The following is a 42,858-nucleotide window of genomic DNA, read 5'->3' as shown; positions in this document are numbered from 1 at the left end:
ATTTTATACACTATTTTGTAAAGAGAAATACAAAAAAATCCAGTATTTATGCGGGTTTTAGAACACATTCGATATGACATGTGTATAATTTTTTCGGGAGATTAGGATATAAGAATTCGTTCACTTTTGCCATAAGCCGAAGCTCATAGCCCTTGCCCTTTTTCCGGTATATATGCGCTATCGACTTAAGAAGAGACTTCATCTGCTCATATTTTCTGCTGCCATGCTCGGTCTCATAGCACTCCCGGAACCTTATATGTCCGTAATCGTATATGTAGCTGTCCAGATATACATACGGTATCTGCACCAGAAGCACCTTGACTCTTTCATAGCTTTGCGTGCCATGTATCTTATTTGAGTTTATGACAAAAAATTCATTTTCTTGCAATGTATATTCATTTTCACCGCAGTCAACCTGCAGTGAGCCGGAAACTACATAGATTATCTCTATATGGTCATGCCAGTGCCTCGGTGAAAACTGCCTGTAGTCCTCGTATCTGTCGCAGTAGATTGGAAGATGTGGTATTGATCTGACGTTTTCGTGTGTGTATTGCTGCATAATTTTCTCCCTGACTTACTAAATCAAACTTCATATTTAATGCTATATTAGCCTGAGCATATCCAATTGTTCCGAAAAAACAATATTCATAGTTTGAAATTCTACCTTCAAAATATACTCCTCTCACGCAAAAAGTCAATATCGACCTAAAATAATGTCAGTATCACAATTGTATATATCGCTTTTATAATTTACAATCATCTTATACGAAAAGAACAAGCTCCCGACATATTAATGTATGGGAAGCTCTTTAAATAATAAAAATATAAGAAAGGTAATCTGCTATGAACAAATGGTCACGATTCAAATTCACTCCTAATCTTCCACTTGGGGCAAATGGTGAAAGAGTTACAGGAAGCAAGGCTCACATAGAGCTTTCAAAGGAAGCTGCCAAGGAAGGCATGGTACTTCTCAAAAACGAAAACAACGTACTCCCTCTTGCAGCGGGTTCTAAGGTAGCCCTGTTTGGAAAGGGTACTTTCGACTATGTAAAGGGCGGTGGCGGAAGCGGTGATGTAACCGTTGCATATATCCGCAATCTCTACGAAGGACTTAAGCTTCAAAAAGAGAAAATAAGCATATTTGAGGAGCTGTGCGATTACTACCGCAACGACATTAAAAAGCAGTATGCAGCCGGTGCTGTACCCGGCATGACTATAGAGCCGGATGTACCGGCTGAGCTTTTAAGCAAGGCACAGGCATATACCGACACTGCTATCATCTCAATCTGCCGCTACTCCGGAGAAGGCTGGGACAGAAAGAGTGTTATTGACCCAAACAACAAGGCTCTCTGGGACTACGAACGCGAGATGACCGAGAAGTCGGCAGAGCTTTTTAAGGATGGTGATTTCTGTCTCTCCGTAAAAGAAAAGGAGATGATTGACACTGTAAAAGCCAGTTTCAAAAATGTAATCGTGATTTTAAATGTCGGTGGAATGGTTGATACATCTTGGTTTGCTTATGATAATCAGATTCAATCAGCACTGCTTGCCTTACAGGGTGGCATGGAAGGCGGTCTCGCTGCCGCTGAGCTTCTCGTAGGAGATGGCAATCCTTCCGGAAAAACTGTCGATACATTTGCCAAATCACTCGACGACTATCCGTCTACTTACAATTTCCACGAGTCAAGAGACTATGTGGACTATACCGATGATATATATGTCGGATACCGCTATTTCGAGACAATTCCGGGAGCTGCCGAGAAGGTTGTATACCCATTTGGCTATGGACTCTCATACACCACATTTGATGTGGAGACCGTTTCTGCCGGCATTGTGAATTCCAACTGTACGTCTGAGGCCAATAAGCTTTATGCAAAAGTCCGTGTGACAAATACAGGTAAATTCTCCGGAAAAGAGGTTGTTCAGGTATACATCGCTAAACCACAAGGAAAGCTTGGCAAGCCTGCAAAGGAGCTCGTAGCCTTTGAAAAGACAAGAGAACTGCAGCCGGGTGAATCACAGCTTATGATCCTCACATGGGAAATAAACGATATGGCATCATATGATGACCTTGGAAAGGTCAAAAAATCTGCATATGTACTTGAAGCCGGTTCATATGATATATACGTTGGAACGAGCGTCCGTGACGTGACAAAAGCTGATTACTCATATATATTAAATCGTGATGTAATTACTGAGCAGCTTTCAGCAAAGCTGGTTCCTACAAGTCTGCCAAAGAGAATGCTCGCTGACGGAAGCTATGAAGCTCTGCCTCAAAGTGAGCCTGTGGACACCGACTACTCAGCTATTGGCAACATTGACCCTTCCCTGACAGAGGCTGTTGCTCCCTGTCAGAGAGCCATCCCATACTTCCGCTTTGCCGATGGCATGGCAAGAAACGGCAGTCACGACATCATGGATGTTGTGGAAGGACGTATCACGCTTGATGAATTTGTATCAGAGCTTTCCATCGATGAACTCATTCATCTGCTCGGCGGACAGCCAAATACAGGTGTTGCAAATACCTTCGGTATCGGAAATATGCCTGAATACGGTATTCCTTCTGTCATGACAGCAGATGGTCCTGCAGGAGTGCGCATAGCACCTGAGGTCGGTATATGCACCACTGCGTTTCCATGCTCCACACTGCTTGCATGCACATGGAACCCGGATGTTTTAGAGGCTGTAGGACGCGCCGGCGGTGAAGAATTAAAGGAAAACAACCTTGCACTGTGGCTCACCCCTGCCATCTGTATTCACAGAAGTCCTCTCTGCGGACGTAACTTCGAGTACTACTCAGAGGATCCATTCGTAACAGGAAAGCTCGCAGGTGCCATGGTACGCGGAATCCAGTCAAACAATGTCGGTGCCACACTCAAGCACTTTGCCTTGAACAACAAGGAAACCAACCGCAAAAACAGCGATTCACGCGTTTCAGAAAGAGCTGCCAGAGAAATCTATCTGAAGGCATTTGAGATGATTGTAAAGAATGATAATCCATGGGCTATTATGTCCTCTTACAATATGATAAACGGCTACAGAGCCTCTGAAAGCGAGGACCTTTTGACAGGAATACTGCGTGATGAGTGGGGCTATGAAGGAATGGTCACAACCGACTGGTGGACCTGTGGCGAGCATTACAAGGAGACAAAAGCCGGAAATGATCTTAAGATGGGAAATGGATATCCTGATCGTGTAAAGAAGGCTTATGATAAGGGTGCCATCTCTCGTAGTGAGATGGAGACCTCTGTAAAGCGTATATTAGGATTCATATTAAAGCTTGATTAAATTTTACTCTGCTTTTTGTAAACCTCCCCGGTTCATAATACCAGATACTTATTATACAAAAAACGGACATGCAAAACTGCAATGTCCGTTTTTGTATTATATACAATTTAAACTATTACTTTCCATAAATATTGTACTCAGGCACATCCACGCCATCTGTTCCGGCATAGTATGACATCTCCACCTCGTTGAGTCCTTTTTTCTTGTCAAGAATCACATTGTACTGGGATGAATATATAACATCTCCATTTTTATTAAATCTGTATTCAATATTCACTCCCTCTTTGCCTTTTAATGCCTTTCTTGGAATCTTTGCAAGGAAGATACGCTCACTGTCGGAAATCTTCTTCACCTCGACTGCATCCACCCATTTGAAAAATACTGGTGCCGCCACTCTTGTATCATCCATGCTATAACTGTCGTAATCATAGTTGGCTGTGTCATCATCTTCTGTATCCTTTAACACACGATAGCCCATCTGTATGCTGTCCACGCCATCAAGACCGGTATCATTGTTGTTATAGCTGCCCGAATCGTAAGGCGAATATACATATAAAAGGATAAGCTGTGAGCTCTTTACCTCATCTATGCTATCTCTGAATAAATGTGCAGCCTTTATATGAGACACATTGAGCTGTCTTAAGCTGTCATTTGTCTCACCTGCCAGCTGTCTTGCATACATGGTGACCATACCCTTATTTTCCATAAAGTCTGCATCTGCTGCCAGCGCCGGGGATGCATCCGTGGAAAGTGACATCAGATATTTGTAGTCTGTATCCTCCATACATACTGTATTGTACCTTGCAACCAGATAATCAGGCCTTGCAAATGCAAGCACAAGATAACATACCCCGATTACTATTATTCCGTACCGAAATAGCGAAAAAGCAGGCTTACATATAGATAAAATCACTCCCAGCATAAACAGTGCTATCACTCCAAGTGCCCAGAACACACAAAGCCTGGTGGCTGTCAACCCGTACTCTGACACATATAGTCCCATACGATATGCGCTTGATGCAATCATGATATATGTGCATAAAGTTATTAAAATTAAAAATGCATTTAATATTTTATTTTTCCTGAACAATCCACTTCCGAGCAATACGATAACCACATTCAGTATACACACGAAAAGCAGCTGGAAAAAGCCTTCTCTCGCGTACCTGGCGTAGGTATAGCCACTTGGAAGCTGCATAAGTCCTCCGAACAGATACACAATCTGTATAAAACAGAAAAATACATATACCACTGATATAGTTGCAGCTACAGTGATACCGATTGCAGCCGGAAATGCCGGAGTCTCAACCGGTGCATCCGATATACGCTTCTTGCTCAGATACTTTATACCACAGTACGATGAGAAAAGCGCAAATACAAAAAGAAATACAACCTTGCTCACTGTAAAGAAATTGATATCAGCAAATATTTTCTTTATTACTGAGGCAAAAACCGCATCCGCAGAGCACAGCAGCACCACTATCAGCACAACCAGAGGAAATGCAATTGCTATTCCGATAAACACATAAAGCATTCTGTGTTTTTTCACATGTACCTCTCCGGCAGTTGCATTTGCACTGTCACCGACCACACTTTCACTGCCCATATTGTCACTATCCATGCGCTCATTTCTCATATAGTCGGCAATATCCATAAACGGCTCAGCTATACACCCAATCGCTCCAAACACTGCCTGAAATGCCGCAGCGATATACTTTATGAGCCCCCACTGTCTGTCATTGCAGAAATTGTGAAGCAGCATAAAAACAAGAAACACAAGTATCCAGCAAAAATTAAATCCTTGTATAATTTTATTACTGGTCAAGCCTGATGATAGGCCTGTGAGTATCATCATCACACTGTACCATACAGTGAGCGGCTTTGCCTCTATATAAAGTATCTTCATACAATACAGGCTGTATACTCCTGTGACGATTGCAAACAACGTAACAAGTATTCCACCTGTATTCTCGTACAGGAAAATGGTGTACAGCAGCGCATATATTATCGTAGGTATACATAGCCTGCCAAAAAAATCCGCGTTTTTCCTGCTTTGCTCACGCCGTCTTTGCTCCGCTTCCTGCTGCATCTTCTGCAGTTCAATACCTGACATTCCCATATTTGGCTGTGAAGTCTGTGGCGTGTTCTGTGAAAACTGTTGGGGATTTATGCCCCCGATATTATTATTGTCCATAGCTTCCTCCTTACTCTCGGTAATACATCGAATTGCATGCATGTATCGATGATACCTTTTGACCCTTTAATCATGTATTTATTTTCTCATATTTTTTACTTACCGGCAAGCTAATTGTACTACACCGTTTTTAGTTTTGCAATAACTTTTTATCGTATCTCGATAAATTAGTTGTAATCGTTATAAATGTAAGCTACAATTAAGGGCTACAATTAAGGACTACAATTGATGTGCTAAAATGAGATGTTTCGACGATATTTAAAAACTGATAAAAAACAAAAAATCGCAGATACCATATTATGATATCTGCGACTATACTTATCTTATTTTCTCCTAAAGACACTCTAATGGATATTGACTTAATGCAGTCATAGAGTTTTATTTTAAACTACTGCTGCACATTAAACGCTTTAATTCCCGGATAAACTGCGCTCTTTCCCAGTTCCTCTTCAATTCTTAAAAGCTGGTTATACTTTGCAACACGCTCTGAGCGCGAAGGTGCACCTGTCTTTATCTGGCATGTGTTGAGTGCCACCGCAAGGTCTGCAATTGTTGTGTCGGCAGTCTCACCTGAGCGGTGTGAGCTGATTGCTGTATAGCCTGCCTTGTGTGCCATCTTGATAGCCTCAAGAGTCTCTGATACTGAACCGATCTGGTTTAATTTAATCAGGATTGCATTTCCTGCTCCAAGGCTTATTCCCTTTGCAAGTCTCTCAGTGTTTGTTACGAACAGGTCATCTCCCACAAGCTGTACCCTATCGCCCAGACGCGCAGTAAGCTTCTGCCAGCCTTCCCAGTCCTCCTCATCAAGACCATCCTCGATTGATATAATAGGATATTTGTCACAAAGCTTTGCCCAATGCTCTATAAGCTCCTCTGAGGTGTACTCTGTGCCGGCCTTTGGCAGCTTGTAAAAGCCCTTGCCCTTTTCACTCTTCCACTCTGATGATGCGGCATCCATGGCAATCTTGAAATCTTTGCCCGACTCATAGCCTGCCTTCTTTACAGCTTCAAGAATTGTCTCGATAGCCTCCTCGTCAGATTTGAGTGCCGGTGCAAATCCACCCTCGTCACCGACTGACGTGGCAAGACCGCGCTCCTTTAATATGGCTGCAAGTGCATGAAATACCTCCGCACACCATCTGAGACACTCCTTGAAGGAAGGCGCACCTACCGGCATAATCATAAACTCCTGCACATCAAGTCCTGATGAGAGTGCATGACATCCACCGTTTACAATGTTCATCATAGGTACAGGAAGTCTGTTTCCCGAGATACCACCTAAAAATCTATAGAGAGGAATATCAAGTGATACGGCTGCCGCCCTCGCACACGCAATTGATACAGCAAGAATGGCATTAGCTCCAAGCTTAGACTTGTCCTTTGTGCCATCTGCCTCTATCATAGCCGCATCTATTGCATAGATATCACTTGCGTCCATACCTGTCAATGTGTCGTTGATTACAGTATTTATATTTTCTACTGCCCCGGTAACACCCTTGCCCAGATATCTGCTCTTGTCTCCGTCACGAAGCTCAAGTGCCTCGAACTCTCCTGTTGAAGCTCCTGATGGTGCTGTGCCTCTTGCAACAGTTCCGTCAACCAGATAAACCTCTGCCTCAACTGTAGGATTTCCTCTGGAATCAAGTATTTCTCTGCCCACTACCTTTTCGATTTCTAAATAATTCATTATGAACCTCCTTATGTTTTTTCTGATTCAATTTTATCCTACAATACAGTTTCTCTATGTCATGATTGTAGGATTGCATGCAAGTATGCATCGATGATACCTTTTGACCCTTTAATCATAAAAATACATATGTGAAAGCCTGCCGCATATGCATATATTTATAAATAAAGAAAAATGCTACACAGTTAGTTTAATCTAACTAATGTAGCATTTCAATAGTTCATAATGATAATATTTCCCAATTATAGAAATATTATGTTCTTACATATCATTTTAAATCTATACATCCTCAAGCATTGCTTATATATAGCACATCTTTAGTTACTGTTCACACTGTTAGGTGTGAACAGTAACCATCTTTAACAGCAACTATCTCTCTGCCTCAATCTCACGCGCAACATACACGCCGCTTGCCGACGCATGTGAAAGTGAATGTGTCACACCGCTTCCGTCTCCGATGATGTAAAGCCCCTTATATTTGCTCTCAAGCTTATCGTTAAGCTCTACCTCCATGTTGTAGAACTTGACCTCTACACCGTAAAGCAAGGTATCGTCATTTGCAGTTCCCGGTGCTATCTTGTCGAGCGCATAAATCATCTCAATGATTCCGTCCAGGATTCTCTTTGGAAGCACCAGGCTTAAGTCTCCCGGTGTAGCTGAAAGTGTAGGAGTAACGAGTCCTTCCTCAATACGCTTCTCATTGCTTCGACGCCCTCTCACAAGATCACCAAAGCGCTGTACAATTACACCTCCACCAAGCATATTTGAAAGGCGCGCGATGCTCTCACCATATCCGTTGCTATCCTTGAATGGCTCTGAAAAATGCTTCGCAACAAGAAGAGCAAAGTTCGTGTTTTCAGTCTGCTTGTCGGCTCCCTCGTAGCTGTGTCCGTTTACTGTTACGATGCCGTTTGTATTTTCATTTACCACGATGCCATGCGGATTCATGCAGAAGGTACGCACATTATCCTCAAAAAGCTGTGTTCTGTATACAATCTTGCTCTCATACAGCTCATCTGTCAGATGTGAAAAAATCAGGGCCGGAAGCTCAACACGCACACCGATATCCACACGGTTTGACTTGGTTGGGATATCAAGGTCATTGCAGACCTTCTCCATCCACTTGCTTCCGCTTCTTCCAACTGAGATGATACAGTATCTGCTCTCATATGTGCTATCCGCTGTTTTTACTGCATATCCGGATACATGGTCTGTGTGAGCCTCTTGTGAACTGCAAGCATCGGCACCTGCCGTATTCTCATCATACAGCACCTCTACCGACTCAACAGGTGTATCGAAATAAAAATCCACCTTATCCTTCAGATGTGCATACATACTTTCCAGAACAACATAGTTTATGTCAGTTCCGAGATGTCTGACCGATGCATCCAAAAGCTTGAGCTTGTTCTGCATGCAGACCTTTTTGAGCTTTGTGCCGGCTGTAGAATAAAGTTTTGTGCCCTCACCGCCGTACTTCATATTAATCTCGTCAACATATTCCATCAGATCAATGGCCGGCTGCTTGCCGATATGCTCGTACAAGGTACCGCCAAAATCATTTGTAATATTATATTTTCCGTCTGAAAAAGCACCTGCTCCGCCAAAACCGCTCATAATAGAACAGCTCTTGCAGGAAATACAGCTCTTTATTTTCTTTCCGTCGATAGGACATTTTCTCTTAGCAAGCTCATGTCCTGCCTCAAAAACCGCTATTTTGCAGTCAGGATTCTTCTCGATAAGCTCATATGCTCCGAAGATGCCTCCCGGTCCTGCTCCAATGATTATCACATCATAATTATTCATCTGTCAATTGCCTCCCATAATACGTTGCTGTTTGTACGCCCAATGTGGCGCACGCCAATCACTTATGATACTATATTTTCTCCATTATCGCAAGAGCAATCTCTATATTCAAGCAAATCTCCCGGCTGACAGTCAAGTGCTTCACATAGCTTTGCAAGCGTGGATACCTTGATTGCCTTTGCCTTGCCGTTTTTTAAAATTGATATATTTGCAATGGTGATTCCCACACGCTGCGACAGCTCCGTGACGCTCATCTTTCTCTTTGCAAGCATTACGTCTATGTTAAAAATAATCTCGCCTTCCATGTATCTCTCCCGCTCAAATAAAACTGTAGCGCACACGCTATATTGTCAAATCACTCTGCTCCTGCAGATCTGCGGCCTTTACCACAAGATGTGACAAAACCGCCGCCACGACCGATGCCACAACACAGGCAAACACTATGAACACAAGAGCCAGTATCACCCCCGGATGATTCACATATATCCTCCACATGCAGACATTCACAACAAAAAAATACAATGCATCAAACAGAATTATTTTCGATGCCAGCTTTATATGTCTTGCATTCTCTAAGGAAAACGACCTGTCTTTTCCGATATTTACAGCTACTCTCCAGCCCAGATACAATATAACATAGCACGGAATTGCACTGATGATAAACAGTACCAGCCATGGTATATACATATCAGAAATCTGCGGATTATGCGCAATAAGCACATGCCCTATCCATGGTATGGCAACCGCACAGACCACTAATCCGCAAAGTGCTACCGCTATTATTACTATCTTTAACCATTTTTCAAGTTCTTTTTGTCTCATTTATTCACCTTGCTTCTCATTGAGAAGTCCATACTCTGCAAGAAGCCTTTTTTGATACTCCTTATCCTTTGAAGCTTTCTGCAATTCATCATATTTGCCTTCGGACAATAAAATCTGATTTAGCTGGTTAATCAATTCTATTCCTTGTTCTAATCCTTGTTCTAATCCTTGTTCTAATCCTTGTTCTAAGCCCTGTTCTAAGCCTTGCTTTATTCCTTGTTCTAAGCCTTCCTCGATAGCATCAGCTCTTTCAAGCTCAAGCTGCCTGTCAAATTCGTAATTTAACTGCATACTCTTCGTCACCTCACTTCTGTAAGTCTTTAGAAACTCCTTCAGAATATCATTGTCAATACAATAGTCTATAGCCTTCTCAATATCTATAGCAAGATCATCAAATGCCCCGTCTGCATGATACTCTCTGACCTTATTTACAAATGTCATATAATCATTCAGCCAGCCACATGACTCCATAATAGCCTTGTTCTTTCCGTCGTTTATATTGTACACCTTACATTTAAGCTCAAGATTCGGCTCATCGGTCGGCTTCTCAAACGCATCGGACAGCTTAAGCTCCTGAACCTCCGGCTGTTCCTCCTCACCATTGTAAAATACCACAAAATGTGGTGTCGGTATCTTTACCAGTCTTCTGCCATAGATGTTCTTGCCACTTTTTGTTCCTTTTTTCTTGTCGCTGAGCATATCTGACAATATCACACTGAAATAAATAAGACTTCTCACCGGCATATTAGGACAAACTGTGGACTGATGCTCATATATGCTCAATCTCGCATCCACGATAAACGATGCATCATTTCTGACCGAAAGTGAAATGCCGCCATCGTGAATCACCATCTCAACATCCTCCGGATTGTCATAGCTAGACCCATTCATTGCGTTATACAGCTGTAAGGCTCTTTCCTTATCCTGCATCAGCATACTGAAAACATCACTTTTGTACTCTCTGTTACCACTCATATAAAATCCTCCTTCATTTGAAAACACAAAAGCAGGAAATATCTGTGTGGTAAAAGCCCTCTTATCCTGCTTTAAATAAAATAATGAAACATTTAAAAGCAAGAATTTCAGGGAATATGAAAAATAATTAAGGTATTGAAGACCCTGCACGCCCTTATCGCCGGACGACATCTTATTATGCCTCACATATTTACAGAGCATATAGTCATATCTGTAATAAATGTGCCAACGACCGCACAGGTTGCTATAGAAAAACTGCTTTGATTATATTCTAACATATGTGGATAAAAAAACAACAAAAAAATACGCAACAGAAAAGTCTGTTACGTATATGCTTACAAAAACCAGGAAATTTTTCAATTTCCTACTCCGTCACCACTGCAATAAAATAATCCTCAAGCTCCCGAAATACTACCCTTTTTTCATAAGCCTCCATAGTCTCATCATCCAGCTCCCCCGAAAAGCCTGTACCGACAAGCTTCATTATCGCCTCATACTGCGTCCAGTATTTTGTAAGCTCAATCTGAAATGCCTCAGATTCATTCTCAAAGCCATCGAGTCTGTCAAGCTGCTCCTTTCGCATTATACGCTTTGCCACTTTGTAGCTCAAGCGCTTTGTATGCTCTATGTCCACGCCAACAGGTCTGTCTGATATTGCAAGCACCACATATGGGCCGCTGTGTGCCAGATTAAAAAAAGCTGCGCTCTCATTCTTATATCCAGCTGCTATTTCCGGCTTACCATGCTCATTTCTGACAAGCTGTTCATCCGATGATATTCCCAGATATTTGTAGAGCATGTATCCCGCCAAAAGCTCCTGATTTGCTGTGCCACACAGCCTGTTGCTGCCTGTTTTTACACCTTTTTCTGAAATAGTTGTGTATTTATCCACATAATAGGCAGACACATGTGGAATTATCTCCTTCTGCCGGCCTGCGATGGAATCCGTTTTTTCTATAAAAATCTGACAGTTATTGTTTATTTTCCATACCATCCCAAGTCACCTTTCTATAACTCCAACCTTCCCCTGCCTTCATCAAAATACAACTAGTTTTATAAATTACCCATATGATATCTGCAGCTTATACTAATTATCCCTACGATATCTGCAGCTCATACAGCTTCCTGTATATGCCATCCTGTTCCAGAAGCTCCCTGTGCGTACCGCGCTCACATATACGACCCTTGTGCATGACCATGATGCAGTCAGCATGCTGGATAGTGGACAGACGGTGCGCAACCATGATTGTTGTCCTGCCGTCCATGAGCTTTTCAAGCGCCTCCTGTATGAGAATTTCTGTCTCTGTATCTATGTTGGCGGTTGCCTCGTCCATGACCAGTATGCTCGGATTGTGGGCAAGTGTCCTTGCGAAGGACAATAGCTGACGCTCTCCTGCCGAGAAGGTCGCACCACGCTCCGTGACCGACTCGTGATAGCCCTGTGGAAGCTTTTCGATAAAGTGTGAGGCGTTTACATATTCTGCTGCTTCTTTGACCTGCTCATCCGTAATGTCATTGTCATTTAATCGAATATTGTACGCCACATCCCCCTCGAATATAAACACATCCTGCTGCATCTGACCGATTGCACTGCGAAGCTGCTTTTTGCTAAGCTGTCTGATATCGATGCCATCAATGTAGATATGTCCCTTTTGTATATCATAATACCTGCCTATAAGATTTAAAATGGATGATTTTCCTGCTCCGGTTGCGCCGACAAAGGCCACCTTCTCGCCTGGATTAATGACAAATGAGACATCCTTAAGCACATAGTTTTCACCGTCATAGGCAAACCAGACATGGTCAAATTCAATTTTTCCGGTGATTTTATCCGGCTGCTTTGGATTTTCGACCTCAGGAATAAATTCATCCTCATCCATAACCGTAAATATCTTCTCTGCTGATGCAATTGATGACTGCAGTGTCGAAAACTGCTCTGCAAGTTCCTGTATCGGGTCGAAAAATGACCTGATGTAATTCGAAAAAATATACAGAGTGCCGACCGAAATAATCTCATCAAACACATTTCTGCTTCCGAACCACAGCACTATCATCAGTGACAAAATGCTCAGAATATAGATAAGCGGACGAAACACCGCATACATAAGCATTTCCCTGTAAAAAGCCTTGTAGAGCTTTGTATTTTTATCATGAAATTCCTCGAACTTGCGCTCCTGTCTGCCAAATATCTGTATAATTTTCATTCCCGAAAGATGCTCGGACAAAAATGTATTGATGTCCGTCAGGCGCGTACGGTAAAGCCTGTAAATATTTCTGGCAATTTTCTGACACAGCACCGTAAGCCCAATTACAAGCGGCATCAGCACAAATGATATCGCAGCAAGCCTAACATCAAGCACGAGCATAACGCCTGCAAGTCCCACTATTTTTACAATATTTCTGAAAAGCTGTACGAGAATGCCCGAATACATCTCATTGAGAGCCTCAACATCATTGGTCACACGGGTTACAAGCTTTCCAACCGGTGTGATATCAAAATACCTGCTGCCAAGAGACTGGATATGTCTATAGAGGTCTTTTCTCATCTGAAGAATGATATTCTGGCCTGTTTTCTGCAGTATCCAGGTCTGAGCGATGTTGAATGTAAAGCTTAAGGCAAGTACAACCGCATATTTGATAGCTGTAGCAATTATTACATCATAATCCCCATTTGCTCCAAAAGTATCAATTGCATCTCCCACCAGCATCGGCCTGTAAAGGTCAAAGGCTGTCAGTCCCAGCACCAGCAGAAGAGCAAAAATCACCCAGTGGGCATACGGCTTCATGTAGGCTATGAGACGCATTGTGGAGCTTTTTTTATTCATTTCTTTTTTACTTATATTTTCACTCGAATTCATACTATAATCTTCTCTGTTATTTCGTAACTATTCATCGTCAAATCTGCATAGCAACGCTTTTCAAGCACTTTAACTGCCAAGCTCACTCTCAAGTTGCTGCTTATGGCTGATATCAGCGTAAAAACCGCCAAGCTCAAGCAGCTCTTCAGGAGTGCCATACTCTGTCAGTTTTCCGTCAGAAAGCACTGCCACATGGTCAGCCTTCTGCAGTGTGGAAATCCTGTGGGCAATCACTATGGTTGTCTTGCCCTGCCTGGTTTCCATGAGGTTTTCAAGTATCTGCTCCTCAGTATCGGTATCGACAGCAGAAAGTGAATCATCCAGTATGAGGATTGCAGAATCCTTTAAAAGTGCTCTGGCTATCGAGCTTCGCTGCTTCTGTCCTCCCGAAAGTGTCACTCCGCGCTCTCCAACCATGGTCTTGTACTCATCCGGAAAGCCCATGATATTATCGTGTATACACGCGTCCTTTGCAGCCTGTTTTACCGCATCAAGAATTGCCGGGTTGTCGGCAATCCTGTCCTCCAGACCAAATGCTATATTCTCCTCGAGTGTGTCGGAAAACAGGAAATTCTCCTGTGGCACATATGAGATATCACGGTGTAAAACCGCCAGCGGATAGTCTGTTATCGGGCGGCCATCCAAAAGTATCATGCCGTTTTCACAGTCATATACTCTAAGCAAAAGGTCGGCAAGTGATGATTTTCCGCTTCCGGTACGTCCTAAGATACCAAGCATCTCGCCCTGATTCACATGTATACTCACGTCTGAAAGCACCGGCTTGGTGCCGTCAGGGTATGTGAAGCTGAGGTGGCTAAGCTGTATATCGCCATGTATTTGTATTTTATCATAAATACCCTCAGCTAAATTATCTGTATTTCTGCCTGCCATGCCATCATTTTCTATTACATTTTCCGGTGGCACCATATCGACAATATCAGGTTTTTCCTCGAAAATAGTCCGGATTCTGCCCCATGCCGCAGCCGCCTGGGAAAATGTGTTGATGCAGTCGCCTGCCGCAATCATTGGCCAAACAAGCATATCAATGTATGAGTTGAATGCCACGAACTGTCCTATCGAAACCTGTCCGTCAAGCACCATCCTGCCACCTGCAATGAGTGTCACTATCACGCTTATTCCGATTACGGCATCCAGCGCCGGGCCAAAGACAGCGCGAAGCTTTACCACATCAAGATTTTTCTCCCTGCTGTTCTCGCAAGCCTTTTCAAACTGCTTAAAGTCCTCTTCCTCCTGCGCAAATGCCTTGACCACGCGGATACCGGCAATGCTCTCCTGCACCTTGTCAGACAGATAGGAGAAAGCATCCTGCCTTTTCACCTGACGTTTCTTTGACTCTATTCCATAAAAATAGCAGCCGATTGCAATGAAAATAAGTGGGATAAAAGCAAATAATGTCAGCTTAAAATCCACGTATACTACCATTTTGACAAGCACCATCACCGTCATGATTACCGCGTCAAACACGGTGATGACAGCCATTCCGGTTCCCATCCTGACAGCCTGTAAATCGTTAGTGAAATATGCCATAAGGTCTCCTGTCTTGTGGCTGTTGTAATAGCGCGCTGAGAGTGTCTCCATATGCGAAAACATATCATCGCGCAGTCTGTATTCTATTCCTCTTGATGCTCCTATGATGAAATATCTCCATCCAAAGCGCCCCGCCATGATTATCAGGCCTGTTATCAGTATCTTAAATATAATGCCGCCCACGCCCGCCATATCAAGCTTTCCTGCAGTGATTCCGTCGATTATCTCCCCAATAAACTGCGGAATGTACAGATTTGCAAGGTCTACTGCAAGAAGTACAAAAATGCCTATCGCATAGTGCCATTTGTATGCAAGCAGATATGGGCGCAGCGAGTATTTTTTATCGTTCATGTTATTCCTCCGTATTTTAGATGCCACTGCGTGGTGAGCGTGCGACCGCATGGTTAGCCCGGCATGCGGCCATATGCTCTCTAGGAGCTAACGCTACGCTATTAAGAGGCTGTACGAATTATGCTCATAGTTTTTCTATGCTCGACGAAACCGGCTTTTATGTGCCGTCCATGGCACATAACGCCTTGCCCCGGCGTCCATGCCGGTGCATTTCAAGTACAGCGTGCCAAAATTAACTGGTTCAATAACGCAGAATGTATTTTCATTCTGCAAAGAAGAAAAACGCAGGCGTAGCGGGCTACGTCAAGTTTTTCTGATGCCGCAGATGGAAATTCAGGCAAGTTATTGATCCAGTTATTTGCAGAACGATGTACTATGGCAACAGGGCATAATTCTACAGACTCTAAACAGCTTCGCTAGTCGCTCTACGAGAGCATATGTCCGCCTCCCGGGCTAACCACGCTACATTCCACATCTACCTCCACAAGTCTGCTACGAAATACGTGAGTGCCGCCCATGTATACACAGAATAGTATATGCCGTGCTCGTCCACTCCATCCTCAAGTATCTTCTTCGCCTGCGTCTTAGTCAGAAGGTCGAATCCGTCAAAGAGCTCGCCGCCCACTGCGCCCTCCTGCGACATTCCATTAAGGCTATCGCGGTTAAGTACAATCTTTACAAGGGCATTACTTTCATCGGTCATGCCCGGTGTACTGAAAAGACATGGATTGATTATCGAAACCTCATCTTCTTCTGTCACTTTAAGGCCGGTCTCCTCATGAAGCTCACGCATGGCGGTTTTTATAAGTGGCGCTGTATTATCATTATCCACGGTGCAATCCTCCGGGTCTATAAGTCCTGCAGGTACGCTGAGCAGGTACTGACCTGTCGGATATCGGAACTCGCGGTTCATTAACAGACATGGCTCATGACCTGATTTCTCGTCATCATCTGACGGATTCCATATCACCACGCAGCTCACCGCATCCGGAAGCATTTTCTTGAACTCTTCCGTGGATTTGGCGGCTACAAGTTCCTCTTCATCTCTCCTTGTGGCATTATAATAATGCCTGCCCTCTTGGTACTGAAGATCAAACACCTTTATAAATTTTGATTCAAATAAGCTTTTTATTTTCATAAATTTTTGTCTCTTTTCATTAAACCTTTAATGTGCTCAGATACTCCTTCTGCTGTGGCGTGATGCGATAGCTCTCACGCGCCTTTTGTATCGCCTTGTTGTGGCTCCAGCTATCCATGAGCTTTTCCTGCAGTATCGGCAGCACTGCATCATACTGCTTTGCAAGTGCCGTAGCGATATACCACGCCTTCATCATGTTTACATAATACTCCTCGGAACGGATTTTTGCCACATCTAAAGCATATTTTATATCAAAATCCTCATCGAGATATAGGCGCATCAAAGTGCCAATGCCATACCTTACAGTGTAGGGCTTATCCGAATCCAGCCACTCATATACATGCAAAAGAAGCTCATTTTTGTGCTTTTTGAACGCAGACGGCACACCACTGTCGCAGGTCGCCCAGTTGTCTATGTATGGCAGGAATGCTTCCAGATAAGCCAATGCCGTATCATAATCCTTCATCTGCATAATCAGAAACATATGCAGGTTATTTTCCTCATAGTAGTAATGTGGCAGACTGTTTAGAAACTTTTCCACATTGTCACAGTCATTTTCCTTTACTGTATTACAGCCCAATTTTTCACCTCGAACCGACAAAAAGAGCCTGCTTCCACGAGCAAGCTCCTTTGCGTACTTTCTAAGTACCGGGACTCTTATTCCTATTATGCGTTCTTTTTCAATATTGGGCATAAGCCTCGCATGAAATTCCCTGTAATTTTTATCCTGCAGCGCAAACAATTGCGTCCTTATATCCTCTATAATATCTGTTCTCATCAATTTATTCATAAAATCCTCACTCGCGTATCTTGAAGGTGCGCGGCGCAATCCTGTACGCAAGTACACATGCCACAACACAGTATACCACACTAAATGTAATCATGATACCTCCAAACTTAAGCGTGCTCATCCGAAGCTGAATCGTCATGTAGCATGCTATATATGTGAGTCCTGTTATGACCTTATACATACCACTCTTTATCTCAGTCCCTGCATTATACGGCTGAAGCAGATAATAAATGACCAGATAATGCACAGAGAAAAACACGCTTTCTGCTGGGAAAACAAGAAACAAAATCAGATAATTCAGCGGGTTTTGCGTTCCATGCGAAATAAAAAGCATGGCAGAAAGTCCTGCTCCGAGTATCAGCGCCGGTGGCAAATTAATCTTTATTATTTCGCGAAGTCTGATGGTAAAAAGCTCAAGCACTGCCTTTGGCTTTCTATAAAACGGATAACATAAAAGACTGTGGTCACAATTCATAAAAAGCGCCTGCGTATAGCCCATTCCACGGTTAATAAGATACATCCAAAATGTGGACATCCCCAGATTTTTAAGAAGCAGCTCTGCCGTATCCTTCCTAAAGCCTGGATCATCCAGATACAGCATCGCACCTATTCCTGCTGCAACAAGCAGAATACATATTGCGCAGACTCTCTTTACCGGTTTCCATAGAAGCCTTTTGTGTCTGTTTATAAAAACTGCATTAAGATATTCAAAGCCCTTCTTTTTCTCTATCCTGCTATTCTGTAAAAGGCCTTCCTTTTCTGTACTTATGAGCTTTCGGTTCTTGTCAACATCCATATTCTGGGCAGACTCTACCATGCTGTCCATATCCTTAAGTATCTGTCCGTAGACTATACGGTATTTGTCAAACGTAACAATCCTTCTGCACGAAAATACTCCAATGACAATGACAACAAGCATAAGAACAAACAGTGCAGAAACCGGCGGACAAAATCCCAGAGCCGGAAGTCCATAAGCTGCAGTCAGAAATAAAATCACAAGTATCACCTTAAAGGAGCCAAGCCTGTTTTCACTGACATTGATTTTTATTTTGCCATGATTATGATTCTCATATGACCATAAAATAAAGGCAGATACTGTGAGCTTAGCACAGACCACAAACAATGGTACTATGAGCATTACATTCACCGGAACATTGCTTAACAACCCGAATATTAAGCCAAATACTAAAAATCCAATCAGGATTTTACAAAGCTCATAAGCATAATTAACTATTGCAAACTCTCTCGCATCAATCCTCAGCAAAACAACCGCATAGTATTTATCCTTTGACGGGTCAAATATAAAGGTATTTAACAAAGCTCCTATAAACGTGAGGAAAAACAGTATATTTACAAATGCCTCCCTCTGCGGTGTCTTTGAAAAAAGTGCCGAAACCATAAATATCATAAAAAATATATATATGAATTTACCGATAAATCCTGATATAATTTCCCAGATAACTGAGAGGATACTAACAACAAGCTTAAATCCGCCTGCTGCATAAAGACTCTCCGGCAGGATTTTTTTGATAACCGGTATCTGCTTAAAACCATAATATATGCTGTTAATACGATATGTATTTTTTAATGAAAACGATATGCGAAGCGTTTTCATCATCAAATTTCCCCTTGATTTCATCACTTCCTCCTGTCAAAGGCCTCAGGTGTCACATCATACGCCTCATCCTTCAATGCCGCAATAATCTTTTCCTTAAACTGCTCCTCCCCAAGGTTCTCATTTTCCACAACCTCAAGCTCTCCGTGACTCAAAAGCACAATAACATCACACAAATCAAGTGCAAGATCCATAATATGCGTAGAAAAAATAGTAATCCTTCCGTCCTTTTTTACACGCAGAAGCTGCTTCATCTCCTCTGCCACTACCACATCAAGAGATGTAAGTGGCTCATCAAGCAGCAAAATATCCGGCTCCGCTATCATGTTTACAAGCATCTGCATCTTATTTTTCATGCCATGTGAATAATCCTTCATCAGGCGATCCCTGTCCTCAGGTTCAATCCTCATCTCATCAAAATATACATCAAGCGGTTTTATTAGTGACATTGAATCGCTATTGATATCTATAAAAAACTTAAGGAACTCCCTTGCTGTCAGGAACTCCGGCACAGTCGGCGCCGAGAGCACATATCCCACGTTCTCCGGAATCACCTGTTGCTTCTGGCCATTCTTTATCAGATAACACTCACCTGCATCCTTGGTAATATCTGAATTGATGCAATTGAACAGTGTTGTCTTTCCTGCTCCGTTTCTTCCGAGCAGTCCGTAAATCTTTCCCTCCTCAAACGTAAAATTGATGTCTCTTAGCACCTGCTTTTTCTCAAAGCTCTTTGCCAGATGATCGATTGTAAATTCCATAATACCCTCCTCATAATATTTACTATTTTCTCTATATTAATTCTGCCAACAAATCTTTCCCTCCGTAATAACAGGATATCTGATAAGCAGCTTCTCATCAAGATTCTCCCTGTTCATGTCTACCGCTGTGATCTGGCTATTGTCATATGTGGTGTAATAGTAGATTCCCTTGTCGCAGTTGCAGCATGAGGTGTAGAGCGTAATCTCATATTTGCCCTCTGTCACCTCGCACAGACCTCTCTGCTGGTCTACAGAGCCTAATATGTGGAAGAACTGGCTCACACTTGCATTCTCACTGTCATCCGATTTGGAGTTTTGCTTTGTGAATGCCACACGTACAAAGCGTGACTGCGATGATAAATCTCCCGGCAGTCCCAGGCCTCCCATTCCGCGGCTGTATGCACTAAGCTCCACTCCCGGTGCAAATGTATTTTCAGGCTGCTTTGTGGATAAGCCTCTGTAATTATTGAGTGCTGCCATCTGATATGGGAATGGCGGATTGTTTGTGAGCACACCTACCGGATTGTCGTAAACATGCATACCGTCTGCCATCGACTCCACCACAATGCACTCATTTTTGTCGGCTATAATCCAGTGAAGCTGTGCAACCGGAAGCTGACTGCTAAATGGTGTATCTACCAGTAAAATACGATTTAATTTTTCCTTTGCATCCGCTACCGTAGCGCATAGTGACAGTATCCACGGTATAAACTCAAACTGTGCCACCTTTGTCTTTGCAATGCTGCATGTGCCATTCTCGCATGAGCTGTTTTCGTCTGCTGCCGCATACGCTGCATTTCCCACGAAATTCAGTCCTGCCATACCGAGTCCCTTTTCATTTACAGCATCATAGTAAAGAGGATAGTCACCTGCCACATGTGCCATTCCAATGATTGCATAATGGTTTTCAAGCTTTCCCGAATGCCTGAAATTAAACACATAGTTTCGCGGTGTTACCGTAATCTCATCTCCATATGAAAATTCGTAGTCGAGTGTTCTTCCAAAATAGAAATCCTTTGTTTTATAAGCTGCTGCTGTACACATAATTATTACCTCCTTGTTATGCTGCCATACTTAATCAGTATCTCTTAGATTGTACAGTACTATACATCATATTTGCAATTATTTCAAGCCACACACACCTTCCTGGGCTACTTCATAGTCAACTTCAATATCACTTCAAACAAATTTGATTTTTATTGAAGTATTTGAACAAAAGGCAGCAACCGGTCTGATATCCGGCTGCTGCCTTAATATGTGCTGTGCTATTCCTGTATTATGCCTGTTTATTGTCCTGCTTATTATCAAGTGCGATAAGCTTTGCAATGATTTCCTCGCATATCTGTGTAACATTCTTGCCATCTGTAGCAACTGTTACATCTGCCACTGCCTCATAGCGCTCCTTTCGCTTTTCCATGAGGCCGCTGATATACTCAACATTCATGTTGCCGTTTAGTATCGGGCGCTCGTCACTATCCTTTACTCGCTCGTAGATAGTCTCAGGCTTTGCTGTAAGAAGAACTACACGGCCGTTTTTCTTCATATGATCTGCGTTTTCCTCTCTCATGACAACACCACCACCGCAGGAAACGATAGTCTGCTTTCTCTTCTGAAGCTCTATAAGTGTGTTGCTCTCTAAGTTTCTGAAATATGCCTCACCGAACTCATCAAATATTTCTGAGATTGACATGCCACGATTCTCAACAATCATCTGATCCATCTCGACACGGTCCATCTCGAGCTTATCCTTTAATTCTCCTGCTACAGTGCTCTTTCCTGCACCCATGAAACCGATTAGGAAGATATTGTAATCGAAAAGGCTCTTTGCCTGGATACGACGGCTGTTCTTCATGATATACTTAAAAATATCAAGTATCTCTTCCTCAAATTCATTGTCGAAAAGCTTTGCCGCAAGTGCATCTGTCTGCTTTTTCTCCTGCTCCGGCTGTAAGATTGGGATTCCTGTTGCCTTCTTGTATGATATAATCTCCTGAATGTGTGACATTCTGACCGCAAGCTGCTTAATTATTATATCGTCACATTCTCCAATCTTTGCGCGGATTTCCTCGATTTTGTCCATGGTGTGTCTCCTTACTTATGTGTGGTTTTCATATTGGATTTTGATATTTAGCGAAATATCGTCAAATTATAATTACTATAATTTCACGTTATAGTAATTTGCATTTTTGATAACCACAAATTTCTTAGTCATAGTATAACAAGACTTTACCAATTTATCAAGCAAAATATTTTAATGCTTTAAAGTGTTATTGTGTCAGATATGCATCCACAATATCAGACGACACATTTTTCTCAATCGATTCATATATCGGCTGACACTCCTTGCGAATCCGCTCATGCACTTCATCGCTTAAAGTAATGGGCGCCATTTTATTTTATTGCATGGTTTTATACAAGCTTTTCTTACATGCTCTTATGAAGTAATCCAAGTACCATAGACAAATCCTCTACTCCCATCTGTCCGGGTGCAGATGCTTTCTTTGCGGCACCGAATGTCATTGAAGATCCGAATACCTCACCGCAGAGACGGCTTATAACACCTGTGCCTGCCATTGACATTGTGATGATTGGTCTGTCAGCGTAATCTGTAACCATTTCCTCTGTAGCTGAAAGAAGTGTGAGTACGTCTCGCTTATTCTGTGGCATAACTGCAATCTTAGGGATATCAGCTCCCATATCCTGCATCTTGCGAAGTCTGTAAACAATATCAGACTGTGCAGGAGTCTTGAAGAAGTCATGGTTTGAAGCGATAACTCTTGCACCTGCAGCATGTACACCGTCAATGATTTTCTTTACAATCTCATCACCTGTAAAAATCTCTACATCTACAAAATCAACGTATCCTGTCTGTGCAGCCTTGATATTAAGCCTGGCATAAGCCTCAGGCTCGATTGCTTTCTCTCCGCCCTCTTTTGAAGTACGGAATGTCATAAGGATTGGAATATTTCCGAGAGCATCACGAAGCTCCTTTAATACTTCCTCAACCTTGTCAAACTCGAATACATTCTCGAACCAGTCAACACGCCACTCAACCATATCAACAGGGATAGAGTCAAATGTCTTTACCTCTGCGATGATGTCGTCTTTTGTAACGCCTACGATAGGAACGATGATTTTAGGTGCGCCCGCACCGATTTCAATATCTCTAACCTTAATGGTGTTCATGATTTTTTCCTTTCTTACCTTGTATTAGACTGTATGATAATTATACTCCCCAGTATAATGTAACGTATTAATCCTCTTTAGACAGCTCTACCATCTTAGTATAGCGCAGGTTTACGAATAATCCAAGTACCACGCCGATTGCTGTGAGCACGATGTTCATTACCATAACCTGTGATGGCCGCATCTTTGATGCTGCTGTAAGGATTGTGTAGTTGCAAAGTGATGAAGCGACCATTACAAGCGCTGTTACTGTTCCCTTGATCTTAGGGAAGAGCAGCCTTGCAGTCTGTCTTCTCGTTGATCTTTCTGACTGTCTCCTCAGCGTTTGCCCAGAACTTGTCATGGATATTGATTATTCGTATTTTACTTAGCTATGTTTTCAACGATGCCCACTTCGTTAAAAACTTAACAACCTTTGATAATGATATTATAACGCATTATTTTCGGTACTTCCAATGCTTATTTTGTTATTTTTTAATAGCATTACTGTACTAATCATGTTATAAGATGCACAAATTTAGGCTATAACATTTGTAATTCATAGACTATATCTATTATTTTATGGAGATTTATGCATGACACTCAATCAATTAAGTTATTTTTAATATGAAGGGACAGAAAATCGCCATCATCGACGGTGGTGCCGTAGGCCTTGACGTGATGGAATTATTCACAGAAAGAGGCGCAGAGGTAACAATGGTTGAGATGCTTCCAATGATTGGAAACGGACTTGACCCTGTCACAAAGTGTGACACAAACGTGCCTGCCCGTCACGATTATTTATAAATTCTCCTTTAAAATAATAAGCCTATAAAAACTCCTAAAAAACAACAGCTCGCGGGAAACCGCGAGCTGTTGTTTTATCATATTCCTGTATAACAGGAAGCTATCTAATGATATTGTAATAAGAACTTAAATCTAGCTGAAGAACAGTTTCTTCACATCATCAACCGGCATATCCTGTCCTGTGTAAAGCTTGAATGCGGCAACACCCTGCCATAAGAGCATTCCCTTTCCGCCTACGCATGTGCAGCCTGCCTCTTTTGCTTCGCGAAGAAGCTTTGTCTCCTCCGGATTGTAAACTGCATCTGCAACTACAAGCCCCGGTCTGAAAGCTGAAAGATCTTTTACCACGCTCTGATCATCGAGAGGCTTCATGCCAACGATTGTTGCATTTGCAAAGATATCGCTTGACTGGATTTCCTCTGTCATCTTGGCTGTATCATCAATATCGTATACATTTACAACACATTCAGGAACTGCTTTTTTGATCTTCTCTGCAGTCTGTAGTGTACGCTCGAAGAAAGCATCATTTTTGTTGAAAATAGTAATCTCACGAGCTCCGTCCAATGCGCACTGCACCTGGATAGCTGTAGCAGCTCCGCCGCCTCCGGCAACTGTGATTTTCTTTCCTTTGATGTCAATTCCGTGATCCTTTAAGTTGTGTACGAATCCCTCACCATCTGTGATGTGTCCTGTAAGCTTGCCGTTGTCATTTACTATAGTGTTTATGGCTCCGATAATCTGGGCTGCCGGTGAAAGCTCGTCCATGTACTTTGCAGCCTCTACCTTATCAGGCATGGTCACATTACATCCACGCATGTTGAAGGTCTTCATTGCTGCAATAGCATCCTTAACCTTGTCTTCTTTTATATCAAATGCAACGTATGCATAGTCCAGACCGAGTTTTTCAAAACTGTAATTGTACATAGCCGGTGAACCCGAATGACCGACCGGTGATCCTATGAGTGCTAATAAGCCTGTATGACCTGAAATACGCTTTTCCATTGTAAATCCTCCTAAGTGTTTCGTTTTGTATTATGATAACTCTTTTATAAGACATGCGCAAGCACTTTTTCCATTTAAAGTGTTAAAGTTTATTTTATTCTTTTCCTCATCTTTATATATTCACGAAATACAGGTCTGATTGGCTCAGAAATATCCTCCGGAATATCATCCACATCAAAAAATTTAAGCTCCTCGACTTCCTCCTCCTGGCACTTTATGGTGCCATGATATTTGCGGCATATGTATATGATTTCCACATTATAGACTTCATCGCCGTTCGGATAGATGTAGTGTGTTTCCTCGCCTGAATTGATATAAAACAGCTCCATCTCGTCTGCAACAAGCCCCATCTCCTCAAAAAGTTCTCTTTTTGCAGCCTCCTCGACAGTCTCTCCAAGCTCTATAGAACCGCCTGCGTAGCCCCACTGGTGATTGTCTGTGCGCCTTCCGAGAAGCACCTGTCCGTTTTCATTTTCAATGATGATGCTCGCTGCCGCCTGCAGTAAAGGGGCATGTCCGACCACCTTTCTAAGATCCATTATATAATTGCTCATTTTGTGTCCTTTCTTATTTTACCAGTTCTTCTATTATACACTCATGCACTTTAGTCTTTTTATCATAATTAATACCGACAAGTAAAATATTTCCGGTATACTGTAAAACAGACTGCGGATACTGTCTGTCTTTTATTTGGTTTATAGCAGTTTTTACGTCTTTATTCCATTTAAGTTCAACAACCAAAGCCGGATAATCCATGACATATTCCTGTTTAGGAATGAATACAAAATCAGCAAAGCCTCTGCCTGTTGGCATTTCACGTACAGGCTTAAAATAATATTTCATGGCCGAAATATATCCTATGGCAAGCACACTACTCAATGAATTTTCATTATGGTACTGTATAGTGGAAGCATACTCGTTGTGAATTTTATCAATATATTCCGCAACCACTTTTTCTTCCATATCAAGCGTTGCCTCAAGAAGCCGTTCTGACGGGGTTTCAAACTCTATCAGCTCGTTCCACTTATCATCCTCAACCGCATTCATAAACTCCATACGAATTTCCTCATTCGGAATATATGCCATCTGCCGTTTCTGATCATATGCTAGATATCCAAGGTGTATAAGCAGCGTCATAACATCATTTTTATTTCTGAATGTAACCATGTCGTTCTGAAATGTAGTAGTTTTAACCTCTGTTTCTGCACCTGAAATCATTTCAACTATAGCACTCTTAAGACCATCAAAATCCTTATTTATGAGTGGCTGGATAGAGTCATATGTGCCGGTCTGGCTCCAATAGCTTTGAAAATTCCCCCATTTAATTACATTACTCACAGCTTTTGGATTATATATATGATATTCACCCAGCAGGTAACCATCATACCATTTCTTCACAAGTTCAAAATCACGTCCGGACTTTTCGCATAATTTCTTCACTTCATCCTCTGTAAAACCAATATAATACGCAAATCCCCCAGGAGATATCATAGTGAATTCTTCAAAATTATTAAGTGCCGACTGTGTCTTAAGCTTCTTAATCGGCAAGATTCCGGTCAGATATGCAAGCGCAATATATCTTGTAGCCGATGAACCTTTAAAAAGTCCTCTGAGAAAATTAATATACTCCTCCTGTACTGACTGATTATTTGCCTCATCGCGAACCAGAACATCCCACTCATCTATTATCACTATGAATCTTTTTCCTGTCTGTGCATTTATTTGTGAAAGCATATCTGAAAGCGTAACTCTCCCTTCAACCTTCACATCCGGAAATGCAAGTTTAAGCTCAGCGACTGTATTCTCTATAATATATGATACAACATTTTCCGGGCCTTTTGCCGGTTCTATACACCACTGTATATCCAGATGCAGCACATCATATTTATTAAGATATTTCTCAAAGCTACCCTTCTTACTTATATCATATCCCATAAACAGTTCTCTCGAATCACAGCCCATGCTATAATATGCAGCCATCATATCTGCTGTAATAGATTTACCGAATCTGCGCGGTCTGCTGTTACATATAAATTTTGATGTGGTATTTATCACACTGTTTGTGTAATCCAGCAAACCTGTTTTATCAACATATATCTCAGAGTTAATGACATCCTGGAATGAACTGTTATCCGGATTTAAAAATCTTCCCATAGTCTCTCCTTTTAAAATCTCATCAAGCAAAAATCCGCTGTACTATAATACCTATAGTATAGCGGATTTCAAATTTGTTTTCCATATATAAAGCACATAAAATTTATCAGCTCACAGACCTGTATTCCTCAAGCGCTTCCTTTGCCCTTGGCGTAAGCCTGCGTGGAACCGAAATCTCTACAGTCACATACTGGTCTCCCTTTACTGAAGGATTCTTCATGCTCGAAATACCCTTGCCCTTGAGACGTATCTTGCTGCCGCCCTGTGTACCTGCCTTGATGCTGCACTCCACATCTCCATAAAGAGTATGCACCCTCACCTTACCACCGAGAGCCGCTGTCGTAAACGGAACACGGATTGTACTGTATACATTCTGACCCTTACGCTCAAACTCCCGGCTCGGTGTCACATTTACCTTGAGAAGCACATCTCCGGCTGCACCACCATTTCTGCCCGGATTGCCCTGTCCTTTAAGTCTGACTGTCTTGCCAGACTCGATTCCTGCTGGAATATGGATGGACAGATTGGAAACCTTGCCTGTGGTCGGATCCTGTAATGAAATAGATTTCTCGCATCCAAAAACAGCCTCGTCAAATGAAATCGTAAGGTCAGCCATAACATCAGAACCCTTGCGACCGGCTGAACTTCTGCCACCTGAGAAATTACTCCAGCTACCGCTATTTCCGGTAAATCCACTGTTACCACTTGTACTCCAGCCACTGTGATTACCGCCACCATGTGAAAACATATCTCCGAACATTGAGAAAATATCATCCATATCCCCGGAACCGTTCTCAAAATGAAATTCCTGATGTGTAAATGGTCCGCCATTTGAGCTGTATGAGCCACTGAAAGAGCCATTGCCGCCGAAGCCGCCAAAGCCACCGAAGCCGCCCTGTGCAGCCTGTCTTGCAGCCTCCTCGGAAAAGCCCTCCTGCAGTCCTGCAAAACCAAACTCATCATAGAGCTTACGTTTTTTCTCATCACTGAGGACATTGTATGCCTCCGTGACATCCTTGAACATCTCCTCAGCGTGCGGATTGCCTGCATTTGTATCAGGATGATACTTCTTTGCCAGCTTACGATAAGCCCTCTTTATTGCCTCTTTATCCGCACTCTTGTTCACTCCGAGAGTCTCATAATAATCTCTCTTTGCTGCCATTATACTCACCTGCCTTTCTATTTACCTGTAACAATTTATCATCATAATTAAACAATATAGTATAAGCGGACTGCACAGGCAGCCCGCTTATCATTTGCAATATCTGATTATCCCTCGATGGAGATACATTTCTTTTCCTCAACCTGTGGTTTAGGCTGCTTCTTTGGAATATCCAGGCGAAGGATTCCATGCTTGAAGGATGCCTTTATGTCATCCTGCTCAATCTCGTCACCCACATAGAAGGTTCTCTGACAGCTTCCTGAGTAGCGCTCTCTGCAGATATATTTCTTGCCCTCTTCCTCTTTCTCTAAGCCTTTCTCTGCTGTAATGGTCAGATAACCATTCTCTAAAGAAGCCTTAATCTCATCCTTTTTGAATCCCGGAAGATCCATCTCAAGCTCATAGCCTTTATCGCTTTCCTTGATATCGGTGAGCATCATTCTCTTTCCGTTGTGTCCGTATAATTTCTTCTGTGCCTTCTGTACGTCCCTGTCATCAAACCAAGGATCATTGAACCATGGATCACTGAAAAATGTATCAAATAAGTTGTTGTTTGTAGTTGTTAATAACATAGGTCATACCTCCTTATATACCTGTAACTTTCCTTTTGGAAATCTGCTTTCTTTTGTTTACAAGTATGTTATAGCACCATTATTAGCACTCGTCAATAGTGAGTGCTAATAAAAATTATAAACTTTTTATTAACCAGTACAACACAACCTTATCTTCTGCGGATAATACTGCAGCACCATATACAGCTTCATCTTATCTACCCTGCTCCCATCCGGTCTGCTTTATCTCATAATTTCCAAGCTTAATAGTGTCATTTTCTGTATATGTGATGACCTTTGGGGATGGATAGCAATGATTCAGATAAACAATCCTTGCCAAAACAGCAATCATCACAATTCCTATGAGCATTCCCGATAAAAGTCTTACTTGTTTTGATTTCCTTTGCTTCATAATAAATTCTCCTCGTTACTTCAATTTAAACCTTCCGCTGTCCACCAGATAGATTACATCGGATAGATTTTCAAGCTCATCCTTATCGTGAGAGCTAAGCAGTATAAGACTTCCTTTATCACGCTCATTGATTCCTGCCGCGTAAATCCTATTGATAAAAATGGCAATCTTTTACCAACAAAAAAACCGAATCCACACTCCCACGGATTCGGCTTTTGTATATACACTTCTATTTTGTATTTTGTATGAAGCTGTCAATCATCGCAATCACACCATCTACACCGAGCTTTGCCACATTCAGGCACAGGTCATAGTTTTCTGCCTGCCCCCACTCCTGTCCGGTATAGTATTTGTGATAGGTCTTTCTGTTGTCATTTGTCTCACGCACAACAGTCTTTGCCTTTCTCACTGAAATTCCATGTGTATCAGCCACAGTATCAACGCAGAAGGCATCATTCGCTGTCAGGAAAACTGAGACAACATCATCTCTTCCCTGAAAGGCAAAGTTTGCACACCGTCCCTGAATCACATATCCCTCACAGCCGTCCTCAAGCGGCAGCCTGTCTATAAATGTAAGAGCCCTCGCCGGAGTATCATGCAGCACATTATCCTCCTCCGTCTCCATCACAATAGAGTAAAGCAGGGAATTAACCGGTCTCTCACTGTAAAACTCCTCATACTCATCGTAGCAGCCTGCCTCTTTGGCACCAGCCGCAATAGCCTCTCTGTCCATGAAATGTAAATGATATTTCTCAGCGACTGCTCTACCGATAGTATCTGCATCGCAACCGCACTTTCTAGCAATTGTAATTATCATAATATTCCTTTCCAACGATTGTAGAATACTAATATGACTTGAATCATACATATACTCTTACCAATTGTCTACATCTATAACTATTTAATAAACTTATCTTATGGTGGGGAAAGCCAACGCGCAGGAAGCGCGAGGCTGTGCATATCTGCCTGAGCTTGTACGAAGCGGCCTAGGGATTGTTGGAATTGTGTTTGCAATCCAGCAACGCCCGTGCACGGAAGCACGGGAGAGACGTTACCGCGCCATGGACGGCGCGTAAAAGTCGGTTGCGTCCTACCTGTCACAACCTGTATCACAATTCCTACAAGCCCTTAGCCGCGTAGTAGGAAGCGAAGGCAGATATGCACAGCCTCGCGCTTCCGTCCTTAGCACACACTCAGACAAATCAATAAAAGTTTGCAAACACCGATGCAAACACCACCGTAAGTATTCCTGCCACCGCGATAGCAAGAGAGCTCATGGCGCCCTCTATCTCGCCCATCTCGATAGCCTTCGCTGTTCCGATGGCATGTGATGAAGCACCAAGCGCCAGTCCCTTCGATATAGGCTCAGTGATTCTGAATATTTTGCAAACAAACTCTCCGAGTATATTTCCAAGCACACCTGTCACGACGATAACTGCGACAGTGATGGTCACATATCCGCCGAGCTCCTCTGATACACCCATACCGATAGCTGTCGTGATGGACTTTGGCAGCAATGTGACATAATCCTCGTGTGAAAGCCCCATAAGCACTGACAACACAAGCACTGTCACAAGGCTTGTTATGACTCCTGCCGTGAGTCCGAGCGCGACGGCTGCTATATTTTTCTTGAGCAGGGTCCACTGCTCATAGAGCGGTATCGCAAGGCATACCGTGGCCGGTGTCAGAAACCAGCTAAGGTACGATGCCCCCTTATTGTATGTGTCATAATCCACATCTGCCACAACAAGCACTATTATGGTCAGTACTATTGAAATGAGAAGCGGATTGAGTATTGCAAGCTTAAACTTTTTCTTTAAAAGCATACCTATCAGATATGCAACCAGACTTACTGTGACACCGGCAAAAAGCGATGTCTGAAACAAATTATCCATTATGATTATCCTCTATCTTATTTATTTTCTCCAGCATCAGCCCTCTTGCGCTTCTGCATACGGATTACGAGCTGTGAAACATGTCCTGTAGCAATCATTACAGTAAGAAGTGCCACAACCGTGATTACAAGCACAGGTACAAGCACCGGCTCAAGATTGCCCCAGGATGACATGAGCCCCACTCCTGCAGGGATAAACATGACAGGCATTATCTCTATCATGAATTTGCCTGCACTTCTTACAGTGTCAAGCGGTATCAGGCCTGACAGCAGACCTATGAAAAGTATAACCATGCCATATATGCTCGCCGGAACAGGCAATGGCAGTAAATATTTGAGTATCTCACCTACAAACGAAATCGCAAGTATGATGAGAAATTGCTTTAATAATTTCATTTTATATTGTATCTCCGTTATATTATTTTCTTGACTATTTGTGTCTGTTTATCTGTGTTCCCTGACCATCATTGCACATACAATGGCAAGCAGCACGCTTGAACCCCATATCGCACGGATTCCTATGTGCAGTGAGCACACTCCGCCTATACCTGCTCCTATTGCAAATATCAGAATGATTCCATAGTAGTGCGCGGTCTTTTTCAGTGCCCCGATATTTCTGTCACGCAGATATATTGACAGGCTCTCTGTGCCGCTTCTTAGGTTGCCGATGCACATGGTGCTGGCATAGCCGTAGCCGTTTACCTTTCTGAATGACTGCACCTGCATAGAACAGCTGAATGATACAAGCATGGTCGCTATCATATCGTACCTGTGTGGTATGAAGCCCACCACAAACAGTATGATTATCTCTATTGCCACCACTATCTGACGCCAGTGGATGCGCTTTGCCTTCTTATATCTATGCCCGATTCTCTCTGCCACAAGCACACCGAATGCAAATGAGAGGATTGGGAAAAGATACGATAGTCCCTTCATCCATTCACCCATCATCAGATGCTGGCTCATCAGCACTACGTTTCCTGTCTGCGCATTCGAGAACACCTCGTTTCTCACGTTGTAGGTGTAGGCATCCTGAAAGCCTCCGGAAAGTGCCAGAATCGCACTCAGTAAAAAGGTCTCTGATGTCTGAATCCTTATTTTTTCTTTTTCAGTCATTTTTTCGCCTCTTTTTCTCTTATTTGCTATTCCCCGCTACACCTTCGTGTGTCCCACAGCAATTACATATTTACAGCAATCCACACGGTTTATTATTATAGAAAAAAAGGGCGGATATTTCAATACCCGCCCCAAATATACAGTGTATTAAATTTTGCACAATACCTAAAATATATATTGGATATACATAATAGATATACATGATAGCTATACCAGATACTTTTCTTCAAACTCAGATACCGGTACCGGTTTTGAGAAATAATATCCCTGGAACTCATGACATCCCATCATTGTGAGCATATCAAGCTGCTTTTTCGTCTCCACACCCTCTGTGATGACGTCCATGCCTATCTTGCCTGCAAGCGTGATGATACTCTCTAATATATCCTGTCCCTTGACCTCGTTCTCAGATTTGCGAAGGAAGCCCATATCGATTTTCAGTACATCAGCACTGATGTCCTTTAGCATGTTGAGTGATGAGTAACCGCTTCCGAAATCATCAATCTCCACCCTGAAGCCTGCGTCCTGAAGCTTGTGGATAATATTCATATTCTTCTCAAAATCGGTCATCAGCGTTTTCTCTGTAATCTCCAGATGCAGATTGGACGCTGCTATGCCATATTTATTAATCAGCCCTGTAAAGGTCTCATATATATCTATAATGTAAAAGTCCTTTGTAGATATATTTACAGATATATGATAGCTTCCATAGCCTTTTTCCTTCCACTCTGCAAGCTTTTGTGCTGCCTTCTCCCATATATAGAGGTCTAGCTTGTAAATGAGACCTGCGTTCTCTAAAATATCAATAAAAGCATACGGTGTCATGATGCCTCTTGACGGATGAGCCCAGCGTACCAGCGCTTCTGCGCCCCTCGCAACACCATTACGGTTCACCTGTGGCTGTAAGTACATGACAAACTCATCCTTTTGCAGTGCCGGCTCAAATTCACCGAGCAGGCGTCTCTGCTCTATTGATATCTCAAGCAGATGCTCATCATAGTATGCCACAAAACAGTCGTAATTATTCTTTATGGTGTCTGCCGCTATATTAGCCTTGTCTACCATAATGCTGACATCCTCATCCCTGTCTCTTATCTCATACACACCCATGTACATATGCAGGTGGAAAGAATTGCCCGTAAACTCACGCTGCAACTCTTTTATTGAATCTGCCACTCTTTGTTCATCAAACTCTTCTCTTGGCAGACACAGCGCAAAGCGGTCATTCATAAGCCTTGCACAAATGGTCCTCTCAGATGAATTCGATGCCATGAGCTTCGCCTGCTTTATGAGCACCTGATTGCCCTTCTCCATACCAAATATCTCGTTAATGAATTTAAAATCCTTGATATTGCTGCAAACCAGATAAAAGGTCGTGTCATGATGCTGGGTCACCATATCATGCACATCATCATAGAACTGGTCACGGTTCAAAAGTCCGGTCAGACTATCATGCGATGCCTTGTACTTTTCCTGCTCCCACGACTCATACATCTGTGTACGGTCATTGTATACAAAATAATCACATATAAAGCGATTGCTCTCATCATATATGCGCTTGTAGGCAATCTCAAAGTAGTGCTTTTCACCGTTGAGTTCAAAATCCGTCTGGAAGGTCATGCTGTCCCTTCTGTCGTCTCCTATCTTTTCAATCCACTGGCTATATTTCCTTTCATACTCGGACATATTGCCGCCATTCCTGTAAATAGCCTCCATCAGGTCATTGTAATATATGCACCTGCCCTTTCTGTCATAGCAGATGATACCATTGTTCATATCGCTGACCACAAGAGAGAGCATGTTTTCTATGATCTCATTCGGCACGTATCTGTATGTCAGGTCATATATAATAACAGACATGACACCATATATAATTATGGAGAGGTCATATATGGAGTCCGAGCCTATAGTAGCAATATCAAACGAAACGCCGATAATAATAACTACCGCTATAGCCACGTATGCTTTCCTGTACATGCGCGATGATCTGATAATCATACACAGATATGTAAAAACAATCAGAATCACAAATGCATAGGTAAACATAAAATGCAGCCTGTACCATAGGCTGTCATTATTGAAAGCCACCTTAATATGCTCGGCTTTTATTGATTCTATATCAAATATCTTATTCGTCCAGGTATTCTCTATAAGCATATATGTGTCCAGCACCGCAAATATCATGGAAGCAGCCTGCACTCCCTTGAAGGTCTTTACAGCACCTGTATAATACTGTGTATAAAACATAAGAGCGATGAGCATCCAGTCAAACAGAGCCAAAGTAAGCCCCTTCGCAAGTACTGTAACAGTGTGCCCCGGCACATATGTATAAATGAGAAAGACTATTGCGCAGACAAATGCCAGCGACTCATATATACACACGCTTTTACCAATCTTATCATGTTTTTTAAAGGAACCGATTGCGCAATATGCAATCAGTATTGCTTCCAGTAACACTGATAGTCCGTATATTATCCTCATATTCCCACCTGTCTTCTATGACCATATTACTAACCTATATAATGTCATTGTAACTCATTTCATGTAAAAAGTAAACAAAAAAGAGGTCGTCACGACCTCTTTTTTGTAATTTATTAACATTTATTATTTTCCTGAAGTTGCTTTCAGTCGTGTCATGGCACGAGCCAGCGAAGCTCTTGAGTGATAGTACTCCTGGATACTCTGCTTCTGTCGAAGCTGCTCCTCGGCTCTCTCCTTTGCCTCTCTTGCCCTTGCTATATCGATTTCCTCCGGACGCTCGGCTGTCTCAACAAGCAATGTCACACGGTTGTTGACTATCTCTACGAAGCCCATTCCCACTACCGCGTACTCCCAGTTGTCACTACCCTCCGGCTGAAATCTCATCTCGCCCTCATCGACGGCTATAACCATATCCTCATGGTGGGCGAGGATTTCCTTCTGGCCATCGAACTCAGGGACTATTATGGAACGACATCTTCCTGAGTAAAACACTCTGTTAGCAGCTATTACCTTTAGATAAAATGTATTTGTTGCCATACGATTTGTCCTTCCTTATGCTTTTACTGCTGCATAGTCTTTGCTTTTTCCTTGACGTCCTCGATTGTTCCGACATTGAAAAATGCGTTCTCAGGATACTCGTCCATCTCACCATCTATGATGGCCTTGAAGCCCTTGATAGTCTCCTCTACAGGCACATATACACCCTGGATACCTGTGAAGTTCTCGGCTACGTGGAATGGCTGTGAGAGGAACTTCTGGATTTTTCTTGCTCTGTATACAAGCACCTTGTCCTCATCTGCCAGCTCCTCCATACCGAGGATTGCGATGATATCCTGCAGCTCCTTGTACTTCTGGAGAATCTCCTGTACCTTTCGTGCTACCTGATAATGCTCCTCGCCTACGATATCAGGCTCGAGGATACGTGATGTAGACTCAAGTGGGTCTACTGCCGGGTAAATACCCTGTTCAACAATCTTTCTTGAAAGAACTGTTGTGGCATCCAGATGTGCGAAGGTTGTAGCCGGAGCCGGGTCTGTGAGGTCATCGGCTGGTACGTATACGGCCTGTACCGATGTTACTGAACCTTTCTTTGTAGATGCGATTCTCTCCTGCAGCTCACCCATCTCAGTAGCCAGTGTAGGCTGATAACCTACGGCTGAAGGCATACGTCCTAAAAGTGCTGAAACCTCTGAACCTGCCTGTGTGAAACGGAATATATTGTCAATGAAAAGCAGCACGTTCTGGTGCTTCTCATCCCTGAAATACTCTGCCATTGTAAGTCCTGTCTCAGCTACACGCATACGTGCTCCTGGTGGCTCGTTCATCTGTCCGAACACTAAGGCTGTTTTTTCCAGAACTCCTGATTCCTTCATTTCTGTCCAGAGATCATTTCCCTCTCTGGAACGCTCTCCGACTCCTGTAAAGATTGAGTAGCCGCCGTGCTCTGTTGCGATATTGCTGATGAGCTCCTGGATGAGGACTGTTTTTCCTACTCCGGCTCCTCCGAAGAGTCCGATTTTTCCACCCTTTGCATATGGGGCAAGGAGGTCGATGACCTTTATTCCTGTCTCGAGGATTTCCTCTGCAGGGTTCTGCTCCTCAAATGTTGGTGGCTCTCTGTGGATTTCCCACTTTTCTTTTGTATCAGGCTGTGCTCCGCCGTCGATAGCTTCACCGAGCACGTTGAACAGTCTGCCGAGAGTCTGCTCTCCGACAGGTGTCTTGATGCCGGCGCCTGTGGCTGTTACTTCCATATCTCTGTGAAGTCCCTCACTGGAAGCAAGCATGATACAGCGTACTGTATTATTTCCAATATGCTGTGCGACTTCCATCACACTTTTTTTGTCACCATTTAAAACTTCTAGTGCGTCTCTGATTGCCGGCAGGTTCTCATCCTCGAACTCTACATCGACAACAGGACCCATAACCTGGATAATTTTTCCTGTTTTCATCAAAAAGCCTACTTTCTCTTTTTCTTCTGCGATTTAGCACCGGCTATTACCTCTGTAATCTCCTGTGTAATCGCTGCCTGTCTGGCACGGTTGTAAAGAATGTCAAGCTCTGCAAGCATGTCCCTCGCACTGTTTGATGCGGACTGCATCGCCATCATTCTGGCGTTCTGCTCACATGAAAATGACTCTACAAGAGCACCGTAGACAAATCCAACAACGTAGTTTGGTACGATACGATCCATGACTGCCTCAGGCGATGGCTTGAGTGCCAGCTCCTCCCTCGGTATATCTATAGGAATCTGCACAGTGAAGTCTGCCTTTTTCAGTGGCAGAAGCTGTGACATCTGTGTTTCCTCCTGAATCGCATTTATCATGCTGGTATAGATAATATAAACTTCGTCCAGCTCGTTATGTAGATATAGCTCCAAAATTTCTTCTGCAATATTTCTGGCACGGTTGAGTGTCGGATTCTGAACTGTGTAGTGGAACTGTTTTTCAATCTCAATTCCACGCTGTTCAAAATAATGACGTCCTAGCTCTCCGAGTACGAAAAGTGAATGGTTCGGATGATCCTTTAAGTGCTCCTCAGCCATTTTCAGGATATTGTGGTTATATGAGCCCGCAAGTCCTTTATCAGCTGTGATTACGATATATCCGACCTTTCTGTCCTCAGGCAGCTTATCCTCGTTGGTCTTGAAATAGATGTCCTCCATATCAGGCAAATGCCTGAGTATTCGGCTCATCTCTGATTGCAGTGTGAAGAAATACGGCTCTGTATCTGCCAGCATCTTTTTGGACTTTTTCAGCTTCGAAGAAGAAATCATATACATGGCATTTGTGATTTTAAGCGTATCATTGATACTTTTTATTCGATCCTGTATTTCCTTCGTGTTTGCCATAATACTACCTGTTACCCTTTATACTCTTTTACTGCATCCATGATTTCATTTACGAGCTCTTCATCAATGGCTCTGTTCTCTTCGATTTTCTGTCCGATTTCCGGATAAGAAAGATCCATGTATGAGAGGATATCGCCCTGATATTTCTTGACCTCTTTTGTCTCTATTGTATCAAACACACCGTGGTTTGCCATTATAAGTGTCATTACCTGCTCATGCAGTGACAGCGGATGGCAAAGTGGCTGTTTTAACAGCTCCATAAGTGCTTTTCCATGTGCAAGCTGTGCTTTTGTGGCATCGTCAAGGTCTGATGCAAACTGTGTGAAGACCTCCATCTCCCTGTACTGTGCCAGGTCGATACGGATGCTTCCTGATGCCTTCTTCATGGCCTTTGTCTGGGCAGCTCCACCAACTCGGGATACTGAAAGACCTACGTTTACGGCCGGTCTCATACCTGCGTTGAAGAGGTTGCTCTCTAAGAATATCTGTCCGTCTGTGATAGATATTACGTTGGTAGGGATATATGCTGATACGTCTCCTGCCTGTGTCTCGATGATTGGGAGTGCTGTGATTGAGCCTCCGCCCAGCTCATCGCTCAGACGGCTTGATCTCTCGAGCAGTCTTGAGTGGAGATAGAATACGTCTCCTGGATATGCCTCACGTCCCGGTGATCTCTCGAGCAGCAGTGAAAGTGCTCTGTATGCTACCGCATGCTTTGAAAGGTCATCATATACGATAAGTACATCCTTGCCCTGATGCATGAAATGCTCTGCCATGGCTGTTCCTGCGTATGGTGCGATATACTGCAGTGATGCAGGATCGCTGGCTGTTGATGAAAGCACGATTGAGTAATCCATTGCGCCGTGTTTTGTCAGAGTTGACACAATTTTTGCTACTGTTGATGCTTTCTGACCAATTGCTACATATATACAGATAACATCCTTGCCCTTCTGGTTGATGATGGTATCTGTGGCAATTGATGTCTTTCCTGTCTGACGGTCACCGATGATAAGCTCTCGCTGTCCACGTCCGATTGGAAACATTGAATCAATTGAGAGGATTCCTGTCTCAAGTGGAGTATCTACTGACTTTCTGTCCACGATACCCGGTGCCTCATTCTCGATTGGTCTGTAATCTTCCTCTTTGATATCGCCTTTTCCATCAATAGGCTCACCTAAAGCATTGATGATTCGGCCGATATAGCCTTTGCCTACAGGGATTCCGGCTTTTTTCTTTGTTCTTACTACTTTGGTTCCTTCATGGATTCCGTGGTCTCTTCCGAAAAGAATTACTCCGATTTCATTCTGACGGATATCCTGAACCATTCCTTTTACTCCATTATCGAATACTACGATCTCACCGTACATGGCATGGTCGATGCCGTATATTGTGGCGATTCCGTCACCGACGTAGATTACCTCGCCGGTCTCACGGCTCTCGGTATCGAAGTCGAAATTCTCTATCTCGCTCTGGATAATGGAGATTATGTCTGTTGCACTGATTGCGCCCACAGGGGTCACCTCCTGGTCAATTTTCTTTCAAGCTCACGAAGCTTTCCTTCGTAGCTTCTGTCATACTCTGTATTAAGAGTCTTAATCACATATCCACCTAAAAGTGTTTCGTCCACTTTCTGTGTAAGGGATATTTCATATTCCGGATATTTGCTTTGTAGCAGCGCCTTGGCGTCATTTGCTTCCTCGTCGGTTGCGGCCTCTGCACTGATAAACTCAGCTCTTATGATATGGTTTTTCTCATCCCAGTATCTGTAATATGCCTCAAAGATTTCATTCATTTCAGCGGCATATCCAAGCTTTACCATTTCCTTTATGAAGCTTGTGATAAGCCTTGGCTCACTCTCAAATCCGTATACCTTTTCTATGATGTCATACTTTTTGGTCAGCGGTATAAGTGGATTTGCGAGCGTCTGTGCAAGCTTTTCTGTCACAAAGTATACTCTCTGTGCTTCCTCCACATCACGACGCTCTACAGCCAGCCTGTACAAAACTATTGCATTATTTACTGCTGCCTGTGTCATTAGCTTCACCTGTCTTTACAATCTTTCTCGCTGCTAATATGGCAAGTTTTGCAATTTCAGCCTCAGCGGCCTTTGTTGCCTTATCCTGCTCGCTAGCAATGTCCGCTTTTGCTTTTTCAAGCATACTGTCTGCTTCCTGTCTGGTTCTCTCAAGAGCCTTCTCCCGCTCAGCCTCGGCTCTTGCCCTGGCATCAAGTATTATCTGGTCTGCCTGAGTCTTTGCACTCTCGAGCTTCTTTTTATAGTCGCTCATTAAGCTTTCTGCATCGTCCTGACTCTTCTTTGCTTCCGAGAACTGCTTCTGAATCATTTCCTCTCTCTGATTGATCACGCCCATCACGCGGTCAAAGAGGAATTTCTTAAATATCCAGTACAGGAAAAGCAGATTGACTACTGTCCATACTATGTTCCATGGATCAATTTTTAACATTGCTCTACCTTCCTTTCTGTTTCATCTGGTTGTAACTGTCAGTTACGCTGCCTGATTATTTAAGGAAGAGGATGATAAGTAATGCGATAACGAAACCATAAATAGCTGTTGCCTCTGCAAGTGCACATCCTAAAAGAAGTGATTTAGAGATTTTGCTCTCAGCCTCCGGCTGTCTTGCGATTGCGTCTACTGCGCTGCTTGTTGCCTTACCGATTCCAAGTCCGGCTCCGATTCCTGTTAATACTGCGATTCCAGCTCCGATTGCTACTAATAATGTTGATGACATAATGTGTTCTCCTTTTCTTGCTTATATGCTTTCTTTTGGTTAGCAATTATTTTGTTTCTTTTTGTAAGCGAGGTTACATTTTCCATGCTTACGATGTGAAATTAAATGATGTGGTGTTTCATGCCTCATCAGGTCTTCTTACTCAGTTGCCTCCTTGATGAAAAGTCCTGTCAGGAATACAAATACATATGCCTGTATAAGTCCGTCAAAGATATCAAAATAACAACTGAATACTGCCGGGACAATTGCCGGGACGACCATCTTTAAAAGCTCCATGATTACAAATGAACCAAGGACGTTTCCAAATAATCGCATACACAGCGATAATGGTTTGATAAAGATTTCAAGGATATTGATAGGTAGTATTACCGGCATTGGCTCTGCAAAGCTTTTAAGCCACCTTTTGGTGCCCTTTGCCCTGATTCCTGCCACCTCGATAAGAACTATGCTCATTACAGCGAGTGCTGCGGTGACGTTCATATCCTTTGTCGGCGGTTTGAAGCCAAGTAAACCTATCAGGTTTGCTATTCCTATATAGATGATTACTGTTGCCAGATATGGTATGTAATCCTTTCCTTTTTCTCCGAGTGTCTCACTGAAGAAATCATTAAGGAATTTGACTCCTGCCTCTACGGCTACCTGTCTTCGTCCGGGATTTTCAACTGAAAGATTTCTGCCGAGAAAAAAGCACAGTAAAAATACCGCTGCCATTATTATCCATGTGACTACTACCGACTCGTATATGGGTATGCCTCCGAATATCGGTATCTTGAATACCACGTCACAATTAAGTTCCTCTAACAGTCCATCTACCAGAGCATCCATCTGCGTTACCTCCTTTCTTTTTTGCTATATGAAATTTGATACGCAAATTGTTTCTTAATAACTCAAGATGTGTTTTGTCTGACCTTTGATGTTTGTTTGGTCTTGATTTAATAAGAAGCAACTATCGTTGTACTTGATTTTAGTCACATCGTTTTATAAAGTCAACGTTTCGTTTTTATATTGTTTCGCTGGCAAAGTTTCACATTTTTTAGTTAGCTTTTTATACATTTTCAACAATTTGTGTTTTTATTTTTGTGCAGTTTTTATATTGCGTTTTGGGGAAGTTAAGATTTATTTTATTTGCGTTTTATTAAAAATTTCCAAATAATTTGGGAAGAATTTTCTTTTTTTTTCACAGTTTTTCACAATGCATTTGACTTGCTGGGTTGTGGCTATAGTACGGAACCCGGACGGCAGGCACACACAGGCTCGGGTGGGCTACGCTATTCGCCCTCCCGAGCCTGTGTGTGCCTGCCGCCCGGGTTCCTCACGCTGTGGCTCTATTTACCTTCTTGTCGCTTTGCCCACGGCTATTGCCGTGGGCTCGCTCTGGGCATGTTTGTTATTTGTGTATGCTTTGCCCGGTCTCCGCCGGGTTCGCTCTGTGCGTGTTTGTTATTCTTTTACGCTTTCCCCTCGGCTGTTGCCGTGGGCTCGCTCAGGCCTAGCCCAGCATCACATCGAGTGTCATCATGAGGCAGAAGCCCACCATAAATGCTATGGTGGCGCGGTTTGAGTGACCTCCCTCTGACATTTCCGGCACGAGTTCTTCTATGACTACATATATCATGGCTCCGGCGGCGAAGCTTAGCAGGTACGGCATTACCGGCTCTATTATTCCGATGGCAAGTATCGTAAGTATTCCCGCTATCGGCTCGACTATTCCCGACAATACTCCGTATACAAAGGCTCTAAGCTTTGAGCTTCCGGTGCTATGTAATGGCATGGATATGATTGCGCCCTCCGGGAAATTCTGTATGGCTATTCCGATTGCCAGTGAAAGAGCTGCTGCCCTCGTGATGGTGGTGGTTCCTGATATCCAGCTTGCGTAGAGCACTCCGACTGCCATGCCCTCCGGTATATTATGTAATGTAACTGCAAGCACCATCATTGTCTGTCTGCTGAAATTGCTCTTTGGACCCTCGACTGAATTATCGAGATGCATATGTGGTGTGATTTTATCCAGTATCAATAGGAAAAACATTCCGAGCATAAAGCCTGCTACTGCCGGGACGAACTGCATTTTTCCAAGGCTCTGTGACTGCTCAAGTGCCGGAATCAGAAGACTCCAGACTGATGCCGCAATCATTACGCCTGCTGCAAAGCCACTGAGCATTTTTGTGGTCTTTACGGAAAGCTCATTTTTCATAAAAAGTACACATGCCGCACCGAGCGACGTGCCTATAAATGGTATTAATAAACCTAATATGGTTGATGTAATCATGGTTGCCTCCTATTCTGCTGTTTTTATTTTATGATATGAGTGTCAAAAGGTATTTTGTATTCATAACCACTTAATGTAAAACAGCTGTATGTAATTAGTATTCTCTAACCTGATTACAGTTTAATACACCTATATAATTTCGTCAACCGGCTTCTGTGAGCCTTACTCGTTGCTGTTCACACCTAACAGTGTGACCAGCAACGAGTACAAGCTACTCCATAGCTTAAATACAATCGAGTTATACTTCTTTGCACAGCAATGCCCTGACAAAATGTCAGGGCCGGGTATCACATGCCACAGATGGCATATAAAATGGCTTCTAATACCGATTCCTGCAAAGAGGCTGTCTGCCCACACATATATTATCCTTTGTACGGTCACGAAGCTCCGGCACCGGATTTGGCGCCACC

39 protein-coding genes and 2 pseudogenes (1 of these 41 running past the window's edge) are annotated in these 42,858 nt (G+C 42.9%); 2 read left to right on the top strand and 39 right to left on the bottom strand.

Features of this window, described 5'->3' with window-relative positions:
• Positions 1-46 precede the first annotated feature (46 nt).
• Complete coding sequence (locus tag ACTQ1L_RS07100; protein ID WP_441366242.1) at positions 47-559, bottom strand: AraC family ligand binding domain-containing protein; 513 nt, start codon at positions 557-559, stop codon at positions 47-49.
• Between the two features lie 284 nt (positions 560-843).
• On the opposite strand from ACTQ1L_RS07100, the gene ACTQ1L_RS07095 reads away from it, so the two are divergent.
• Positions 844-3,288 (top strand): glycoside hydrolase family 3 C-terminal domain-containing protein, encoded by a 2,445-nt coding sequence (locus ACTQ1L_RS07095; RefSeq protein ID WP_441366241.1) that lies wholly within the window; start codon positions 844-846, stop codon positions 3,286-3,288.
• Between the two features lie 115 nt (positions 3,289-3,403).
• Here ACTQ1L_RS07095 and ACTQ1L_RS07090 read toward each other — a convergent pair whose 3' ends face one another.
• The 17 genes and pseudogenes from ACTQ1L_RS07090 to ACTQ1L_RS07010 form a co-directional block, all read right to left on the bottom strand.
• A complete protein-coding gene (locus ACTQ1L_RS07090) occupies positions 3,404-5,482 on the bottom strand; it encodes a DUF4153 domain-containing protein (RefSeq protein WP_441366239.1) in 2,079 nt (692 codons plus the stop codon).
• 388 nt (positions 5,483-5,870) lie between these two features.
• Positions 5,871-7,172: a phosphopyruvate hydratase gene (gene eno, locus ACTQ1L_RS07085; protein WP_441366237.1), complete on the bottom strand. Its 1,302-nt coding sequence runs from the start codon at positions 7,170-7,172 to the stop codon at positions 5,871-5,873.
• A 369-nt stretch (positions 7,173-7,541) separates the two neighbouring features.
• Positions 7,542-8,975 (bottom strand): NAD(P)/FAD-dependent oxidoreductase, encoded by a 1,434-nt coding sequence (locus ACTQ1L_RS07080; RefSeq protein WP_441366235.1) that lies wholly within the window; start codon positions 8,973-8,975, stop codon positions 7,542-7,544.
• Positions 8,976-9,037: 62 nt separating this feature from the next.
• Positions 9,038-9,280 carry a helix-turn-helix domain-containing protein gene (locus ACTQ1L_RS07075; protein WP_441366234.1) on the bottom strand — a complete coding sequence of 81 codons (243 nt, stop codon included), beginning with the start codon at positions 9,278-9,280 and terminating at the stop codon, positions 9,038-9,040.
• Positions 9,281-9,317: 37 nt separating this feature from the next.
• Positions 9,318-9,797, bottom strand: a complete 480-nt coding sequence (locus ACTQ1L_RS07070; protein WP_321110994.1) for a DUF2975 domain-containing protein — start codon at positions 9,795-9,797, stop codon at positions 9,318-9,320.
• Positions 9,798-10,772, bottom strand: coding sequence for a hypothetical protein (locus ACTQ1L_RS07065; protein ID WP_441366232.1), 975 nt, complete (start codon positions 10,770-10,772; stop codon positions 9,798-9,800).
• Positions 10,773-11,136: 364 nt separating this feature from the next.
• Positions 11,137-11,766, bottom strand: a complete 630-nt coding sequence (locus tag ACTQ1L_RS07060; protein ID WP_441366230.1) for a 4'-phosphopantetheinyl transferase family protein — start codon at positions 11,764-11,766, stop codon at positions 11,137-11,139.
• A gap of 103 nt (positions 11,767-11,869) precedes the next feature.
• Positions 11,870-13,630, bottom strand: coding sequence for an ABC transporter ATP-binding protein (locus tag ACTQ1L_RS07055; protein ID WP_441366227.1), 1,761 nt, complete (start codon positions 13,628-13,630; stop codon positions 11,870-11,872).
• Positions 13,631-13,699: 69 nt separating this feature from the next.
• On the bottom strand, positions 13,700-15,529 hold the full coding sequence (locus ACTQ1L_RS07050; protein ID WP_441366224.1) for an ABC transporter ATP-binding protein: 1,830 nt from the start codon (positions 15,527-15,529) through the stop codon (positions 13,700-13,702).
• 475 nt (positions 15,530-16,004) lie between these two features.
• Positions 16,005-16,667, bottom strand: coding sequence for an NUDIX hydrolase (locus ACTQ1L_RS07045; RefSeq protein ID WP_441366223.1), 663 nt, complete (start codon positions 16,665-16,667; stop codon positions 16,005-16,007).
• Between the two features lie 19 nt (positions 16,668-16,686).
• Positions 16,687-17,457: a DNA alkylation repair protein gene (locus tag ACTQ1L_RS07040; protein WP_441366221.1), complete on the bottom strand. Its 771-nt coding sequence runs from the start codon at positions 17,455-17,457 to the stop codon at positions 16,687-16,689.
• Between the two features lie 7 nt (positions 17,458-17,464).
• Positions 17,465-19,096, bottom strand: coding sequence for a hypothetical protein (locus ACTQ1L_RS07035; protein ID WP_441366220.1), 1,632 nt, complete (start codon positions 19,094-19,096; stop codon positions 17,465-17,467).
• Positions 19,096-19,833 carry an ABC transporter ATP-binding protein gene (locus tag ACTQ1L_RS07030; RefSeq protein WP_441366219.1) on the bottom strand — a complete coding sequence of 246 codons (738 nt, stop codon included), beginning with the start codon at positions 19,831-19,833 and terminating at the stop codon, positions 19,096-19,098. Before ACTQ1L_RS07030 ends, ACTQ1L_RS07035 begins: the two co-directional genes overlap by 1 nt.
• 36 nt (positions 19,834-19,869) lie before the next feature.
• On the bottom strand, positions 19,870-20,877 hold the full coding sequence (gene bsh, locus ACTQ1L_RS07025; RefSeq protein ID WP_321110542.1) for a choloylglycine hydrolase: 1,008 nt from the start codon (positions 20,875-20,877) through the stop codon (positions 19,870-19,872).
• Positions 20,878-21,109: 232 nt separating this feature from the next.
• Complete coding sequence (locus ACTQ1L_RS07020) at positions 21,110-21,913, bottom strand: shikimate kinase (RefSeq protein WP_321110543.1); 804 nt, start codon at positions 21,911-21,913, stop codon at positions 21,110-21,112.
• A 344-nt stretch (positions 21,914-22,257) separates the two neighbouring features.
• Positions 22,258-23,019 carry a type I 3-dehydroquinate dehydratase gene (gene aroD, locus ACTQ1L_RS07015; protein WP_441366217.1) on the bottom strand — a complete coding sequence of 254 codons (762 nt, stop codon included), beginning with the start codon at positions 23,017-23,019 and terminating at the stop codon, positions 22,258-22,260.
• A 67-nt stretch (positions 23,020-23,086) separates the two neighbouring features.
• A pseudogene (locus tag ACTQ1L_RS07010) lies at positions 23,087-23,296 on the bottom strand (MFS transporter); the annotation flags it as partial.
• A gap of 326 nt (positions 23,297-23,622) precedes the next feature.
• Between ACTQ1L_RS07010 and ACTQ1L_RS07005 the strand changes: the two are divergent.
• Positions 23,623-23,778: pseudogene (locus ACTQ1L_RS07005) on the top strand (NAD-binding protein); the annotation flags it as partial.
• A 159-nt stretch (positions 23,779-23,937) separates the two neighbouring features.
• Here ACTQ1L_RS07005 and aroE read toward each other — a convergent pair.
• From aroE to ACTQ1L_RS06900, 21 genes are all read right to left on the bottom strand, one after another.
• On the bottom strand, positions 23,938-24,807 hold the full coding sequence (aroE, locus tag ACTQ1L_RS07000) for a shikimate dehydrogenase (RefSeq protein ID WP_012743606.1): 870 nt from the start codon (positions 24,805-24,807) through the stop codon (positions 23,938-23,940).
• Between the two features lie 89 nt (positions 24,808-24,896).
• Complete coding sequence (locus tag ACTQ1L_RS06995) at positions 24,897-25,361, bottom strand: NUDIX hydrolase (RefSeq protein WP_321111919.1); 465 nt, start codon at positions 25,359-25,361, stop codon at positions 24,897-24,899.
• 13 nt (positions 25,362-25,374) lie between these two features.
• The gene (locus ACTQ1L_RS06990) at positions 25,375-26,961 is read right to left on the bottom strand and encodes an AAA family ATPase (RefSeq protein WP_441366214.1); all 1,587 of its coding nucleotides are present in this window, start codon (positions 26,959-26,961) and stop codon (positions 25,375-25,377) included.
• 106 nt (positions 26,962-27,067) lie between these two features.
• Complete coding sequence (locus ACTQ1L_RS06985; protein WP_441366212.1) at positions 27,068-28,123, bottom strand: DnaJ C-terminal domain-containing protein; 1,056 nt, start codon at positions 28,121-28,123, stop codon at positions 27,068-27,070.
• Positions 28,124-28,230: 107 nt separating this feature from the next.
• Complete coding sequence (locus ACTQ1L_RS06980) at positions 28,231-28,695, bottom strand: Hsp20/alpha crystallin family protein (RefSeq protein ID WP_441366211.1); 465 nt, start codon at positions 28,693-28,695, stop codon at positions 28,231-28,233.
• Between the two features lie 193 nt (positions 28,696-28,888).
• Positions 28,889-29,086: a hypothetical protein gene (locus ACTQ1L_RS06975; RefSeq protein WP_441366210.1), complete on the bottom strand. Its 198-nt coding sequence runs from the start codon at positions 29,084-29,086 to the stop codon at positions 28,889-28,891.
• A 229-nt stretch (positions 29,087-29,315) separates the two neighbouring features.
• On the bottom strand, positions 29,316-29,903 hold the full coding sequence (locus ACTQ1L_RS06970; protein ID WP_441366208.1) for a cytidylate kinase-like family protein: 588 nt from the start codon (positions 29,901-29,903) through the stop codon (positions 29,316-29,318).
• Between the two features lie 385 nt (positions 29,904-30,288).
• A complete protein-coding gene (locus tag ACTQ1L_RS06965) occupies positions 30,289-30,981 on the bottom strand; it encodes an LrgB family protein (RefSeq protein WP_055062194.1) in 693 nt (230 codons plus the stop codon).
• Between the two features lie 17 nt (positions 30,982-30,998).
• Positions 30,999-31,376 carry a CidA/LrgA family protein gene (locus ACTQ1L_RS06960; protein ID WP_441366206.1) on the bottom strand — a complete coding sequence of 126 codons (378 nt, stop codon included), beginning with the start codon at positions 31,374-31,376 and terminating at the stop codon, positions 30,999-31,001.
• A 48-nt stretch (positions 31,377-31,424) separates the two neighbouring features.
• On the bottom strand, positions 31,425-32,096 hold the full coding sequence (locus ACTQ1L_RS06955; RefSeq protein ID WP_441366205.1) for a YoaK family protein: 672 nt from the start codon (positions 32,094-32,096) through the stop codon (positions 31,425-31,427).
• 207 nt (positions 32,097-32,303) lie between these two features.
• On the bottom strand, positions 32,304-34,577 hold the full coding sequence (locus tag ACTQ1L_RS06950) for an EAL domain-containing protein (RefSeq protein WP_441366203.1): 2,274 nt from the start codon (positions 34,575-34,577) through the stop codon (positions 32,304-32,306).
• Between the two features lie 123 nt (positions 34,578-34,700).
• A complete protein-coding gene (gene atpC, locus ACTQ1L_RS06945; protein WP_308496320.1) occupies positions 34,701-35,114 on the bottom strand; it encodes an ATP synthase F1 subunit epsilon in 414 nt (137 codons plus the stop codon).
• Between the two features lie 23 nt (positions 35,115-35,137).
• Positions 35,138-36,529, bottom strand: a complete 1,392-nt coding sequence (atpD, locus tag ACTQ1L_RS06940; protein ID WP_441366201.1) for a F0F1 ATP synthase subunit beta — start codon at positions 36,527-36,529, stop codon at positions 35,138-35,140.
• Positions 36,530-36,537: 8 nt separating this feature from the next.
• Positions 36,538-37,428 (bottom strand): ATP synthase F1 subunit gamma, encoded by an 891-nt coding sequence (gene atpG, locus ACTQ1L_RS06935; protein WP_118257846.1) that lies wholly within the window; start codon positions 37,426-37,428, stop codon positions 36,538-36,540.
• A gap of 11 nt (positions 37,429-37,439) precedes the next feature.
• A complete protein-coding gene (gene atpA, locus ACTQ1L_RS06930) occupies positions 37,440-38,948 on the bottom strand; it encodes a F0F1 ATP synthase subunit alpha (RefSeq protein ID WP_441366199.1) in 1,509 nt (502 codons plus the stop codon).
• The gene (gene atpH / locus ACTQ1L_RS06925; protein ID WP_441366198.1) at positions 38,945-39,463 is read right to left on the bottom strand and encodes an ATP synthase F1 subunit delta; all 519 of its coding nucleotides are present in this window, start codon (positions 39,461-39,463) and stop codon (positions 38,945-38,947) included. The genes atpA and atpH overlap by 4 nt, the downstream gene beginning before the upstream one ends.
• On the bottom strand, positions 39,441-39,893 hold the full coding sequence (gene atpF / locus ACTQ1L_RS06920) for a F0F1 ATP synthase subunit B (protein ID WP_441366197.1): 453 nt from the start codon (positions 39,891-39,893) through the stop codon (positions 39,441-39,443). Before atpF ends, atpH begins: the two co-directional genes overlap by 23 nt.
• 55 nt (positions 39,894-39,948) lie before the next feature.
• Entirely contained in the window at positions 39,949-40,179 is a 231-nt protein-coding gene (atpE, locus tag ACTQ1L_RS06915) for an ATP synthase F0 subunit C (RefSeq protein WP_012743658.1), read from the bottom strand.
• Between the two features lie 138 nt (positions 40,180-40,317).
• Positions 40,318-41,004, bottom strand: a complete 687-nt coding sequence (locus ACTQ1L_RS06910; protein WP_012743659.1) for a F0F1 ATP synthase subunit A — start codon at positions 41,002-41,004, stop codon at positions 40,318-40,320.
• Positions 41,005-41,668: 664 nt separating this feature from the next.
• Positions 41,669-42,448, bottom strand: a complete 780-nt coding sequence (locus ACTQ1L_RS06905; RefSeq protein ID WP_321110271.1) for a ZIP family metal transporter — start codon at positions 42,446-42,448, stop codon at positions 41,669-41,671.
• Positions 42,449-42,767: 319 nt separating this feature from the next.
• A protein-coding gene (locus ACTQ1L_RS06900) for a hypothetical protein (RefSeq protein ID WP_022293276.1) crosses the window boundary here: on the bottom strand, positions 42,768-42,858 show its 3' end. 1,166 nt of this gene lie beyond the right edge of the window; 91 of the gene's 1,257 nt are visible here — the last part of the coding sequence; its start codon lies off the right edge, out of view; the stop codon is at positions 42,768-42,770.

Source organism: Agathobacter sp. LCP21S3_B2, assembly GCF_052118705.1.
Taxonomy (GTDB): Bacteria; Bacillota; Clostridia; order Lachnospirales; family Lachnospiraceae; genus Roseburia.
This window is presented reverse-complemented; position numbering and strand designations above follow the sequence as displayed.

Excerpts from the sequence above, each read along its gene's own strand:
- ACTQ1L_RS06955 (WP_441366205.1), bottom strand. The coding sequence starts at position 32,096 with ATGACTGAAAAAGAAAAAATAAGGATTCAGACATCAGAGACCTTTTTA.
- ACTQ1L_RS06965 (WP_055062194.1), bottom strand. The coding sequence starts at position 30,981 with ATGGATAATTTGTTTCAGACATCGCTTTTTGCCGGTGTCACAGTAAGT.
- ACTQ1L_RS07060 (WP_441366230.1), bottom strand. The coding sequence starts at position 11,766 with ATGGTATGGAAAATAAACAATAACTGTCAGATTTTTATAGAAAAAACG.
- ACTQ1L_RS07065 (WP_441366232.1), bottom strand. The coding sequence starts at position 10,772 with ATGAGTGGTAACAGAGAGTACAAAAGTGATGTTTTCAGTATGCTGATG.
- ACTQ1L_RS07055 (WP_441366227.1), bottom strand. The coding sequence starts at position 13,630 with ATGAATTCGAGTGAAAATATAAGTAAAAAAGAAATGAATAAAAAAAGC.
- ACTQ1L_RS06950 (WP_441366203.1), bottom strand. The coding sequence starts at position 34,577 with ATGAGGATAATATACGGACTATCAGTGTTACTGGAAGCAATACTGATT.
- atpC (WP_308496320.1), bottom strand. The coding sequence starts at position 35,114 with ATGGCAACAAATACATTTTATCTAAAGGTAATAGCTGCTAACAGAGTG.
- aroE (WP_012743606.1), bottom strand. The coding sequence starts at position 24,807 with ATGGAAAAGCGTATTTCAGGTCATACAGGCTTATTAGCACTCATAGGA.
- ACTQ1L_RS06970 (WP_441366208.1), bottom strand. The coding sequence starts at position 29,903 with ATGATAATTACAATTGCTAGAAAGTGCGGTTGCGATGCAGATACTATC.
- ACTQ1L_RS06990 (WP_441366214.1), bottom strand. The coding sequence starts at position 26,961 with ATGGGAAGATTTTTAAATCCGGATAACAGTTCATTCCAGGATGTCATT.
- ACTQ1L_RS07045 (WP_441366223.1), bottom strand. The coding sequence starts at position 16,667 with ATGAAAATAAAAAGCTTATTTGAATCAAAATTTATAAAGGTGTTTGAT.
- ACTQ1L_RS07080 (WP_441366235.1), bottom strand. The coding sequence starts at position 8,975 with ATGAATAATTATGATGTGATAATCATTGGAGCAGGACCGGGAGGCATC.
- ACTQ1L_RS07070 (WP_321110994.1), bottom strand. The coding sequence starts at position 9,797 with ATGAGACAAAAAGAACTTGAAAAATGGTTAAAGATAGTAATAATAGCG.
- atpG (WP_118257846.1), bottom strand. The coding sequence starts at position 37,428 with ATGGCAAACACGAAGGAAATACAGGATCGAATAAAAAGTATCAATGAT.
- ACTQ1L_RS07040 (WP_441366221.1), bottom strand. The coding sequence starts at position 17,457 with ATGAATAAATTGATGAGAACAGATATTATAGAGGATATAAGGACGCAA.
- ACTQ1L_RS06960 (WP_441366206.1), bottom strand. The coding sequence starts at position 31,376 with ATGAAATTATTAAAGCAATTTCTCATCATACTTGCGATTTCGTTTGTA.
- ACTQ1L_RS07100 (WP_441366242.1), bottom strand. The coding sequence starts at position 559 with ATGCAGCAATACACACACGAAAACGTCAGATCAATACCACATCTTCCA.
- atpE (WP_012743658.1), bottom strand. The coding sequence starts at position 40,179 with ATGTCATCAACATTATTAGTAGCAATCGGAGCTGGAATCGCAGTATTA.
- ACTQ1L_RS07090 (WP_441366239.1), bottom strand. The coding sequence starts at position 5,482 with ATGGACAATAATAATATCGGGGGCATAAATCCCCAACAGTTTTCACAG.
- atpH (WP_441366198.1), bottom strand. The coding sequence starts at position 39,463 with ATGACACAGGCAGCAGTAAATAATGCAATAGTTTTGTACAGGCTGGCT.
- ACTQ1L_RS06910 (WP_012743659.1), bottom strand. The coding sequence starts at position 41,004 with ATGGATGCTCTGGTAGATGGACTGTTAGAGGAACTTAATTGTGACGTG.
- ACTQ1L_RS06980 (WP_441366211.1), bottom strand. The coding sequence starts at position 28,695 with ATGTTATTAACAACTACAAACAACAACTTATTTGATACATTTTTCAGT.
- atpF (WP_441366197.1), bottom strand. The coding sequence starts at position 39,893 with ATGTTAAAAATTGATCCATGGAACATAGTATGGACAGTAGTCAATCTG.
- ACTQ1L_RS06905 (WP_321110271.1), bottom strand. The coding sequence starts at position 42,448 with ATGATTACATCAACCATATTAGGTTTATTAATACCATTTATAGGCACG.
- ACTQ1L_RS07075 (WP_441366234.1), bottom strand. The coding sequence starts at position 9,280 with ATGGAAGGCGAGATTATTTTTAACATAGACGTAATGCTTGCAAAGAGA.
- ACTQ1L_RS07030 (WP_441366219.1), bottom strand. The coding sequence starts at position 19,833 with ATGGAATTTACAATCGATCATCTGGCAAAGAGCTTTGAGAAAAAGCAG.
- ACTQ1L_RS07095 (WP_441366241.1), top strand. The coding sequence starts at position 844 with ATGAACAAATGGTCACGATTCAAATTCACTCCTAATCTTCCACTTGGG.
- atpD (WP_441366201.1), bottom strand. The coding sequence starts at position 36,529 with ATGAAAACAGGAAAAATTATCCAGGTTATGGGTCCTGTTGTCGATGTA.
- ACTQ1L_RS07050 (WP_441366224.1), bottom strand. The coding sequence starts at position 15,529 with ATGAACGATAAAAAATACTCGCTGCGCCCATATCTGCTTGCATACAAA.
- ACTQ1L_RS07020 (WP_321110543.1), bottom strand. The coding sequence starts at position 21,913 with ATGGACAAAATCGAGGAAATCCGCGCAAAGATTGGAGAATGTGACGAT.
- ACTQ1L_RS06995 (WP_321111919.1), bottom strand. The coding sequence starts at position 25,361 with ATGAGCAATTATATAATGGATCTTAGAAAGGTGGTCGGACATGCCCCT.
- bsh (WP_321110542.1), bottom strand. The coding sequence starts at position 20,877 with ATGTGTACAGCAGCAGCTTATAAAACAAAGGATTTCTATTTTGGAAGA.
- ACTQ1L_RS06975 (WP_441366210.1), bottom strand. The coding sequence starts at position 29,086 with ATGAAGCAAAGGAAATCAAAACAAGTAAGACTTTTATCGGGAATGCTC.
- ACTQ1L_RS07035 (WP_441366220.1), bottom strand. The coding sequence starts at position 19,096 with ATGAAATCAAGGGGAAATTTGATGATGAAAACGCTTCGCATATCGTTT.
- eno (WP_441366237.1), bottom strand. The coding sequence starts at position 7,172 with ATGAATTATTTAGAAATCGAAAAGGTAGTGGGCAGAGAAATACTTGAT.
- ACTQ1L_RS06985 (WP_441366212.1), bottom strand. The coding sequence starts at position 28,123 with ATGGCAGCAAAGAGAGATTATTATGAGACTCTCGGAGTGAACAAGAGT.
- aroD (WP_441366217.1), bottom strand. The coding sequence starts at position 23,019 with ATGAACACCATTAAGGTTAGAGATATTGAAATCGGTGCGGGCGCACCT.